Here is a 54,272-nt window from a genome sequence, read left to right on the forward strand (position 1 = left end):
GTCTCGGGAGCCGCCGCCGCGAGCAAAGCGGCGGCGCAGAGCGTCAACACGGCGACCGACGCGCTCACAAGCGCCAAGGCGAGCGCAAGTTCGCTCTCGACGAGCGCCGGCGGGTTGCTTTCAAATTGAACGTGTCGGAATGGTTCACCCGGCGGACCAATTCTTACCTCGTCTCACGCATGCGAGTCGCCCGCAAACAGCGCGAGATATCCTTCCGGGTCGACCGGCTTCCCGCCCACACGCACCTCGAAATGCAGATGCGGTCCCGTGGATCGACCCGTCGAGCCCACCTCGGCGATAGTCTCGCGCGGCTCGACCTGCTGTCCGACGCGCACTTCGATCTTCGAAGCGTGAGCGTATCGCGTGATAAAGCCGTTGCCGTGATCGATCTCGACCGTATTGCCATAGCCCGGCATCGGTCCGGCGTGGATCACGCGGCCGCCGGCGGCCGCGAGAATCGGCGTACCTGTCGGGGCGACCAGATCCACGCCCGGGTGGAAACTCAGGTGACGATTGAACGGATCCAGACGGTTTCCGAACGATGAACTCGTGCGTCCGAACGCGAGCGGACGACGCCCCGGAAAGGCTTCCCACGCCGCCTCGTGCTGCGCCGCGTCTTGTTCGAGCGCGCCAAGCGTCGTCGCCAGGCAGTCGAGTTCGTTGCTTCGGTTTCGCGGCTCCGGTCGCGCGTCGGCGGCCTGGCAAGGGCGGGGCGGAAGCTCTGGGCCGCCCGCTGCGTCGCTGGAGGCCGCGCGCACCGAGGCCACTGCGCTGGTCGCCGTGGCGCGCGGCGGTTTTGCGCGCAAGCGTTGATCGAACCCACTGAGCGTGTCCAACTGCGCAGCGAGCCGCTCCACGCGCGCATCGAGCGCGGCGTTCGACGCCTTCAGACGCGCGAGCTCATCGGCGTTGTAAGGGGCTCGGGCGTATCGGACGGCGGCGGGCTCCTGCGCACGCCGCATCTGAACGTCATACTGGCCCAGCGCGAGACCGCCTGCCAGCGCCAGCACCGCCACCGAGCAGGCAGTACCAACGATGGCGCGCAGCGCGCCTCGCCGCATCACGATGTAAAGATCGTTTTTCGAGCGCGAGATGACTGACACCACCCTTATCTCCCTGCAATCAGTGCGAGTTTTGAGATGGTAGGAGCGCGCCGGATCTCGGCCTATCGGACGAATCAGAGAAATTTGGGACAAGAGTCGATTCCGCGGCCTGCGCTATATCCGCTCATACATTCCGCCCTATATAAACAATAAAAATGTTTTGCTTTCATAGATGGTTCTTCTCCCTCAACATGAAGTGATCCGAAAAAGCACTGGAGCGAGACATGGAAAGCACCGCGGATTTGAAGCGCTATGAATTGCTGATCAATGGCGAGTTCGTCCCGCCGAGCGGAGGCGACTACTCGACGAACCTCGATCCTTCGAACGAGAATCCGATCGCCCACGTCGCGCAAGGCACATCCGCCGATGTCGACCGCGCGGTGCAGGCGGCGCGCGCCGCGCTCAAGCCGTGGAATGCGATCCGCGCCGCCGAACGCGGCCGAATCCTGATGAAGCTTGCCGATCTCCTGCGCGAAAATCAGGAAGAACTCGCGGCGCTCGAAAGTCTCGATGCCGGCAAGCCGATCTCCGGTGTACAACGCCAGGACGTGCCCGCCGCCATCGATACGCTCGCCTACTATGCCGGCTGGTGCGACAAGATCAACGGCCAGGTCGTGCCCGCACGCCCCGACGCGCTGACCTACACCGTGCGCGAGCCGGTCGGCGTCGTCGCGGCGATCGTGCCGTGGAATTTTCCGCTGATGATCGGCATGTGGAAGATCGCGCCCGCGCTCGCGTGCGGCTGCACGCTGATCGTCAAGCCGGCCGAAATCACGCCGCTTTCGGCGCTGATGGTCGGGCGGCTCGCGCTGGAAGCCGGCGTGCCGCCGGGCGTGCTCAACATCGTGACCGGCAAGGGCTCGGTCGTCGGCGATTCCCTCGTCGCGCATCCGGGCGTCGACAAGGTGACGTTCACCGGCTCGCCGTCCGTCGGGCGCGGCATTCTGCAGGGCGCGGCGGGCAACTTCAAGCGCGTCACGCTCGAACTAGGCGGCAAGTCCGCCAACGTGATCTTCGCGGATGCGAACATCGACGGCGCCGTGCGCGCGGCCGCATCGGGCATCTTCTTCAACGCGGGGCAAGTCTGCTCGGCGGGCTCGCGCATTCTCGCGCAGCGCGCCGTCTACGACGAAGTCGTCGAGCGCCTCGCTCAGCGCGCGCAGACGATCAAGCTCGGCGATCCGTCCAAACGCGAAACCAACATGGGCCCGCTCATTTCCGCCAAGCAGATGAAGAGCGTGCTCGACTACGTGGACATCGGCACGGGCGAGGGCGCCTCGCTCGTGACAGGCGGCAAGCGCGCGGGCGAACGCGGCTATTTCGTGGAGCCGACGGTGTTCGCCAACGTCGAGCACGAGATGCGCATCTCGCAGGAAGAGATCTTCGGGCCGGTCGCGAGCGTGATTCCCTTCGACGACGAAGCCGACGCGCTGCGCATCGCCAACGGCACCGCGTACAGTCTCGCAGCGGGCGTCTGGAGCGCGGATATCGGCCGCGTGCATCGCATGGCCGCGGAATTGAAAGCGGGCACGGTCTGGGTCAATACCTACGGTTTCACGGACGTGCGCCTGCCGTGGGGCGGCGGCGGCGACTCGGGCTTCGGCCGCGAACATGGCGACGTCGCCATCGAGAATTTCACCGAGCCGAAGGCGGTCTGGGTGGCGCTGACGCCTTGACGGAATGAACGCCGCGGCCAACCGCGGCGAAAGGGAAACGGGCGGTCCGACTCATCGAACCGCCCGTTTGGATCGGAAAGACCCGTCAGACGCGCGCCGTTTCCTCGTTGCGCGCCCGCCAGAGCCGCGCCCGCTGCGTGCTGTCTTCATATTGGACCGTGTTTTGCCGGCAGGCTTCGATTGTCGAATTCTTGCGCTCGACGATCGCCTGGCAAAGAAACTCGGCGCTGTAGGCCGTCAGCAAATGCGGGGAATGGGTTGCGATGTACTGTGCGATCTTCCCGTAATCGCTATCCGCCGATGCCAGCGCGCGATACGTCTGCACGTCCCAGCGGAACATCAGGTCGAGTTCTTCGAAAGCCGTGTTGAACGCGCAGACTTGCGCCTGAAGTTCGCGGTCATCGTCGTGCGTTGCATGGATCATGATCGTCTCCTGTATGGCCGTGGGGCTTGAATGCAGGATAGAAAAGTCGATCCATATACGATAGTTAAAGTTTTTTCGCTTATCTATTCAGAAAGAATTATGCGTTCGGTTTGCCCGTCTTCGCGACGATTTGCGTGATCGCTTCGATCTGCGCTGCGCCTTCTTCGATCAGAAACTGCTTGAACGCAAGCGCCACCGGCGGTAGCCGCTTGTTGTTCCGATGCACGACGAACCAGTTGAGCATCACGGGAAAGCCCTCGATATCGAGCACCGCCAGCTTTCCGACCTGCAATTCCATGCTGATCGTGTGCGCGGACAAGAAGCTCAGGCCCATGCCGGCGATCACCGCCTGCTTGATCGTCTCCGTGCTGGTGATTTCCATCGCGACGTTAAGGTTCGGCAGCCGTCCGCCGAATCCTTCTTCCATCGAATTCCAGGTGTCGGAGCCACGCTCGCGCACGATGAACGGTTCGTCGGCGAGCGCTTCGAGCGGCAAGTTCCTCCGTCCGACGAGCGGATGATCCGGCGGCGCGACGATCACGTACGGATGGGGCGCGAATGAGACGTTCACCGTGTCCATATCGCGCGGGGGGCGGACCATCACGGCGAGATCGGTGAGATTGTCGGACAGTTGATGCAGCAGTTCCTCGCGATTGTGTACCGCGAGATTGAGCCGGACATCGGTATTGCGCTGCGTGAACGCGGCGAGCAAGCGGGGGAAAAAGTAATCGCCGGCGCTGATCACCGCGACGTTGAGCGTACCGCCCGCGATGCCTTTGAGTCGGGCCATCGCATCGTCGGCTTCGCGGAATTGCTCCAGAATCGCGCGGCTGTAGTGAAGCATTTCATTTCCGGCCGGCGTCAGATAGATTTTCTTGCCGAGCTGCTCGAACAGCGGCAGCCCGGCGTGCTCCTCCAGTTGCTTCACCTGCGTCGAAACAGCCGGCTGCGTAAGGTAGAGCTCTTCAGCGGCGCGCGAGAAACTCAGTCGACGGGCGACGGTCTCGAAGATCTTGAGTTGACGCAGGGTGGCGTTGCGCAGCACAGCAATCCCTCATCCATTAACGATCACTAATTTATACAATAATTTTTTCTAACTTTCCTTAATCGTTTTTCTCCCCCACGATGCTTTCACGTCCGCGAAAGTTGTAAGGCGGACGGTTGCGCCAAGAACGAACGGCCACGCCAGACCCCAGGCATCGGCCAGTTTGCCGCAAAGCAACACGAGCACACTCGCAGCATGGAAGCCTGCAAAGGCTGCATACCCCATCCGGACTTTATTGGGAATCGCTTTGAAATGATTCTTCGATCGCCTGAAGCGGATGTTTGCCGGATGTGCGAATCGATCGCCCACCTCAAAACGCGCGACATGCGCAATACCCGTGACCGGCGGCCTCACGCCCATGCCGCCTGGACCGAGCATTTCCCCTGACCGACCGCTCGCCGCCGACGCACCGCGCCGGCTTCTCGCAGCACATCAAGCGCCGTACGAGCGCTAAGACAGATAACGGAGACAGACATGGCAAGCGCAGACACGGTTGTGTCCGGGCAATCGCACGGGCGTCACCACAACAGATGGATCCAGCTCGCAGTCGGCATCGTATGCATGGGGCTGGTCGCCAACCTCCAGTACGCATGGACTCTTTTCGTCGTTCCGATGGATGCGAAGCACCATTGGGGGCAAGCGGCGATTCAAACCGCCTTCACCATCTTCATCGTCACTGAAACGTGGCTCGTGCCCGTCGAGGGCTGGCTCGTCGATAAATTCGGACCGCGTCCGGTCGTGATGGGCGGCGCGCTTTGCGCCGCCATCGGCTGGATGATCGACGCCCACGCCACCACGCTCACGCATCTGTACATCGCCGCCGTGGTCGCAGGTATCGGCGCCGGTTGCGTGTATGGCACCTGCGTCGGCACGGCGCTCAAGTGGTTCCCGGACAAGCGCGGTCTCGCGGCGGGCCTGACCGCTGCTGGCTTCGGCGCGGGCGCGGCTGTCACGGTGATTCCGATCTCGAACATGATCCAGAGCTCAGGCTACGAGCACGCGTTCATGTTCTTCGGCATCCTGCAGGGCGCGTGCATCTTCGTGCTCGCGCTGATGCTCGTGCGGCCGAATCCGCCGAAAGGCATCGTGCCGGCCAAGCGCATCGTGTCGACGAAAATCGACTACACGACAGGACAGATGGTGCGCTCGCCGCTCTTCTGGGTGCTGTATCTGATGTTCGTGTTCGTCGCGGCGGGCGGCGTGATCGCGACCGCGCAGTTCGGGCCGATCGCGAAGGAATACGGCTTCGCCAAGATGCCGGTGAATCTGCTCGGCGTAACGCTGCCGCTGCTCGCGATGACGCTGTCCATCGACAATCTGTGCAACGGCTTCACGCGTCCGCTGTGCGGCTTCATCTCGGACAAGATCGGCCGCGAAAACACGATGTTCATCATCTTTCTCGGTGAAGGCGTCGCGCTGCTCGGGCTGATGGAGTTCGGCCACAATCCGTATCTCTTCATGCTGTTCGCGGCGATGACGTTCCTCTGCTGGGGCGAAATCTTCTCGATCTTCCCGGCGACCTGCGCGGACACCTTCGGCAGCAAGTACGCCGCCGCCAACGCGGGCACGCTCTACACCGCGAAAGGCACGGCGTCGATGCTGGTGCCGCTCGCTTCGGTGCTCGCGTCGATCGGGTCGTGGAACGCGGTGTTCATCACGGCGGCGGTGACGTCGATCGCGGCGGGACTGTGCGCGAAATTCGTTCTCGCGCCGATGCGAAAGCGCTGGATCGAAAACACGCTCACGGAAGAGTCGTCGGCCGAATCGTCGATCAACGCGTCGTTACGGACCGGCTCGATTCAATGAAACAGGGCACGCCGACGTTGAGCGTATCGCTGCATCAACTGAGGCTTTTCGTCACCCTCGCGCGGCATCGCAGCTTCACGCGCGCGGGCGACGATCTCGGCATCACCCAATCGGCGGTGAGCCGCAGCATTCGCGAACTCGAAGATGAAATCGCGCTGCGGCTCTTCGATCGCACGACGCGTCAGGTCGCGCTCACCGAAACCGGACGCAAGCTGCTCGCCCGCATTGCGCCGCTCGTCGAGGAACTGGAAGCGACTCTGCGGCCGCGCGCGCAAGAGGGCGGCGAGCCGGGCGTCGTCAATCTCGCGAGCAGTTGCGCTCTCACGGCGAGCGTTTTGCCCGCGATGCTCGCATCGTGTCGCGAACGTCTGCCGGAAGTCACGATCATCGTGATGGATCGGCCGCAAAATGCCGTGCTGCAACTCGTGCGTTCGGGCGAGGCGGAACTGGGCGTCGCGATCGCGCCCGACAATCTCGACGAACTCGCCGCCGAGCCTCTTTTCGCCGACGGACTTGCTGCCGTCGTCAGCGCGTCGCATCGACTGAGCGCGGCGGCGGGCATCGACTGGCAGCAGTTGCGCGGCACGCCGCTTCTCCTGCTCGACGATGACACCGGCAGCCTGGGCGCCATCGAGGCTGCGCTCGCGCTGCACGGCGTCGCGGGCGCGGTGCGCCAGAAATTCACGCAAGCTGCCGCGGTTGCGCGCATGGCGGAAGCCGGCCTCGGCGTCGGTATCCTGCCGATGCACGCGCGCGCTGCCATCGACTGCGCGCAGACGCGCATCATCCCGCTCGTGCCGGACACGTCGCGCACGATCATGCTCGTACGGCGCAAGAGCCGCGCGCTGCGCTCGAGCGCGGCGAACGTCTGGTCACACATCGTCGCATCCTCGTCGCATACTTTCATCTCGGGTCAGGCCGTCGAGGTCTGACCGACTTCTTGCCGCTGAAGGAAGCCCGCCGCGCATCTCGCGCATGCGGGTTTTCGCTCGTCTGCGAGCGCACGATTCGCCTTGTCCTGTCTGCACTCGGAATGTAGTATCTTGTATATCAGAGAGATATAAAGCTACAACCCTCAGGAGACGAACCATGAAGATCTGCGTGTACGGCGCCGGAGCGATCGGCGGCTATATGGGCGCGCAACTGGCGCGAGCGGGTGCGGAGGTCAGTTTCGTCGCGCGCGGGCCGCATCTCGCGGCGATGCAGGCGAACGGCGTCAAGCTCCGGATCGATGGCGAGGAGCACACCGTCAAGGTGCGCTGCACGAACAATGCCGCCGAACTCGGCCCGCAGGATTACGTGATCGTCGCGCTGAAGGCGCATTCGATTCCGGGCGTCGTCGATCTGATGCCGCCGCTGCTCGGCCCGGAAACCGCGATCGTCACGGCCGTCAACGGTCTGCCTTACTGGTATTTCTACAAACACGGCGGCGAGCTCGAAGGCACGAAACTGCAGAGCGTCGATCCTGGCGGCCGCCAGTGGGACGTGTTCGGTCCGGAACGCGCGATCGGCTGCGTGCTGCTGCCGGCGGCGGAAATCGCGGAGCCGGGCGTCATCGAACATCACTACGGCAAGAAATTTCCCATCGGCGAGCCGAGCGGCGAAATCACGCCGCGTCTGCAGGCGCTGCACGACATGATGGCGAAGGCGGATATGGAAGCGCCGATGCGCGACAACATCCGCGATGAAATCTGGCTGAAGCTCTGGGGCAATCTGTGCTTCAACCCGATCAGCGCGTTGACCGGCGCGACGCTCGACGTGCTCACGAGCGATCCCGGCACGCGCGCGCTCTCGAAGGCGATGATGCTGGAGGCGAAGGCGATCGGCGACAGGATCGGCGTGAATTTCCGCGTCGACGTTGAGCGGCGCATCAACGGCGCGGGCGCGGTCGGCGCGCACAAGACGTCGATGCTGATGGACTGCGAGGCCGGACGCCCGATGGAAATCGATCCGCTGATGACGGTCGTGCAGGAAATCGGCCGCCTCGTGCACGTCGAAACGCCGATGCTCGATGCCGTTCTCGCATTGATCAAGCTGCGCGAAGGCGTGAATCAGGGCACGGCGAAGCCGCTGCCGCTCCCGCAATCTCAAAAAGCCGCCTAAACTGCAGACGAAGGGACCAGCGTTGTTTCTGATATACAAGATGCAAAATACTTGCGTGCTGTTGCGATGCAGCATATACTGAGGGCTCTTGAGTGATTCAACTGGAGCCTGAAATGAGCATCGCCCTGCTGGTTGTTGTCGGATTCGCGCTGGTTGCCGTTGGTGTAGGTGTTACGTTTATGATTGCGTCGGCCGTGCCGCAAAGCATGCTGCAGCGCGCACAGGATCACGGTCGCTTCGCCGGTCTCGCGGCGGATGACCAGAACGGCGGTTCGGGCAAGCGTGTCGACGCTCGCCGTCCGCACTTGGGAAATCAAGCCATCAATGCCATCTGATACTCAATCCGTAGATAGTCCGGAAGTTCGCCCCGATGTACGTCCGCCCGGGCTGACGCTTTCGCTGGAGCCGATCAATGCCACGGTTTCGCTGCGCGATCAGGCGTACGCGAAGCTGCGGCAGGCGATCGCCGAGGCGGACATCTATCGTTCGCGGGAAGAAATCCGTCTCGACGAGAAAGAACTGACCGAAGCGCTCGGCGTGTCCCGCACGCCGATTCGCGAGGCCATGACGCTGCTCGAGCAGGAAGGTTTTCTGCGCACGGTGCCGCGCCGCGGCGTCTATATCTTGCGCAAGACCAAGCGCGAGATCGTCGAGATGATTCACATGTGGGCGGCGCTGGAAAGCATGGCGGCGCGCCTCGCGACGCAGCGCGCGACGGACGAGGAAATCGCCCATCTGCGCCACATGTTCGACAATTTCCGCGACTCGACGCCCGCCGAGCATATCGACGAGTATTCGGAAGCGAATATCGCGTTCCATTCGGCGATCGTGCGGCTGTCGAAGTCGGAAATCATCTTCGACACGATCAAGAACATCTTCGTGCACGTCCGCGCGATCCGTAAGATGACGATCTCGCAGAGCGATCGGGCGTCGCGCTCGATCGTCGATCACATGCGGATCATCGAGGCGCTGGAGAAGCGCGACACGGAGCTGGTCGAGCGGCTCGTGAAGCAGCATTCGCTCGATCTGGCGGCGTTCGTCGAGGCGAATTGCGACTTTCTGGACTGATGACGGATTGAGTTGGAAAGCAAAAAACCGCATGGTGTTCGCCGTGCGGTTTTTTTATTTCGTCGTCGATCGAAACGGTGATGCGCGAAGCGGATAGTCGTCGCTCGGCAGCGCGCCGCGCGTCTCGACGGGCACGAAGCCGGGCGCATGACTCGGAGCCGGCGCGACGGCTTGCGATGTCCCGAACGACAGGGCAGTGACCTGGCCGATGCGCAAGGCCACCGCCATCGCAGAGTCGAGGTAGACGAACATGGCGCGGAAAAAAGGCGCAAGTCTATCGATGCTGCCCTTTCTCAGCAATAGCGCGCGCCGTTGCGCGGCCCGCGCCGGTTGCCCGCGTGACTAACGCATCGCGTGCAGCATCGTTTCGCCGAGCGCGGCCGGCGAATCGGCGACGTGAATGCCCGCCGATTTCATCGCGTCGATCTTCGCGCTGGCCGTGCCCGATCCGCCCGAGATGATCGCGCCCGCGTGACCCATGCGGCGTCCCGGCGGCGCGGTCGTTCCGGCGATGAAACCGACCACTGGCTTCGTCGTCTTCGCGTCCTTGAGAAACTGCGCGGCTTCTTCCTCCGCCGATCCGCCGATCTCGCCGATCATGATGATGCCCTCGGTCGCATCGTCCTCCAGAAAGAGCGACAGGCAATCGATGAAGTTCGTCCCGTTCACCGGATCGCCGCCGATACCGATGCACGTCGTCTGCCCGAGGCCGGCCGCGGTCGTCTGCGCGACGGCCTCATAGGTCAGCGTGCCCGAACGCGATACGACGCCGATCTTCCCCGGCCGGTGAATATGCCCCGGCATGATGCCGATCTTGCACTGCCCCGGCGTGATGACGCCCGGACAGTTCGGCCCGACGAGCCGGCTCGACGAACCGCTCAACGCGCGCTTCACGCGCAGCATGTCGAGCACCGGAATGCCTTCCGTGATGCAGACGATGAACGGCACCTGCGCGTCGATGGCTTCGAGAATCGCATCGGCGGCGAAGGGCGGCGGCACATAGATGACGGAGGCGTCGGCGCCCGTTTTCGCGACGGCATCGGCGACGGTGTCGAACACGGGCAAGTCCAGATGCGTCGTGCCGCCTTTGCCCGGCGTCACGCCGCCGACCATGCGCGTGCCGTACGCGATCGCCTGTTCGGAATGAAACGTGCCTTGCGCGCCGGTGAAGCCCTGGCAGATGACCTTCGTATCTTTATTGATGAGAACGCTCATTGGGCCACTCCTTGAGCGACGGCGCTGACGATCTTGTCGGCGGCATCGGCGAGATTTTCGGCGGGGATGATGGTGAGACCGGACGTGCGCAGAATCTCGCGGCCCGCATCGACATTCGTGCCCGCGAGGCGCACGACGAGCGGCACGCTCAGATCGATCTCGCGCGCGGCCGCGACGACGCCTTGCGCGATCACGTCGCAGCGCATGATGCCGCCGAAGATGTTGACGAGAATGCCCTGCACCTTCGGGTCGCGCAGGATCAGCTTGAACGCGGTCGCGACGCGCTCCTGGGTCGCGCCGCCGCCGACGTCGAGAAAGTTCGCCGGCTCGCCGCCGTAGAGCTTGATGATGTCCATCGTGGCCATCGCGAGGCCCGCGCCGTTCACCATGCAGCCGATATTGCCGTCGAGCTTGACGTAGTTCAGACCGTGCTTCGCCGCTTCGATTTCGGCGGGATCTTCCTCGTCCTCGTCGCGCAGTTTCTCGATGTCGGGATGGCGATACAGCGCGTTGTCGTCGAAATTGAGCTTCGCGTCGAGCGCCATCACGTCGCCGGAGCCGGTCACGACGAGCGGATTCACTTCCACGATCGACGCATCCAGATCGACGAACGCCTGATACAGCGCCGTGATGAACTTCGACGCAGCCTTGATCTGATTGCCGGTGAGCCCGAGTCCGAACGCGATCTGGCGCGTGTGAAGGGGCTGAAGCCCGGTCGCCGGATCGATCGCGACCTTGAGAATTTTTTCCGGCGTGCGATGCGCGACTTCCTCGATCTCCATGCCGCCTTCCGTCGACGCCATGATCGTGATGCGCGAGTTGGCGCGGTCGACCAGCATGCCGAGATACAGCTCGCGCGCGATATCGCAGCCTTCTTCGACGTAGAGCCGCTTCACTTCCTTGCCCGCCGGCCCCGTCTGCTTGGTCACGAGCACGGACGCGAGCATCTTCTGCGCGTTCTCGCGCACTTCGTCGACCGACTTCACCACGCGCACGCCGCCTTTTCCGTCCGGATCGTTGGCGAAGCGCCCGGCGCCGCGGCCGCCCGCGTGAATCTGCGACTTCACGACCCAGACGGGTCCGGGCAGCGCGCGCGCCGCATCGGCGGCCTCCGTCGCGGAAAAGGCGACGCGGCCCTCCGGAACCGCGACGCCGTACTTTCGCAGCAGCGCCTTCGCCTGATATTCGTGGATGTTCATCTCGTCTCCTGATGTCCTCTGATGGGAATGAGCGAGCCGAGCAACAGCATCGTCGGCGCGCTGAAATACTGTATATCAGATTTCACCACGCGCAAAACTTTCGTTTGCGGGCTTCTGCAGCGTTAAATGAGTGCTTAACGGGCCGAGGCGGACGACGGTGATTGATGCACTGCAGAATTAAAAATCGGTCGAGCGTTGCTCACAGCGGCGTTCAAGGGATCGTGCGCTGCATCACAGGGTTTTCATCGACCGGCGGACGGTTGACTAATACTGTGTGTGGAATATTGTATATCACAGGAGGCGGGTCGCTTTGCGGTCCGACGGTCTACGCGCTCCGGGCACGACGGCGCGGGACGATGTACAAATAATCGTGAATCTATAAACGTCGAAAGAGAGTGGGAGACAAAGCCATGACGGTGAACACATCTGGCAAGGCGCTGGACGGCGTGCGAATCCTGGACTTCACGCACGTTCAGTCGGGACCGACCTGCACGCAGTTGCTCGCGTGGTTCGGCGCCGACGTCATCAAGGTCGAGCGCGCGGGTTCGGGCGACATCACGCGGGAGCAGTTGCGCGATATTCCCGACGCCGACAGCCTCTACTTCACGATGCTCAACCACAACAAGCGCTCGATCACCATCGACACGAAGAATCCGGAAGGCAAGAAGGTGCTCGAGACGCTCGTGAAGAAGTGCGACGTGCTCGTCGAGAACTTCGCCCCGGGCGCGCTCGATCGCATGGGCTTTACGTGGGAGCGCATCCAGGAACTGAATCCGCGGATGATCGTCGCGTCGGTGAAGGGCTTCGGCCCGGGACCGTACGAAGATTGCAAGGTGTATGAGAACGTCGCGCAGTGCGCGGGCGGCGCGGCGTCGACGACCGGTTTCGAAGACGGTCCGCCGACCGTCACCGGCGCGCAGATCGGCGATTCGGGCACGGGCCTGCATCTGGCGCTCGGCATCGTCACGGCGCTGTATCAGCGCAACACGAGCGGACGTGGTCAGAAAGTGCTCGCCGCGATGCAGGATGGCGTGCTCAATCTCTGCCGCGTGAAATTGCGCGACCAGCAGCGCCTCGAACGCACTGGCGTGATGAAGGAGTACCCGCAATATCCAAACGGCACGTTCGGCGAAGCCGTGCCGCGCGCGGGCAACGCATCGGGCGGCGGCCAGCCGGGCTGGATTCTCAAGTGCAAGGGCTGGGAGACCGATCCGAACGCGTACATCTACTTCATCACGCAGGCGCCGGTCTGGGGCGAAATCTGCAAGGTGATCGGCAAGGAGGAATGGATCGATCATCCGGATTACAAGACGCCGAACGCGCGCCTGCCGCATCTGAAGCAGATTTTCGAGGAAATCGAGCGCTGGACGATGTCGAAGACCAAGTTCCAGGCGATGGAAATCCTCAACAAGCACGACATACCGTGCGGCCCGATCCTGTCGATGAAGGAAATCGCCGAAGAGCCGTCGCTGCGAAAGACGGGAACGGTCGTCGAAGTCGATCATCCGGTGCGCGGGAAGTATCTGACGGTCGGCAATCCGATCAAATTGTCCGACAGTCCGACCGAAGTCGTGCGCTCGCCGCTGCTCGGCGAACACACCGACGAAGTCATGGCCGAACTCGGCTACACGCCGGATCAGATCGCCACGCTGAAGAGCCTCGGCGCGATCTGAGCACATTGCCTTGCACTGACGTCCGCCTTCGAAAGAGGGCGGCGCAGGCCCCTGCACGCCCCTATAACGGAGACGCACCAAATGAACAGCACGGTTGCCCAGGACCGCGGCGAAGCAGCCAATTCATCCACGCACGCGGCGGCGGTCGTTCCGCTCCACGCGCCCGACGCGAAACGCCGCGTCGCGGAAGTGTTCGCCCGAGTGAAAGCGGAAGGCCGCACGTCGCTGACCGCGCCGGAAGGCAAACTCGTCTGCGATGCATACGGCATCGCGGTGCCGCAGGAAGGCGTCGCGAAATCGGCGGACGATGCCGCGAAGCTCGCGTCGTTCATCGGCTTTCCGGTGGTGCTGAAGATCGTTTCGCCGGAAATCCTGCACAAGACCGAAGCGGGCGGCGTGCTCGTCAACCTGAAGAATGAAGCCGATGTGCGTGCCGGTTTCGACACGATCATCTCGAACGCGAAGAAGTACGACCCGAAGGCGACGCTTGTCGGCGTGCAGGTTCAGCAGATGGTCGGCGCGGGGCAGGAAGTCATCATCGGCGCGGTGACGGACCCGTCGTTCGGCAAGCTGATCGCGTTCGGTCTCGGCGGCGTGCTCGTCGAAGTGCTGAAGGACGTGACGTTCCGGCTCGCGCCCGTCACGCGCGAAGAAGCCGCATCGATGCTCGACGGCATTCAGGCCGCAGAAGTGCTGCGCGGCGTGCGCGGCGCCGAACCGGTACATCGCGAGGCGCTGATTACCCTGATCGAGCGCGTGTCGCGTCTCGTCGACGATTTCCCGCAAATCTCCGAGATGGACCTGAATCCGGTGTTCGCGAGCCCGAACGGCGCGGTCGCGGCGGACGTGCGCATCGTGATGGATTTCGCGCCCGCCGAACCGCGCTATCGGCCGACGCAAGAGCAGATCGTCGCGCAGATGAACCGCATCATGAAGCCGGATGCGGTCGCGGTGATCGGCGCGTCGAACGAGGACGGCAAGATCGGCAATTCGGTGATGAAGAACCTCATCAACGGCGGCTATCAGGGCACGATCTATCCGATTCACCCGAAAGCCGACGAGATCATGGGCCGCAAGGCGTACAAGAGCGTGAAGGACGTGCCCGGCGTGATCGATGTCGCCGTGTTCGCGATTCCCGCGAAGTTCGTGGCTCAGGCGCTCGTCGAAGTCGGCGAGAAGAAGATTCCGGGCGCGGTGCTGATTCCGTCGGGCTTCGCGGAAACGGGCAATCACGAAGGTCAGGAAGAGATCGTCAAAATCGCGCGGCAATACGACATCCGCATGATGGGCCCGAACATCTACGGCTTTTACTACACGCCGAAGAATCTTTGCGCGACGTTCTGCACGCCGTACGACGTGAAAGGCAAGGCGGCGCTGTCGTCGCAGTCGGGCGGCATCGGCATGGCCATCATCGGGTTCTCGCGTTCGGCGAAGATGGGCGTTTCCGCGATCGTCGGTCTCGGCAACAAGAGCGATATCGACGAAGACGATCTGCTCACGTTCTTCGAGCAGGACGACAACACCGAAATCATCGCGCAGCATTGCGAGGATCTGAAGGACGGCCGTGCGTTCGCCGAAGCCGCAAAGCGCGTGTCGAAGAAGAAGCCGGTCGTCGTGCTGAAAGCGGGGCGCACGAGCCTCGGCGCGCGCGCGGCCAGCTCGCATACGGGCGCGCTCGCGGGCAACGACAAGATCTACGAAGACGTCTTCGAGCAATGCGGCGTGATCCGCGCGCGGTCGCTGCGCGATCTGCTCGAGTTCGCGCGCGGCATTCCGAAGCTGCCGACGCCCAAAGGCGAGAACACGGTCATCATCACGGGCGCGGGCGGCTCGGGCGTGCTCTTGTCGGACGCATGCGTCGACAACGGCCTCTCGCTGATGGCGATGCCCGACGATCTCGATGCCGCGTTCCGCAAGTTCATCCCGCCGTTCGGCGCGGCCGGAAATCCCGTCGACATCACCGGGGGCGAGCCGCCGTCGACGTACAAGAACACGATCCGCCTCGGGCTCGAGGACGATCGCATCCATTCGCTCATCCTCGGCTACTGGCACACGATCATCACGCCGCCGATGGTCTTCGCGAAACTCGTCATCGAAGTGAAGGAGGAGATGAAGGCGCTCGGCATCGAGAAGCCGATCGTGGCGTCGCTCGCGGGCGACGTGCAAGTGGAAGAAGCCGCGGAATACCTGTACGAGCATGGCGTGCCGGCCTACGCTTATTCGACGGAACTGCCCGTTGCCGTGCTCGGCGCGAAGTACAAGTGGGCGCGCGGCGCAGGTTTGATCTGAGGTTTGGAGGAGGGGACAGGGGCGCGGACCACGTATGTCCGCGCCCTTTATAAGGGAGACACACTTGACACACTGGATTCGTTTTCGCGATGCCGGCGGCAGCATCGGTTTCGGTACGCTCGATCAGCATTCTGGCCGCGTCGTGCAGCACGACGGCGCGATGTTCGACAATCCGCGCCCGACCGACATGTCGTTCGCCGTCGATGACCTGACGCTGCTCGCGCCCTGTCAGCCGAGCAAGGTCATCGCGCTGTGGAACAACTACTACGCGCTGTCGCAGAAGCTCGACAAGGCGCCGCCGCAGCATCCGCTCTTTCTCATCAAGCCGCCGATGTCGGTGATCGGGCCGGGCGAGTCGATCCGCCGGCCGAAGAGCTATCACGGCAAGATCGCGTACGAGGGCGAACTCGGCATCGTGATCGGCAAGACGGTGAGCGGGGCGTCCGTGGAGGAAGCCGAAAGCGCGATCTTCGGCTATACGTGCGTGAACGACGTCACCGCGATCGAGCTGCTGCAGGAAGATCCCAACTTCGCGCAATGGTGCCGCTCGAAGGGCTTCGACACGTTCACCTGCCTCGGGCCGGCGATCGTCACGACGGGCAACGGCTTCGACTGGCGCACGGCGAGCGTCGTCACGACACTCGAAGGCGTCGAGCGCCAGAACTATCCGCTCGACGACATGATTTTCTCGCCCGCCGAGCAAGTGAGCATGCTGTCGCAAGACATGACGCTCGTTCCCGGCGACGTGATCGCGTGCGGCACCTCTATCGGCGTCGGCTCGATCAAGGACGGCGCGCGCGTGGATGTGTCGATCGCCGGAATCGGCACGCTGTCGAACGTGCTCGAAGCATGATCGCGGATGGACTCGCGGGCGCGCTCTGCGTGCTCGCGGCGCTGTCGGCGGGTTCGTCGATGCGTGCGTCGCGCGGAAGGCGGGAAACGGGCGCGCTCCTTGCCGCCGCGTGCTTCGCGAGCGGCGCATCGGGCGGAACCGCGCTCGTGCTCGCGCTGGTCGCGGGATTCATCGGGTATCGATCCGCGCGTGCGACGCCGGGTGTATCGGCGCAATCGCTCTTTGCGACGATGGCGTTCGTCGCGTGGGCGCTGCCGGGCCCGGACAGCGCGTATGCGGTGCTGGCGGGCGGCGCGCTGGCGGCATTGGCTTGCGTCGTCGTTCGCCGGCACACGAACGGAGCAAGCGCGAACCTTCAATCGATGCATCTCGCCTGCGCAGGCGCATGCGCGGCGTTCGCCTATGTGCTCGGCGTTCAGTCGGACGTGATTTCCGTCATCGCGATGCTCGCGCTCATCGGCGCGCACTTGTCGCTCGCGATGGGCGGCAACGCGGCCGCGCCGGTCGCATACGCGATGAGCGCGGCGGCGGCTGGCGGACTTGCGCTCGCGGCAGCGATCGGCGGTTCGCATGGCGCGCTCGTCGTGGCGGCAGTCGCGATCGCCGTCGGCTGCACGCGGTCGGCGACGCTCGTCGGCATCGTGCGCGAGACGCCATGAAACGACAAAGCCGGCGCAACCTTCGCGCCGGCTTTGCATCGCGATGCCCGAGACACATCAGCGATCGCGATTCCACAACGCGCCGAGCACGAAGCCGACGGCCGCCGCGATCAGCACGCCCTGAATCGGCTGGCTCGCGACCGCGAGACGCACGTTGTCGACGGTCTGACCATAACTTTGCTGCAAGTTGCCGTAAGCCTGCCGCACCTTGCCTTCGGCTTGCGTGCCTTCATCGCCCGTCAGTGCGCCGACTGCGTCCTGCACTTTGCCGACGACCTTCTGTGCCGCGCCTTCCACTTGATCCTGCACCATGGTGCCTCCCTTCGGTTGAGCGGTTTCTCGTAAATCCGGATTCGCCGGAACGCTCATCAGCAGCACGCAGCGTGCCCGGGCCAATTCAGGCCGAACCGATCAGTCCCTTCACGGCGTCGATCAAATCGTCGATAGAAAGCGGCTTGCGGCGAAACTGCGCATGCGGGTGCTCGAGCGCCGGCGCATGCGCCGCCGCGCTCATGAGGATCACCGGCACGCGTGCGAGGGCGGCGCTCGCGGCCAGTTGACGGATCAGTTCGACGCCGTCCATGTGCGGCATCATCCAGTCGGTGATGACGAGCGCGGGCGGATTCGAGCGCGCCGCGTCGAGCGCGGTCCGTCCGTTGGACGCGGTCGAAACTTCGTAGCCCTCCATTTCGAGCACGAGGCGCCAGGTGGTCAGAATGTCGAATTCATCGTCGACGACGAGGATCTTCTTCATGCGCGCGCGCCGGGGTCCGACACAGACAGCGCGGGCGCGGCGATCGACGGGTGTCCGGACAAGATACCCGTCGAGCCAATGAAGCCTTCGCTGATATGCAGGCCGCGCGAGTCGATCGTGAGACGGCGGATCGCCGAATCGTGCGGGCCTTCGCGCTGCTTGACGATCGACACCATGCGATACAGCGAGGAATTCGCCTCGACATAACGCATGAGCACGATGTTCTCGGTCATCGCGGACGCGCGCAACGTCGTGGGCTGCACCGAATCGCCGTAGAGCGGCATTTCCTCGGTGAGCAGGGTCGTCACGCCCGCGTCGCGCAGACGGTGCGTGAGCGCGTTGAGGAAGAGGCCGAAACGCTCCGTGCGGTTCGCGGACTGAAAAAAGCCGTCGATGCCGTCGACCACGAGCCGCGACGCATTCGTGTTCCGCACCGCGGTCATCAGTTCGACGGCGAGCTCGTCGATCGCGAGTTCGACAGCCGGATGCCAGCGGATCGCGAGACGTCCGTCCTGCACGGCCGGCGCGAGATCGATGCCGACCGACAACGCTTTGGCGAGAAGCCGCTCGGGCGATTCGTAGAGGCCGAAGTAGACGCAGCGCTCGCCGCGTTCGACGCCCGCCTGCAGGAACTTGAGCGACAGCAGCGTCTTGCCGATGCCCGATGGCCCGACGAGCGTCGTCGTCGAGCCGCGCACGATGCCGCCGCCGAGCATCTGGTCGAAATCGGGAAAGCCGAAGCTCAACTTGTTCTTGAAGTCCGGCGCGCCGTCATCGTTCGCGGGCGACGCCTCGATGCGCGGAAAGGTCACGAGACCGTTCTCCGTGATCTTGAAGAAGTGCTTGCCGAGCAGATGATCGCGGGCGCGCAGCTTGTGGACTTCGATTTCGCGGGCACGCCGCATGCCGGTGTTGTAGCGGTTCAGTTCGATGAGCCCGTCGACGAGCGTGTGCTCCGGATGCGGCTCGTTGCCCGAAAGCGGCGCGAGGATCAGCGTCGTGCAGCGCGCGGCGCTCACGAACGCCGAAAGCTCGTGGATGAACTGCGAGAGTTCGAGTTCCGTCGAGCTGAATTCGCGCGCGCTGCGAAAGCCGTCGATGACCATGAAACGCGGCCGGCTCGTCTTGATCGTCGCTGCGATCAGCGCGAGAAAGCCGGACAGGCCGTCGCGCATCAGTTCGTGATAACCGGAGACGAAGAGCATCCGGTCGGAGATGGCGTCGGCGTTGTAGAACGACAGTCCGCGAAGATGAGACAAAAGCTTGGTGTGCGATTCGGCGATCAGCGTGATGTACAGGACCATGTCGCCCTGCGCGACGCGATGAAAGCCGATCTGCGATGAAAGAATCGTCTTGCCCGCGCCCGCCATGCCTTCGATCAGATACAGGCCGCCCTCGACGAACCCGCCGCCCAGGATGTCATCCAGGCCCGCGACGCCCGTCGTCACGTTGCCGTCGTTGGCCGCGTGTTGCCGGGGTTGAGCGGTGGAGTGCTTGTCGTCTTGGTTCATGGGATTTTCTTTTTTACTCGGCGTACCGGCTTTTTTGAGAAGGCGAATTATGGCTGACTATTGGCAAGCCGTGCTGGAAGCCATACCGCTCATGCCCGCCGTCGCGCCTTTGCGTGCGCGGTTTTGGGCGGCCACGCGCCTTTGCGTCGTCGCTGCGGCCTTTTGAAGCGAGCCCGCCGGGGCCGCGCGCGGGCGAATGCATCATGCACGCATTTTCTGCGCCCGAGCGTTTTGCGGATGGGAGCGATTGCCCGCCAACAGGAATTCTTTGAGAACTGTCTCATGGGCACTCGGAGCAGCGGGTGATGAAATGACGAACGTCGTACAGGGGCGCCGTGTTTTCTCCCGCCGCTTCACTCCGGCGCTCGCGCGCCTTCATTGCCTTCATCTCGCCATGCACCGTTCGCACTCGATTCCGGGCGCTCTTGCGCTCGCCGCCAGCTTTTTTGTTCTTTTTGCCGCGACAGCTTCGGCCGCCGCGCCGCACGCCACCGAAAGCCTGCCCGACGCGCGCATTCTCTCGGCCGCGCCTTTCGTTTTCCACGGCGACCGCCATATTTTTTCGCGCATGTCCGTGGAGCCGTCCGATTCGCGCATCTTCATGCCGGTCGAAACGATCCGCAACCTGAGCGAGCCGCGTTTGTCGCAAGTAAGTTTCAAGCGCACATCGACCATTTGAAGACGCACGGATTAACGGCGTTCGAATGAAGTATTGAGTCGTCTGGAATCGATTGCCTTGCCGCGCCATAATTCTTTCCGGGCGACGCGCGTTGCCATTACGGAAAATCGCAATGAAGCGCTGGGTAATTGCGGAAATCGTGCTGATTGCCGCCGGTTTGTCCGGTCCGTTGGCGCGGGCCGCTGATTCATCGCCGATGAGGCCCGAAGCGGCTATTGCGAGCAATGGCGATGTCGCGGAACTCGAGAATCTGCTTGCCGCCGGGAAAATCACGGCGTTACGCAGGACGTTGAATGGCAGTTATGGCGCGAGTCTCTCGTATTATCCCGACGAGATGATCTATTACGCCGCGCTGTTTCAGCAAAGCAATATCTGGCGCGTGTTCAAAACGCAAAATGACGCGCGGGCCGAAACGGTCTATGCGGATTTCGCCAAGACGTCGAACACGCTCGCCGATGCGGAAATAAAGCGCATCAAGCTCGAAGCGGAGAACGCATATGCGGACCGGCAGATCGCCGCCCAGCAGGCGCGCGCGAACCGGCTGCAAGCCGATCTCGATATTGCACGCGCGCAGCAAAATCAGGTGACGAGTTATCAAGTGGAGCAGCAGAATGCGATCCGCGAACTTCGCACGGAGCAGGCAGCGGCGCAGGCGCAACTTCGCGCGCTGCAGATCCGCGTGCAGGAGCTTCAGAAGCAATCCGACGGCGACCTTCCGGTCCCGTCCAAATAGGGGTTTCGATACGGGCGCCGCCGGCCTTGTATTTGGGAGTTGTCCGCTTAAATCGCACGAATTGTCACGCTACAATCGCGCAGCTTTCGGATTGCTTATCGAACGTTTGGCGCACCCGAAATCGATCCATCATTTTTCACGTCACCTTTGGGTTGTTCCCCGGCCCGGAATCGAGGTGCGCGCTCAGCGGCTCGCACTTTGAAATTGACTTGCATGACCACCAAGATGCTCACGAAAACCCTTGCTGTTAGTCTTATCGCCGCTGCCGTACTTGCGGGCTGTTCGTCCACGTCGGGACCGGCCTTCAATATCAGCGAAATTCAAACGTCGGATGGCCAGAAGGCTTTTCGCGCCGAATGCTACGGTCTGTTCGAAAACGGCAGCGCCTGCATGACCGCGGCTCAAAAGATGTGCGGCGATCAAAAGGTGAACGTGCTTCAGACGCTCGCCGGAACGAAGACGCCGAGCGATCCGCGCAACGTAATCTTCAACTGCGTGACGCCGCCTCAGCCGGTCGTTGCAACGCCGGAACCGGCGCCAGCGAAGGCCCCGGCTGTCGTGCCGCGCAAGATTTCGCTCGACGAAAAGACGAACTTCGCCTTCGACAGCGCCGCGTTGACGCCGAAGGCCAGGAGCATTCTGGATAAGCTCGTCGCCGACTCGAAGGGTGCGAATTTCGCGTCCGTCACGGTCGAGGGCTACACCGATTCGATGGGCCCGGATGCCTACAACCTCGGTCTGTCCCAGCGTCGCGCGCAGGCCGTGCTCGACTACCTGAAGGGACATGGCCTGAGCGCCGAGAACTTCGCGATGAAGGGTTTCGGCAAGGCCAATCCGATTGCGTCGAACGCAACGAGCGTCGGGCGTGCGGAAAATCGTCGTGTGGAAGTGATGCTCACGCCGTAATTCATCATCGGACGATGTCGAAAAAAAACCCCCGCGAACCGATGGTTCGCGGGGGTTTTTGTTTTGTCGCCGACTGTGCGCTGCTTCAGAAGAGCGCGAGTTGTTCGCGCCCCGGACCGCCCTCCAGCGTGAGCAAATGGCGTTTGCGTTCGACGCCGCCCGCATAGCCGGTCAATTCCCCGTCGACGCCGATCACGCGATGACACGGCACGATGATCGCGACCGGATTGCGTCCGTTCGCGCCGCCGACGGCCCGCGATGCGCCCGCGGGCAAGCCGAGCCGGCGCGCGAGATCGCTGTACGTCCACGCGTCGCCGAAAGGGATCTGGCAAAGCGCGTCCCAGACTTGTCGCTGAAAGGGTGTTCCGCGAAACTGCACCGCAATCGAAAACTTCCGACGCGTACCCGCGAAGTATTCGCCGACCTGCTCGCGCGCATCGGCAATCACGCGGGATCTCGGCGCTGTCTCCGACAGCGTCGGCGCGTGCAGACCATCGGGAAAATACTTCTGTCCGATGAAGAAGAGACCCGTCAGACATTCGTCTTCGGCGCGATACAAAATGTGCCCGAGCGGGCTCGGGCCGACATGGCATTCGATCACTTCGATTCTCCGCGCGGCTGTCTTCGGCGACGGCCGCTTCAGATGAACGGATTATCGGCGGTGCCTGACGGCGCATCCGGCTCGTCGGGCAGCTTCGCGGGCAGCGACGCATCGCTTTGCAACGCTTCGACGATCGCACCGATCGCCTTCTGAAGCGCCAGCGCGTTCGCGAGTCCGGCCTTGTCGCGGGCGATCGTCAAATTGCCGCTGATCGTGAGGCGCTTCACGCCGTTCTCGATGTTGATCGCGTCGCCCGCGATGTTCATCACATCCGTATCGTTTGCAAATGGCTTAAACACCGCGCAATCCTCCAATTCGCTTGTCCTTCAGTCCGTCCGGGATGCCGGGAAACGCGAGTCCGCTCATCGCTTCCAGTTCGTGCACGGTTTTCATCGTGTACGTGTTCGTCGGCGTATTTTCGATCACGACCGCGAACGCGATCTGACGCTGCGGCAAATAGACTACTTTATACAGTTGCGTGGGCACGAACACGCGCGATTCGCCGATCGTCTGCAACTGACGTCCCGAGAAGAGCGGCCCGGTGACGACATACGCTTCGCCCGATTCCTCCGTGAGCCTGCGCACCGCTTGCTCGATGCGCGACCAGATGCGCCGGTTGTTCGACGGATCCTGCGGGACGATGTTCGCGAGCGAGAACGATTCGGCCATGCCTTTCTTGCTTGCGCGATCGCCCGCGGGACTCATGTGGCCGCGGTCGTAACCGCTCCTCTTGTAGTCGGACAGTTGCGCGGCCTCGTCGGGCGGCAGACGTTTGTCGACGAAGAAGCGATTCGTGCGCGTGTTGTTCTTCGCCTGGTCGACACTGCTCGCGGTCAGATGTTCCGCCGACCACAGCGGCCCTTTCGTGATGCCGGAGTGCAGCAGCGCGAAGTCGGAATAGCAGACTTCCTGCGTCGACGCGCGCATCTTCGAATTGACGACGACCGGCGCGCGGCCGTTCGGGCTGAACTGCGGACAGTCGCTCGCGGATGCGCTGATGCACGCGAATGCGAGGAGCGCGGCGGCGAATGCCTTGATGCGGAATTGCATGCTTGGAATGATCCTGACGACGATCGGGGTCGCAAAGTATAAGCGCTGAATACAGCATGCGGGCGCGTGCGAAATTCAGCCGCGCTAGAATGCGTCGGCCGACGTCATCTTCAGATCAAAAAATGAAACCAGCGCGCAGCAAGCCGTCCGTCGTTCGATCCTTGATGTTGTGTCTCGCGATGTCCTTCGCTTTACAAGCACATGCCGACGAAGCCACGCAAGCGGCCGGCAACGACGGCCCCGCATACGGCCCCGAGTTGCAGGGCTTCGACTATCCGTATCCGGTCGCGCGCTTCGCGCTTACGTCGCAGCGCCAGGTCGTGCGCATGGCGTATATGGATGTGCATCCGGCGCATCCGAATGGACGCACCGCGGTACTTCTGCACGGCAAGAATTTTTGTTCGGCGACGTGGAAGCAGACGATCCAGACCTTGAGCGATGCGGGCTATCGCGTGATCGCGCCGGATCAGATCGGCTTTTGCAAATCGACGAAGCCCGCGCGCTATCAATACAGTTTCCAGCAACTTGCCCGCAACACGCATGCGCTGCTGACCGCGCTCGGCGTGTCGAAGGCGACGCTCATCGCGCATTCGACGGGCGGCATGCTCGCGGTGCGCTACGCGCTCATGTATCCGCGCGAGACGGAGCAGCTCGTGCTCGTGAATCCGATCGGGCTCGAAGACTGGAAGGCGAAGGGCGTGCCGTCGATTTCCATCGACGACTGGTATGCGCGCGAGCTCAAGACGAGCGCCGACGGCATCCGCCGCTATGAGACGAGCACGTACTACTCGGGCCAGTGGCGCGACGACTACGAACCGTGGGTGCAGATGCTGGCGGGCATGTATCGCGGACCGGGCAAGGACATCGTCGCGTGGAACTCGGCGTTGCTGTACGACATGATTTACACGCAGCCCGTCGTCTACGAATTCGATCAGTTGAAGACGCCGACGCTATTGCTTATCGGCGACAAGGATACGACCGCGATCGGCAAGGACTTCGCGCCGCCCGAGATTCGACCGATGCTCGGGCGATATCCGGATCTCGCGAAGCTGGCGAAGGAGCGTATCGAAGGCGCGAAACTCGTCGAGTTTCCGGAGCTTGGGCACGCGCCGCAGATGCAGGATCCGGCGGCGTTTCATAAGGCGCTGCTGGAGGGGCTGGCGGGGCAATAGCTTCGATTCGCTCGCAAAGTTTCGTTGGCTGTTCTGCATTGCGATTTCGCTCAACGTGACCATGATCGTGCCACGCCGACGCAGGGCGGCCATTATCTGGCGCACGTTATGGCAGGTCTTCTCTTGTCGATGCTGACTGTGCCGACCTCCAAGAAAATCGTTGGACGAAGCGAGGGCAGACTTGCCATCCGCGCAGAAACCCGACGCACCATACCTCACCTTCCCAAAGTCGCACACGAAGCCCGCTCGATCGCCGGCACCTGAATCGCCAACGTAATACCTCTCGCCACCATGAAAACAGTGAGCGCCAGCCACAGCCCGTGATTCCCGAGCGATCCCGCGAGCGCCCACGCAGCAAGCAGAAAGACAGCAAGCGAGACCGCCATCGCCTTCATCAACTCGCGCGTGCGCGTCGCGCCGATGAACACGCCGTCGAGCTGAAAGCCCGCGACCGACGCGAGCGGCAGAACCGACGCCCACGGCAGATAGCGCACCGCCGCCGCCTTCACGACCGCCTGATCCGTGAGCTTGCCGATGATCCATTCGCCGCTAAACCAGAAGACGATGGAAAAGCCCGCCGCGCCGATTGCCGACCAGAACATCGTCACCTTCACGGCCTGACGGAACGCGTACCGGTCGCGCGCGCCCGCCGCCGCGCCGACGAGCGCTTCGGCCGCGTGCGCGAAGCCGTCGAGACCGAAGGACATGAAGGTCTGGAAGTTCAGCAGGACGGCGTTCGCGGCGAGGATCGCATCCCCCTGACGCGCGCCGAGATGCGCGAACCAGCCATACGAACCGAGCAGGCAGATCGTGCGGATGAAGATGTCGCGGTTGATCGCGACGACCCGCCTCAACGCGTGCGCGTCGAAGAGCGAGCGCGGGACGAGCGGCGGGAGGCCGCGCGGACGCAGATGCCAAAGAATCGCGAGTCCGAGCGCAAAGCCGCAGAAATCCGCGAACGCCGTTGCCGCGCCGATGCCCGCGATGCCCCAATCGAAGCGATACACGAAAAGCAGCACCGCGATGATGTTCACCAGATTGATGAAGATCTGCGTGACGAGCGCGAGCCTCACGCGCTGGCAGCCGAGCAGATAACCCAACACGACGTAATTGCCGAGCGCGAACGGCGCGGCCCAGATGCGCGCGTGACAGTACGCGCTCGCGGTGTCCTGCACGGCGGCGCTGCCGCCCAGCGCGACGAGCGCGTAACGAATGATCGGCACTTGCAGCACCAGCACCGCCGCGCCGATCGCGAGTCCGAGCAGCAACGCGCGCAGCACGCTCTTGCGCAAGGCGTCGTCGTCACGCGCGCCGAACGCCTGCGCCACGAGTCCCGTCGTACCCATGCGCAGAAAGCCGAAGCCCCAGAACACGAAGCTGAAGACGAGCCCGCCGAGCGCGACGCCGCCGAGATACTGCGGCCCGTCGAGATGCCCGGCGACAGCCGTGTCGACGGCGCCGAGAATCGGCTGCGTGAGATTCGCGAGAACGATGGGAAAGGCCAGCATCAGCACGCGCTTGTGCCAGTGCACGGGCAGCGCGGCGGCATCGGTTGAATCGGTCTGCAAGGTCGGCGGCCTGAAGTTTCGAGCAAGGGCGTCATTGTCCGCAGCGGACGCGGACCACGCAACGTCTCGCGAACGCCGATAATGCGCCTCATGAAAACGTTCGCGCTCTATGTCGTCACCGCCATCGCCGAGATCGCCGGCTGCTATTTCCCTCATCGATGGCTCAAGGAGGGCGGCTCGCCGTGGCTCGTCGTGCCCGGCGCGCTGTCGCTCGCGCTGTTCGCGTGGCTGCTCACGCTGCACGCCGCGGCGGCGGGGCGCGTCTACGCGGCGTATGGCGGCGTGTATATCGGCGTGGCGATCGCGTGGCTATGGGCCGTCGAGCGCATCCGGCCGACGGCGTGGGATGTCGCGGGCGCGGCGATCGCGCTCATCGGCATGGGCGTGATCGCGTTCCAGCCGCGCGTCTAGAACCGCTCAGGCTTCCAGCGCCAGCAGCGCGAACGTCGCGAGCCAGTGCTCGCCCATGTAATCGCCCGCGACATGCGCAATGCCCGACGCCAGATGTTCGTGCGCCGCCGTCTCGAGCACGGCGATACGCGCATCGCCCGCCGGCAGCGCGCGTGCGATCGTGCGCTGACACCACGCGCGCGAGAGGTTCAGGCCGTCGAGATGCGCGAGCTTGCCGTCGCTGCGATCGGTGACGGTGGCCGGCGCGAAGAGCGTCGCGGGTTCTCGCTCGGCGATGCGCGGCAGAAACCGGTCGAACCAGCCGACGAAGCGCTCGCCCGGCAGCACATGACGCATCAGCACGGCTTCCATCAGCGACGGCGACAGGAACTCGTCGCCCGCCGGTTCCCACGCCTGACAGCCTTCGTCCTTCTCGAACCAGCGCAGGGCGGTTTCCTTCAGCAGATGCTCAAAATCGGCGTTCTGCGCGACGCGCGCGTAACCGATCGAAAGCGTCAAGGCGAACGCCATGTTGAAGTGCGTGCCGACGCGAAGCGGATACGTCGATTTCGGCAGGAATTCGTCGAAGCGTGCGACGAATGCGTCCGCGAGCGGCTGGAGCGTGCGGGCCCAGCGCGCGCCGTCGTCGGAACGCATCGAGCGCAGCTGGCCTGCGAGCGCGAGCAGCCACGCCCAGCCATAAGGCCGCTCGAAGCCGCGCGCGGCGGGACGCTGCAGATAAGCGACTTCAGCGGCGACGTTAGCCTCGGTGACATGCTCGTCGATCACGGCGCGAATGCGCGGCGCGTCCGGCAGATCCGGAAAGCGGTCGATCAGCCGAGCGATCAGCCAGTAACCGTGCACGCACGAATGCCAGTCGAAGCTGCCGTAGAAAATCGGATGCAGCGCGCGCGGGCTTTGCACGTCGGCAACGCTTGCCATGACGTGATCGAGCTTGTTGGGATATTCGCGCGTCAGGTGGCCGAGCGCGACTTGCGCGAATGTCGACGCGAGCGCGGCGTCGAGAATGATCGGTTGATGCTGACTCATGCAGTCCTCGTCGATGTGAATCGTGATCCCGAGACTTTATCGATAAATAATCGTCAAAATCTTTAATCAGGGTAACCACCTAGTACGAACGATCGAGGCAAAGACGATTTATGTCGAAAGCGTTGAACGATGCCGTCGCAAGGGCGGCAAATGCTTTTGCGGCAAGCCTGAGCGGGTGGGGCGGTCATCGGTGAACGCGATGCGGGCGCGTCCTTGCGCGAATTTTCCTACTCCGTCCGGCCGTGTTTCGCGCGCCACGATCGCGCGCCGGTTGCGAAACCGCGTATAAACTTGCGCCCGAACGCCGCCAAGAGCGCCCGGATCGGGGATGAAACCCCGACATACGCCATCCACACAGTGACCAAGAGATCAGAAACAACATGACCGACCTTCCCGCTTACACCGCAGAGGACACCCGGCGCCGCGTTTTCGCCATCGTCGGCGCCTCGTCGGGCAACCTCGTCGAATGGTTCGACTTCTATATCTATTCGTTCCTCGCGCTGTACTTTTCGGCGGCGTTCTTTCCCGGCGGCAATCCGACGGTTCAGTTGCTGAACACGGCGGGCGTGTTCGCGGCGGGCTTCCTGATGCGCCCGATCGGCGGGTGGCTCTTCGGCCGCATCGCCGACAAGCACGGCCGCCGCAACGCGATGATGATCTCCGTCCTGATGATGTGCGGCGGCTCGCTCGTCATCACCTTCCTGCCGACGTACGCGTCGATCGGCGCGTGGGCGCCGTTCCTGCTGCTGATCGCGCGCCTGTTCCAGGGCTTGTCGGTGGGCGGCGAATACGGCACCAGCGCGACGTACATGAGTGAAGTCGCGCTGCGCGGCCGGCGCGGCTTCTTCGCGTCGTTCCAGTACGTGACGCTGATCGGCGGCCAGCTCGCCGCGCTGCTCGTGCTCGTGATCCTGCAACTGTTCCTGTCGACGGAAGAGCTGAAGGCGTGGGGCTGGCGCATTCCGTTTTTCATCGGCGCGTGCGCGGCGCTGATCTCGCTGTACCTGCGCCGTTCGCTCGACGAAACGTCGACCGCCGAGACGCGCGATCGCAAGGAAGCGGGCACGCTCGCCGGCCTGATGCAGCACAAGGCCGCGTTCATGACAGTCGTCGGCTTCACGGCGGGCGGCTCCCTCATCTTCTACACGTTCACGACCTACATGCAGAAGTATCTGGTCAACACGGCGGGCATGCACGCGAAGACCGCCAGCAACGTGATGACCGCCGCGCTCTTCGTCTACATGCTGCTGCAGCCGCTGTTCGGCGCGCTGTCGGACCGCATTGGCCGCCGCGCCTCGATGCTTTGCTTCGGCGCGCTCGCGACCATTTGCACGGTGCCGCTGCTGCACGCGCTCTCCACGGTGACGAGCCCGGTCATGGCGTTCGTGCTGGTCGTGATCGCGCTCGCGATCGTGAGCTTCTACACGTCGATCAGCGGTCTCATCAAGGCGGAAATGTTCCCGCCGGAAGTGCGCGCGCTGGGCGTCGGCCTGTCGTACGCGGTCGCCAACGCGGTGTTCGGCGGCTCGGCGGAGTATGTGGCGCTGTGGCTGAAATCGGCGGGCAGCGAATCGACGTTCTTCTGGTATGTCACGGCGATGTGCGCCATTTCGCTCATCGTCTCCTGGCGCATGCTCGATCCGAGCAAGGAAGGGTATCTGCGCAACGAACCGTAAGCCGGCCGGCGGCGTGCGCGTCGTGTCGCACGCCCGCATCGGCGCGGACGCCGTTGTCCGCCCGGCTTGCCGATGAAGGTAGTATGGTGTTTTATGCGGTATGTAGACGACGCACCGGCCACGGTGCACGATGTTGATCGGAAAGCGCGGGAACCGGATACGCATGCGCGCAGCGCCGCCGCGCGCAAATCCGATGTGCACGTTCGGGCGCGTCGGACTGCCTGGAGCCTGTTCATGGAAGATTTCGACGAAACGCTGTTCATAGTCTGGCGAGCCAACCTCAATGTCCTGGTCGGCTCGCCGGGCGGCGCTGGCCGCCTCGCGCGCATGATGAACTTCTCGCCGACGTTCATGAAGCTGATCGTCGGCGGTCAGCGCGATTTCAACGAGGAATTCGTACGCGGCATCGAGCTCGTGACCGGCCTGCCGCCGCACTGGATGGACGAGCGCCGCACGCTGGACGAGATTCCGCCCGACGTCCTGCGCGCGATCGACGAGGAAACGCCGATGGCCGTGTTCCGCGGCACGGCCCATCCCGCGCCGAAGCGTTCCGTGTTGCGCGGCCCGGAACCGCTGCTTTCCCAGACCGAAGCGACGCGCCGTGTCGCCGATCAGGCCCAGCAACAGGCCGAAGCCAACCGCCGCGATCTGGTTTTTCGGAAGAATCGCGAGCTGCTGTCGCAGGACTTACGCCGCCTGGAGCGCCAGCTCGGCTTGCTTCAGGTCGAATCGATGCAGCCGAAGGTCGATGAACTCATCGCGTCCGATCGCATGAGCGAGTCGGCGAAGGCCGATCTGACCGGGCGTCTCGAACAGATCGACAAGCACGTCAAGCTGTTACATCAGCACGTCGAGAAGCTCGTGGTGCTGCTCTCGAGTCCGGATGAGCCCGACTCGGGCGAATAACCGAACGACTACTTGTTTTTCCGGTCTTCAGGCGATTCCGGCTCCGGATGCACCGCGATCGGATCGCTTGCGGGGAAGGTCTCTTCCAGCGCCTCGTCGAGCAAATCCTCTTCGGTTTCCTTCTTCGGTTGTTCCTGCTTCGAACGTTCATCCCGGCTGGCTTTGGTCATGGTGCGCTCCGTGGTGCGAAATCATGGACGATTCAATATAGCAGCCTCGATGTTCGCGCGCTTCAGCTCTCCCGCCGGTAATCCGCGGGGCGCACGCCCGTCCACTTCCTGAATGCGCGCCGGAACGCGCTCGGTTCCGCGAAGCCGAGCGCATCGGCGATTTGCGGAATCGTCTCCTGCGTATGCGCAAGACGCGCGATGGCCAGATCGCGCCGCAATGCGTCCTTGATCGTCTGATAGGTCAGCCCTTCCTGCTTAAGACGCCGCCGCAGCGTGGCTTCGGCCATATGCAGCGCGGCCGCGATGCTTTCGGCTTCCGGCCAGTCCGTCGGCGCGGTTTGCCGAAGACGCGTCCGGATGCGCGCCGCGAGCGAATCCGGATTGCGATACTTCACGATGAAATTCGCCGGCGCATCGCGCAGGAAGCGCTTGAGCGTGGCGGACGTCTGCACGATCGGCAGCGCCGCGCATTCGGCCGACAGGTCGACGAACGAGCGCGTCGCGTCGAAACGCAGGTCGTTGCAGAACATGAGGCGATATTCGTCGCTGTCGGCGGGCTCGGGGCAGCGCATGTGCGCCGCGAGCACCGGAATGCGCCGCCCGACCAGCCAGCACAAGAGCCCATACACGAGGATGAAGCCCGTCGCGTAGGCGAACATCGACTTCGGTCCGGCTTTGTCGGCGAGCCAGATTCGCACGCGCTTGTCGTCGATGTCCGGCTCGAAGCTCAGATCGTCGAGCACGAGCCGCATGAAAGTCGCGATGCGCCCGAGCGCCTGCGCGCCGTCGCGCGAGGAAAGCGCCGCGTGGCATAGCAGCACGAAGCTGCCGCGCCGCATCGGATGGGCGTCCTGGCCGAAGAACTCGTCGTCGAGCGCGTCGGCGGTGGCGTTCCACAGCTTGCCGTACTGGACCGGCGACACCCGCGCGCGCGGCGAATCGAGCGTCGCCGGCGCGATGCCCGCCGCGGCCAGCAAATGCCCGCGCGCGACGCCGCGCGATTCGGCGCATCGCAATGCGGCTTCGACGAGGCTCACGGAAATCGAGTCGCGCTCGATCTTTTTTTTGGTACTTGGGGTTGTCACTAGGTGGCCAAAGCGCTCAGTTAGCGTGATCGTTTTGGGCATCGGCTAACGTTAGGCGATTGCCTAGACTCGTGCTCAGACGGCCCAGCCGCCCATCATCGACCGGGCGAGCGGCGGCCAGAAAGTTTAAACGATCGATGCGGCGAGCCTCGCCGCGCAAGCCCCCATCACCGAATTCAGAACATGATCGACGCATTTCTCACCGAAGAGCAGCGCATGATCCGCGACGCGGCTCGCCAGTTCGCAACCGAAGTGCTCGCGCCGAACGCGGGCCAGTGGGACAAGGACGGCGCGATCCCCGACGCAGTCGTGCGGCAACTGGGCGAACTCGGCCTGCTCGGGATGATCGTGCCCGCCGAACTCGGCGGCACCTTCAGCGACTACACCGCCTACGCACTCGCGATGGAAGAGATCGCCGCCGGCTGCGCGTCCTGCGCGACGATGATGAGCGTGCACAACTCGGTCGGCTGCGGGCCGATCCTCGCGTACGGCACCGACGCGCAGAAGGCCGAATGGCTGCCGAAGCTCGCGAGCGGCGAGGTTATCGGCGCGTTCTGCCTGACGGAGCCGCAGGCGGGCTCCGAAGCGAACAACCTGCGCGTGCGCGCCGTCGAGAAAGACGGCAAGTGGGTCATTTCCGGCAACAAGCAGTTCGTGACCAACGGCAAACGCGCGGGCGTGGCGATCGTTTTCGCCGTGACCGATCCCGATCAGGGCAAGCGCGGCCTCTCCGCGTTCATCGTGCCGACGGACACGCCCGGCTTCAACGTCGGCGCGCCGGAGCACAAGCTCGGCATCCGCGCGTCGGATACGTGTCCGATCAACTTCGACGATTGCGCGATTCCCGCCGCGAATCTGCTCGGCAAGCGCGGCGAGGGCTTGAAGATCGCGCTGTCGAATCTGGAAGGCGGGCGCATCGGCATTGCGGCGCAGGCGCTCGGCATCGCGCGCGCGGCATTCGATGCGGCGCGCGCCTATGCGAAGGAGCGCGTGCAGTTCGGCAAGCCGATTCAGGAACATCAGTCGGTGGCCAACATGCTCGCCGACATGCAAACGCAGATCAACGCCGCGCGCCTCTTGATTCATCACGCGGCGCGCATGCGTACCGAAGGCGTGCCGTGTCTGTCGGAGGCGTCGCAGGCGAAGCTGTATGCGTCGGAAATGGCGGAGCGCGTGTGTTCGGACGCGATCCAGATTCACGGCGGATACGGCTATCTGCAGGATTATCCGGTGGAGCGTCATTATCGCGATGCACGCATCACGCAGATTTACGAAGGCACCAGCGAAGTGCAGCGGATGGTGATCGCGCGCAACGTATAAATCTTTGGAGACGCAATGAACGAAGCCCAGGCATTCATCGAAGCACGAGACTTCCTGTTTGCTCATCGCACGGACTACGACACCGCGTATCGCGACTTCAGATGGCCGTCGCTCGATCGCTTCAACTGGGCGCTTGATTATTTCGATCCGATGGCGCGCGGCAACGACGCGCCCGCGTTGCAGATCGTCGGCGAAAGCGGCGACGAGACACGGCTTTCGTTTGCGCAGATGAGCGAGCGTTCCGCGCGCGTCGCGAATCATTTGCGGGGGCTGAACGTGAAACGCGGCGAGCGCATTCTGCTGATGCTGCCGAATCGCGTCGAGCTATGGGACACGATGCTCGCCGCGATGAAGCTCGGCGCGATCGTCCTGCCCGCGACGACGCAGCTTGCGAGCGCGGATTTGCGCGACCGCATCGCGCTAGGCGGCGTGCAGCACGTCATCGTCGATGCAGCCGAAACGAGGAAATTCGATGGCATCGACGTACCGGGCTTGCGCATCGCGGTGGGCGGCGCGCAGGACGGCTGGCTCGCGTATGAAGCCGCGTACGACGCATCGGCGGAATTCGCCAAGGACGGCGAAACGTCCGCGAACGATCCGTATCTGCTGTACTTCACGTCCGGCACGACGTCGAAGCCGAAGCTCGTCGCGCATACGCACCAGAGTTATCCGGTCGGGCATCTCTCGACGATGTACTGGATCGGCCTGCAACCCGGCGACGTCCACTGGAACATCAGCTCGCCCGGCTGGGCGAAACACGCGTGGAGCTGCTTCTTCGCGCCGTGGAACGCGCAGGCGTGCGTGTTCATCTACAACTTCAGCCGTTTCGATGCCGCCCGCGCGCTCGATGTGCTCGTGAAGCACGAAGTCACGACGCTGTGCGCGCCGCCGACCGTGTGGCGCATGCTCGTGCAGGAGCCACTCGCGTCGTACGAGGTGAAGCTGCGCGAGATCGTCGGGGCGGGCGAGCCGCTGAATCCGGAGATCATCGAGCGCGTGCAGCATGCGTGGGGATTGCCGATCCGCGACGGCTACGGCCAGACCGAAACCACCGCGCAGATTGCCAACACGCCGGGCCAGCGGCTCGTGCCGGGCTCGATGGGCCGTCCGCTGCCGGGTTATCGCGTGGCCTTGCTCGATCCGGATGGCAATCCTGCCGAAGAAGGCGAAATCGCGCTCGCGCTCGATCCGCCGCCGCTCGGCCTGATGACCGGTTACGCCGATAACCCCAAGGCCACCGAAAACGCGATGCGAGGCGGCTTCTATCGCACATCCGATGTCGCCGCGCGTGGCGCGGACGGCTACTTCGTCTACGTCGGCCGCGCGGATGACGTGTTCAAGTCGTCGGATTACCGCTTGAGCCCGTTCGAGCTGGAAAGCGTGCTGATCGAGCACGAAGCGATCGCCGAGGCGGCTGTCGTGCCGAGTCCCGATCCGCTGCGTCTTTCGGTGCCGAAGGCGTTCGTCACGCTGCGTCACGGCTATTCGATCGGACCCGAACTCGCGAAAAGCGTGTTCGCGTTCTCGCGCGAACGGCTCGCGCCGTACAAGCGCATCCGCCGGCTCGAATTCGCGGAATTGCCGAAGACCATCTCCGGCAAGATTCGCCGCGTCGATTTGCGCCGGCAGGAAATCGCGCGCACGCAGGACGGCGCGCGCGGCGAGTTCGAGTTCTGGGAGGAAGATTTCCCGGAGCTGCGCCAGACCAGCAAGGCCGACTAAAGGAATTCATGAGCACGCTTGAACTTTCACGCGACGCGCCCGAAGTCGCCTTCGAGGTCGTGAACCGCGTGGCGATCGTCACGCTCGACCGTCCGCATGCCTTGAACGCGCTCTCGCACGGCATGATCGCGCATCTCGCCGAACGTTTCGCGCAATGCGCCGCGGACGATTCCATCGCCGCGGTCGTCTTGCGCGGCGCGGGAGAGAAGGCGTTTTGCGCGGGCGGCGACGTGCGCAAGCTCTATCACGCGGCGCGCAACGATCCGCATCACGAGACGCCGTGGCTCAAGTTTTTCATCGATGAATATCGGCTCGATTTCACGGTGCATCGCTTTGCGAAGCCGGTTATCGCGCTGATGGACGGCATCGTGATGGGCGGCGGCATGGGCCTCGCGCAAGGCGCGGCGTTGCGCATCGCGACCGAGCGCACGCGCATGGCGATGCCGGAGACGCGCATCGGCCTGTTGCCCGATGTCGGCGCGACGCATTTCCTGCGCGTGCTGCCGCGCGATCTCGCGCTTTACGTCGGGTTGACGGGCGCGCGTCTGTCGGGCGCGGATGCGCGGCGTGTCGGTCTCGCGGACGAATGCGTGCCGTCGACGTGGCTGCGCAGTTTCGTCGAGCGTCTCGAAGCTATCCGCTGGGACGATGCGCAGGACACGATGACGCAACTGGCGCGCGTGTTCGTGCCGAGCGCGAATATCGAACGGCACGCGCCGCTCGACGACATGCGCGCGCAAATCAAACGCCATTTCGCCGTGTGCGCGACGGGCGGCGTGGAACGCATCGTCGCATCGCTCGCAACGGATGAATCCGACTGGGCGCGCGCGACGCTCGCGCTGCTCGAAAGCCATTCGCCGACGATGCTCGAAGTCACGTATCACGCGCTTTTGCGTGGCCGTCAGATGTCGCTCGCGGACTGCTTTCGCATGGAACTCGACGTCGTGTACCGCGCGATCGATGACGGCGATTTCGTCGAAGGCGTGCGGGCGCTCATCATCGACAAGGACGAGCGGCCGCGTTTCGCGCCGACGACGCTCGCGCAAGTGCGCGCCGAGCGCGTGCAGCACTTCCTGTCATCGCCGTGGCGCAGGGAAATGCATCCGCTCGCCGATCTGTAGGCGGGACCTCTCGACGGAATTCGCAAGCAAATGTTTCTGCAGCGAACCGTCCAGATGACCGATGGTCGAATCGGGCTTATCGAACATCGGACAATTCTGAGGAGGAACCGAACATGGCGAACCGTACGTATCGAACGGCGCTTCTTTCGGCTGGGATCGCATTTGCGGTAATCGCGCCGGGGGCATCGTACGCACAACTCAATCTTCAACAGTTCGGCTTCGGCAGCGGCAAGTCCGACGTGACGTCGGGCGCGAACGGCGCGACGCAGCCTTCGGCGCTGAATTCGCTTCTGCAAAGCTATGTCGGCGCAAACCAGCAAGTGCTGACCGGGCAGTCGACCCTCGCCTCGGCGATGGGCATGTCGAGCGTCGCGAGCCAGGCGCAATCGGCGGCGGGGTTGCTGTCTGGCGCATCGGGCGGGAACGCCGTTCCGAGCACGAGCGTATTGTCGCAACTCGGCGGCACGCAGCAGAGCGTGTCCCAATCGCTGATGCAGGCATTTACGAACGGCTCCGCGACGCCGCCGACAGCCGCCAGCAAGAAGACCTTCAGCGACGGCCTCGCGTCGCTCGGGCAGGGCGTGAAGCAGTACGCCGGCCTGCAATCGAATCTCGGCTCGGTGACGAATTCGATGAACATGTCGTCGCTGCTGGAGGCGGGTTCGAATCCGTCGACCGTGCAGGCGGCGAGCTATGTCGCGCAATCGGCGCCGGGGCAGTTGCAGTCGCTCATGCAGACGCTCTCGCAAGCGGTGCAGTACGCGAAGACCAATGGCATTTCGGTGCCGTCGATCGCGACAGCGGCGCTGAGCGGCGCGCAGTAACGCGATGTGAAGCGGCGATCACGCGCGCAAAGGAAAAGCGGCGGGGCTCATGCGAGCCACGCCGCTTTTTTCGATCGCGGGAGTTGGTTCAGTAGCTTGCCGCCTGACGCATCGCGAGACGCCTGAGCAGGGGCAGCGCCTGCGGCAGGCCCGATTTGGGCATCGAGGGCGGAAGATACGAAACGTCGGCGACGTCGGCGAGTTGCTGCATGCGCGGGTCGGGATCGAGCACTTCCAGCGCGGGCGGCTCGACCGGTTCGGCTGCGACGCGCTCCGGTTTATCGACGGAAATGCCGAGCGAATGACGCACGTCGACGCCACGGATATGCACCTTGTAACCCGCGTCGGTCACGACGCGTTCGCGCGATTTCCAGAATTCGAGTCCCGACGGCGTCATGGGATGCATCGACACGTATTCGACCACGATCTCATAGCCGCGAACTTTCGGATAATTCAACAGCAATTTGCCTGAACGAATATAACGGATGTAGCGGTCGATCTTCTTTGTGAGCAAATCCTGATGCTTCTCTTCATCGCGCCAGTCCAGATCGTCGAAGAGCCCGACATATACGCGCTTGAAGAGAATATTCACTCCGATGTAATCGATGTCGTCCACGTCACGCAAAGACATGGTCAATCCCCTGCGCCCTCAATCGGGCAAATAACGAAGGATTGCATTGTAACGGATATGCATCGCCCAAAAACCGTGAAACACCGTGTTAACCGTTACAAAATCTCATTTTCGTAAGAGTCCGAATTCTCGATTTAAGCGCATTCCGATTGTCGATAAAAAATGCGACAAATCGAGAATATCTTTATCAATTAACCCTGTCTTCCCGATGTATCCGCGAGACCCCGCGTCGACGGGGTGTTCGCGATTTCCTCGTTACTCATCGCTTCGACTTGCGGCAGCGGCGGTTGCTCGTTGATCCACGCGTTCAGAATCGTCGACGTCACGGCGAGAATCACCGGACCGATGAACAATCCGACTATTCCGAATGCGAACATGCCGCCGAGCACGCCGGAGAGAATCAGCAGCATCGAGAGATTCACGCCGCGCTTGATGAGAATGGGGCGCAGGAAGTTATCGAGCATCGCGATCATGATCGACCACACGAGCAGCATCGAAGCGACGACGGTCGATCCGTTCCAGAAGAGCCATGCAACGCCGCCGAGCAGCGGCAGGAGCGGGCCGATCTGCGCGAGGCACAGCATCAGCATGACCGCGGTGATGATGCCCGCGGCGGGCACGCCCGCAACCGCAAGCCCGATGCCGCCGAGCGCCGATTGCGTGACCGCCGTCACGACGATGCCGAGCGCGACCGCGCGGATCGCGAGGCCGGCGAGCTTGACGGCTTCGGCGCCGCGCTGCGCGGCGATGCGCGTCGCGAAGCGCGTGACGAAGCGGCCGGCCGCCTCGCCGTTCGTGTACAGAATGCCGGAGATGATGACGGTGATCACCATGTGCATGACGAACACGCCGACCACGGCCGCATGCGAAAGCATCCAGCGCGCGACGATCGTCACGTAGGGTTCGAGCTTCGCGAGCAGGCCGCCGGGGCCGGCGTCGGAGAGCATCTGCCATTCCTTCGATACGCGCGCGCCGACGAGCGGCACGTCATGGATCCAGCCCGGCGGCGGCGGCAGCGCGTAGCTCGGCAGACTCTTGACGGCGGCCATGATCTCGCCGCCGTGCTCCGCGAGCGTCGAGATCGCCGAATAGAGCGGCAGCACGATGACGACCAGCAGCATCAGCAGCATGACGGTGGTCGCGATCCAGCGGCGATTGCCGCAGCGGCGCTGCACGGCGAGCATGAGCGGCCAGGTCGCGACGACGATCGTCGTCGCCCAGATGAGTCCCGGCAGGAACGGGCGCAGCACGTAGAGACTGCCGACCGTGAGCGCGGTCAGGATCGTGATGACGAGCAGAATGCGCGCGATGTCCACCGGCTGGCGGGGATTCGGATTCGGCTGTCCGTTGGATAGGATGGGCATGATGCGTCCGGATAAAGGTGATGATCGAAGCGGCGCCCGCGCAGAGGCCACGCGCGTGACGAGGATGAACGAGCGATAAGCGAAAGCCGGCGATCCGGCAAGCCGCTCCCGGCATCGACGGGCGCAATCATAACGGCACGCCAATCCATACTACTAAAAATCGGCGCGCGTCTTCCCCTGAAATACCCTTCGTGCAGCGCGTGCCGAAACGAACGCGCGCCTTTAACGAAATCTGGAAATGCATTTTTAAATTGCCTATTCTTTTTTGCGGGCGCAGAAGAGGGCACGCAATGTTCCGCCGCGCATAACGAGGCCCACACAAGAACGATTTGGGAGACTGACATGGCCGGTTTTTCCCGTACCTCGCTCGTTGCGCTCATTGTTGCCGTCGGTGCTTTCGGGATCGTGACATCGCCCGGAATCGAAGCCGCCGACGAAATTCAGAACGCCAACACGACGCAAGCCTCGCCAGTCCCGAGCTCGCTGCGATCCATCTCGCAGCAGCAGCTCGACGGCGCCGCGGGCGACAGCGCGTCGTGGCTGCATTCGAACGGATCGTATGCCGAAACGCGCTACGCGCCCGCGACGCAGATCAACACGTCGAACGTCGCCAGGCTCAAACCGGCGTTCATCTTCCAGACCGCCGTGATGGAGTCGATGGAAACCGCGCCGATCGTCTCGAACGGTGTGATGTTCCTGACCACGTCCTACAACCACGTCTACGCGATCGACGCGGTCACGGGCAAGGAGTTCTGGCATTACAAGCACAAGATGGGTCCGGTCACGACGTTCTGCTGCGGTCCGAACAATCGCGGCGTGGCGATCTCGGGCGACCGGCTCTTCATGGGCACGCTCGATTCGAAGCTCGTCGCGCTCGATGCGAAGACCGGCAACGTGCTCTGGTCGACGCAGATCGCCGATCCCGAAGAAGGCTATTCGGAGACGATGGCGCCCGTCGTCGTCGAAGACAAGGTGCTGATCGGCACGAACGGCGGCGAGTACGGCATACGCGGCTTCGTGAAGGCGTTCGACGCGAACTCCGGCCAGTTGCTGTGGACGTTCTACACGATTCCCGATACCGGCAGCGAAGGCGTCTGGGCCGACAACGACGCCGTCGGCCGCAACATGAAGCGCGACATCGCGGCGGAAAAGAAGACGCTCGCGGAGAAGGGCGGCGACTTCAACAAGACGCTCGGCGGCGGCGTGTGGATGGCGCCCGCGATCGATCGCAAGACGCGCACGGTGTACTTCGTGGTCGGCAATCCGTCGCCGGACCTCTACGGCGCGATTCGTCCCGGCGACAATCTCTATACCGATTCGCTCGTCGCCGTCGATCTCGACAGCGGCAAGTACAAGTGGCACTTCCAGTACATCGCGCACGACGTATGGGATCTCGACGCGGCGAGCCCGCCGATTCTCATCGACGTGAAGGACAAGAACGGGCAGATGATTCCGGGCATCATCCACGGCGGCAAGACGGGCTTCGTCTATGTGCACGATCGCCGCGACGGCAAGCTGATTCGCGTCTCCGAAGCGATGATTCCGCAGGAAGGCGTGTGGACACTGCCGACGCCCACCGGCGCGCGGATGCTGCCGGGCGCGAACGGCGGCGTCGAATGGTCGCCGATGGCCTTCAGCCCGAAGACGCGCATGGCGTATGCGGCGAACCTGCATCAGCCGATGACGTATCAGGTCGAGGAAGTCGCGTACCCCGGCGGCAAGCTGTGGCTCGGCGGCGCGTTCAAGGTGATTCCTTCCGAGCAGCAATGGGGCAGGCTCGTTGCGGTGAACGTCGATACCGGCAAGATCGCGTGGGGCTTCAAGACGGATCAGCCGTTGATCGGCGGCGTACTCGCGACGGCGGGCGGGCTCGTCTTCAACGGCGAAGGCAACGGCCTGTTCCGCGCCTTCGACGCCGCCACCGGCCGCAAGCTCTGGGAGTTCCAGTGCGGCGCGGGGGTCAACGCGCCGGCGGTGTCGTACATGGTGAACGGCAAGCAGTACATCGCGGTCGCGGCGGGCGGCAACACGCAGCTCGACTTCAAGCGCGGCAACAGCCTGCTCGTGTTCGCGCTGCCTCGATGATGACGCCTTCGAAGCGATCGAAACGCGTGCGTGTCTGGCTCGTCTACGCGCTGTGGCTCGTCGCGTGTCTGCTGTTGTCGCTGCCGTCGCTCTCGCGCGCCGCGGACGCGCAGACGGCTGCCGCGACGAAGGCCGCCATCTGCACATCGTGCCACGGCATCAACGGCAATTCGACGACGGGCGATTATCCGTCGCTCGCGGGGCAAACGTCGCGCTACATTTATCTGCAATTGCGCGACTTCAAGGCGGGCCGCCGCAGCGATCCGCGGATGTCGCCGATGGCCGCGAATCTCACGCCCGACGACATGCACGTGCTCGCCGATTACTTCGCCGCGCAAAAGCCCATCGCCGCCGATTTCAAGGCGGACCCGGTGAAAGTGGAAGCGGGCAGGAAGAAGTCCGAAGAGATTCTGTGCACGATGTGCCATCTCGGCGGCTTCTCCGGGCAGAACGAGATCCCGCGCGTGGCGGGACAGCAGTATCCGTACATCGTGAAGCAGTTGCAGGACTTCCGCGACCGGAAGCGCACCAACGACGCGGGCAACATGACGAGCGTGTCGAAGAATCTGACCGACGCCGACATCGAGAATCTGGCGAACTACATCGCGAATCTGCAATGACGCATGACAAAACGCCTACGCTTGCTGACCATTTTCCTGTCGATGACATGCGCGATCGCTTACGCGCAACAGGACGCCTACACGCTCAACGAACGCCTGCTTTCCGCGACGCGCGAAGGCGATCAGGCGTCCGTCGCGCGCTTGCTCGATGAAGGCGCGGCGATCGATTCGCGCAATCGCATCGGCGACACGCCGCTCATCAGCGCGTGCAAGAAGGGCCTCGCGCCGATGGCGCGCATGCTGATCGAGCGCGGCGCGAACGTCAGCCAGGCCAACGTGCAGGGCATCACGCCGCTGATGGCCGCGGCCTTCGACGGCAACGACGAAATCGCCGCGCTGTTGATCGCGCGTCACGCGGATGTCGCCGCGACGGATCGCGTCGGCAAGACGGCGATCGAATACGCGGCGGGGCAGGGGCGCACGGCGATCGTGCAGCGTCTGCTCGATGCCGGTGTCGATGTGAACGCGGCGTATCGCAATCATCTGACCGCGCTGATGTGGGCGGCAGGCTACGATCGCGACGAAACCGCGTCGATGTTGCTCGCGCGCGGCGCGAAACGCGATCTGCGCGACGATCGCGGCCTGACAGCGAAGGACATCGCCGAGCAGACGCATTCGATGCGCGTCGTCGAGTTGCTGTCGAAGGGTTAATCGGCCGGGGAGCGTTGCGCGCCGACGCGCTGCAAATCGCTGGCCTCGGCCGTTTCGCGAACACGCGGCCGCGTCACGCGAACGCGTCGATGCCATCGACGAGACGTTGCGCGAGACGCGGTTGCCGCAACTGCTCGATCCACCATTGCAGCGCGCGGCCTTCGTGATCGCCGCGCCAGCCCACATACAACACGTTCGGCTCGCGCGGATCGGCGGTTTCCTTTTCGACGAGTTCGCCGCGCGCAAACAACGCCTGCACGCGATAGCGCGGCACCCAGCCCGTGCCCAGGCCTTGCCGCTGGGCGAGAATTTTTGCGCGCATCGTCGGCACGGCGAGCGCGGCCTGACCGCCGAGCACGCCGTAAGCGCGTCCCGCCGAACGCGACGAATCCGCGACGACAACCGCACGATGCGCCGCGATCTGCTCGCGCTTGAGCGGCCCGCTGACGCTCGCGAGCGGATGACGCGGCGACACGGCGAACACCCACTGCATCACGCCGAGCTCGAACCAGCGCAGACCGGGAATCGCGGGCGGCTCGTTGGTCGCGCCGACGATCAGATCCGCGCGGCCGTCGCGCAACGCTTCCCAGGTGCCGGAGAGCACTTCGTGCGTGATGCGCAGCGCCACGCCGGAACCGAGCGCATCGAACGCCTGCACGACCGGCAGCAGCGTCTCGAATTCGAGGATTTCATCGCAGACGAGCCACAGCCGGTCTTCCCAGCCGCTCGCGACCTGCTTCACGCGCTGCGTGAGCCGCGACACGTCGAGCATCAGGCGCGAGGCTTCATCGGCGAGAAGATGTCCGGCGGGCGTCAGTTGCAGCCGATAACGCCGCCGGTCGAAGAGCAGCGCGTCGAAACGCGTTTCCAGTTGCCGCGCCGCGTGCGACACGGTGGACGGCGCCTTGCCGAGCCGCGCCGCCGCGCGCGACAGGCTGCCGGTTTCACGAATCGCATCGAGCAGCGAGAGTTCTTCCTCTGACAACATGTTCGACTCCATCGAACGAGTTCATCGTCCGGATCGTACGGCAAAAGCGCGGCGGCGGTCCAACCTGAGCGTCATCGGATAACCGAACCTTCGATGGAGCTGAACGATGAAAACCCTCCTACACACGATCCGCCGCGCCGTTGGCGTGCTTGTCGCCGCCGCTGCGCTGCAACCGTCCGCGTATGCCACGAACGCGCCGCGCCCGCCGCAACCCGTCGCCGCCGCGAGCGCGATGCAGTCCCGCACGATCGATGCGAACGGCGTCGAACTGCACTATTTGCAAGTTGGACACGGCGACGCGACGCCCGTCGTCCTCCTGCATGGCTACACGGAAACGAGCCGCATGTGGCAACCGCTGATGACGCGTCTTGGCGGTGAGCGCGTCGTAATCGCGCCGGATCTGCCGGGCGCGGGCGGCTCCGCGATGCCCGCTTCCGGCTACGACAAGAAGACGCTCGCGCAAGACATTCACGCGATGGTGCAAGCGCTGGGCTATCGCAAGGTGAAGCTGGTCGGGCATGACATCGGGCTGATGGTCGCGTATGCGTACGCCGCGCAATATCCCGACGAAGTCGAAAGCATCGTGCTGATGGACGCGTTTCTGCCGGGCGTCGGCGACTGGCAGAAAGTCTGGCTGTTGCGCGATAAATGGCACTTCAATTTCTACGGCGACACGCCCGAAAAGCTGGTTCGCGGACGCGAACGCGTTTTCTTCGAGCACTTCTGGAACGACTTCGCCGCCGATCCCGCGCATTCGGTGAGCGAGGCCGATCGCCGCTATTATTCGGCGCAATACGCGCGCAACGGCCGCATGCGCGCGGGTTTCGAATACTTTCATGCGTTCCCGCAAGACGCGGACGATTTTGCCGCGTTCGCGAAGACGCCGCTTCCGATGCGGATGCTCGTCCTCACCGGCGAGCGCGCGTCGGGCACGTTTCTGATCGATCAGGCGAAGCTCGTCGCGACGAACGTGCAAGGCGTGGTCGTGCCGGGCGCGGGCCACTGGCTGATGGAAGAAGCGCCGGACGCGACGATGGCGCAACTCGTGCGCTTCATCGAACAAGACTGATTGATATGAATGCCGTGGCGCGCCGATTGCGCCACCCCACGCAAGGAGAATCGAAATGGGACTGCTCGTCGACGGAAAATGGCAGGACAAGTGGTACGACACGTCATCCACGGGCGGACGCTTCGTGCGCAAGGACGCGGCGTTTCGCAACTGGGTCACGGCGGACGGCGATACCGGCTTCAAGGCCGAGGCAGGGCGTTATCACCTGTATGTGAGTCTCGCGTGCCCTTGGGCGCATCGCACGCTCATCATGCGCGCGCTCAAGGGGCTGGAAGCGATGATCGACGTATCGGTCGTCAACTGGCTGATGCTCCAAAACGGCTGGACCTTCGACGACGCGCCGGGCGTCGTGCCCGATTCGATCAACGGCGCGCGCTATCTGCATCAGGTGTACACCGCCGCCGATCCGCATTACACCGGTCGCGTCACGGTGCCGATTCTGTGGGACAAACAGCGCGGGACGATCGTCAATAACGAGTCGTCGGAAATCATTCGGATGCTGAATTCGGCGTTCGACGGCATCGGCGCGAAGCCGGGCGATTACTATCCGCGCGAGTTGCGCGAAGAGATCGACACGCTCAACGCGCGCATTTACGACACGGTCAACAATGGCGTCTACAAGGCGGGTTTCGCGACGACGCAAGCCGCCTACGAGGAGGCGGTGATGCCGCTCTTCGAGACGCTCGATTTTCTCGAAGAACGCCTCGGCACGCACCGCCATATCGCGGGCGACCGGTTCACCGAAGCCGACATTCGCCTCTTCACGACGCTCGTGCGCTTCGACGCCGTGTACTTCGGCCACTTCAAGTGCAATCTGCGGCGCATCGCGGATTATCCGAATCTGTCGAAGTTCGTGCGCGACGTTTACGCGATGCCGGGCATCGCCGCGACCGTGAACCTCGAGCACATCAAGCGGCATTACTACGAGAGCCATCGGACGATCAATCCGACGGGCATCGTGCCCGCCGGACCGGTGCTCGATTTCGTCGCTTCTCAATCGTACTGATACACGCCGCGCTTCGTCTTGCGACCGAGGCGTCCCGCCGACACGAGCTCGCGCAACAGCGGGCAGGCGCGGTACTTCGAATCGCCGAAATCCTTGAGGAACACGTCCATTACCGAGAGGCACACGTCGAGGCCGATCAGGTCCGCGAGCGCGAGCGGTCCGATCGGATGATTCGCGCCGAGCTTCATGCCGGCGTCGATTTCCTCCGCGCTCGCGACGCCTTCGTACAGCACGAAGAACGCTTCGTTGATCATCGGCACGAGAATGCGGTTGACGACGAAGCCCGGCGAATTGCGCACGCCGATCGGCGATTTGTCGAGCTTCTCGGTGAGTTCGCGCACGGCGGACGCGGTTTCATCGCTCGTCTGCACGCCGCGAATCACTTCGACGAGTTGCAGGAGCGGCACCGGATTGAAAAAGTGCATGCCGATGAAGCGCTCGGGCGTGGCGAGCGTCGCGGCGAGCGCGGTGATCGAAATCGACGACGTGTTCGACGCGATGATCGCATCGGCGCGCGCGGCGTCTTCGATCTGCTTCAGAATGCGGTTCTTGAGCTCGGCGCTCTCGGTCGCGGCTTCGATGACGATGTCCGCTGCGGCGAGACGCCCGTAATCGGTCGACGTTTCGATGCGCGTCAACGCCGCGTCGCGCGCCGATGCCTCCAGCTTGTCCTTCGACACGAGCCGCTCGAGGCTGCCCGTCAGCGTCTTGATGCCTTTTGCGAGCGCGGCGTCGGTGACGTCGATCATCACGACCTTGAAGCCCGCGACGGCGGCGACCTGCGCGATGCCGTTGCCCATGGTTCCTGCGCCGACGATGCCGACGGTCTGAATCTTCATGCTTTTGCTCCTCCTTGATCTGCGCCGGCGCGTGCGGCCGGCAAACCGGAAATGGTCGAAAGCGCGCGAGGCGCGTCCTGGCATCGATTCTAACCAGCGGAAAAGGCGGTCAGATCTTTTGGCGCGATGCCGTTTGCGTCGCAAAACGCAAGGTATCGGTCGAGTCCGCTTTTCCAGTTTTCGGCGGCGAGGACGTGGCCCTTGTCGTTCACGAACAGCAGTTCGCCCTGAATGATATTGAGCGTGACGATGTCCGCGCCCCCCGAATCCGGTGGCAGCGCCTCGGGCGTGTGGCTCGAACCCGCCGTCTCGTACACGATGCTGCCCGGCTCCGCGATCCACTCGTGCTCGCGATATTTCCAGCGCCCCTGCACCGTATAGACGATCACGGTTCCCGTATGACGATGACGGGGCATCTCGCCTTTCGCCGGCGCCTTCATCATCGCGATGACTTCGCCGCGAACCGGGTCGAGCTTGAAATACTTGACGAGCACGCGCTCGCTGTACGGCGTGAACGGCACCCACGGCAGGTCGGCGTCGTTGAGGCACGAGGTCTGGATCTGTTCGAACAGCATGATGTGGCTCCTTTCGGGAACGGCCATTTTATGCACTGCCGCGCGCGTCGAACATTGGCCGAATGGCCGACCCCTTCATTCAAGCCGGAAGGCGCGGTATCTGCTATCGTCCACGCCATGTCGACCATCATCACCGTTTCCAATCTGTCCAAGACCTACGGGTCGGGCTTTCGCGCGCTCAGGGACATCAACCTCGAAATCCGTCGCGGCGAGATTTTTGCGCTGCTCGGCCCGAACGGGGCGGGCAAAACGACACTCATCAGCACCGTCTGCGGCATCGTCAATCCGAGCGAGGGCAAAGTGACCGTCGCCGGTCACGATATCGTCACCGACTATCGCGCCGCGCGCGCGTTGATCGGTCTCGTGCCGCAAGAGCTCACCACCGACGCCTTCGAAACCGTCTGGGCGACCGTGTCGTTCAGCCGCGGGCTTTTCGGGCGGCCGAAGAATCCGGCTTACGTCGAGAAGGTGCTGAAATCGCTGTCGCTCTGGGCGAAAAAGGACAACAAGATCATGACGCTTTCCGGCGGCATGAAGCGGCGCGTGCTGATAGCGAAGGCGCTCGCGCACGAACCGGAGATTCTGTTTCTCGACGAGCCGACCGCGGGCGTCGACGTCGAATTGCGCCGCGACATGTGGAACCTTGTGCGAGAGCTGCAGGGCAACGGCGTGACCATCATTCTGACGACGCACTACATCGAGGAAGCGGAGGAGATGGCGGATCGCATCGGCGTCATCAATCGCGGCGAAATCGTGCTCGTCGAGGAAAAACGCGAGCTGATGCGCAAGCTCGGGCAGAAGAAGCTCACGCTGCAACTCGAACATCCGCTCGCCGAAATTCCGACGCAGCTTCAGCCTTACGGCCTCGCGCGTTCGGCGGACGGCGGCGAACTCACGTACACATATGACGCGCAGGACGAGCCGGGCCGCATTATTGCGCTGCTTCGTCACGTCGACGAAGCCGGCGTGCGTTTCAAGGATCTGCAAACGACGCAAAGCTCGCTTGAAGACATTTTCGTGAGCCTCGTCAGGGAAGCCAAATGAATCTATACGCCGTTCGCGCGATCTACCGTTTCGAGATGGCGCGCGCCGGGCGCACGCTGATGCAAAGCATCGTGTCGCCGGTCATTTCCACATCGCTTTATTTCGTCGTCTTCGGCGCGGCCATCGGCTCGCGCATTCCGGAAGTCGACGGCATCAGCTACGGCGCGTTCATCGTGCCCGGCCTCGTGATGCTGTCGCTGCTGACGCAAAGCATCGCCAATGCGTCGTTCGGCATCTATTTCCCGAAGTTCACGGGCACCATCTACGAATTGCTGTCCGCGCCGGTGTCGTACTTCGAGCTCGTCGTGAGCTATGTCGGCGCGGCGGCGACGAAGTCCGTCATTCTCGGGCTCATCATTCTTCTGACCGCGCGGTTATTCGTGCCGCTCAGAATCGATCATCCGGTGTGGATGATCGTCTTTCTGCTACTCACGTCGGTAACGTTCAGCCTGCTCGGGTTCATCATCGGCATCTGGGCCGACGGCTTCGAGAAGCTGCAGATCATTCCGCTGCTGATCGTCACGCCGCTCACGTTCCTCGGCGGCAGCTTCTATTCGATCAATATCCTGCCGCCGTTCTGGAAGGCGGTCGCGTTGTTCAATCCGGTCGTCTATCTGATCAGCGGCTTTCGGTGGAGCTTTTACGGACTCGCCGATGTCCACGTCGGCGTGAGTTTCGGCATGACGCTGGTGTTTCTTGCGGTGTTTATCGCGATCGTCGCGTGGATCTTCAAGACGGGATACCGGTTCAAGACGTAGCGCGGCGCCGGCTGTCAACCAAGGCATGAGGGCGTTCATCGTATGAAGATCATGAGGCGCACGAAGCGCAATTTTCTCGGTGCGATGGCGGCCGCCTTCACGGGCGGGTTTCCCTCGGCGCCCGCCAGATCGTACGAAATCGATCACACCAGCGCGGACTGGCGGCGCCGTCTGTCGTCGGAACAATTCCGCGTGCTGAGGCGCGGCGGCACGGAGCCGCCGTTCTCGAGCCCGCTGCTCAAGGAACGCCGCGACGGCACATACGCGTGCGCGGGATGCGGATCCGCGCTGTTTTCGTCGGCGACGAAATTCGATAGCGGCACCGGCTGGCCGAGCTTCTGGAAGCCGGTCGATGGCGCAGTCGCGACGCACGCGGACGCGACCGGCCACATGCGCAACGAGGTCCATTGCCGGCGCTGTGGCGGGCATCTCGGCCACGTTTTCGACGACGGTCCGAACCCTACCGGCCTGCGCTATTGCATGAACGGCGCGGCGCTTGAATTCCTGCACGACGAAGCCTGACATCGCGCAGTCATCCATCCATTTCTAGCCGACTCGCCATGAACGCACCTGAACTCAAGCTCGATGCCGCGAAGACCGCGCTCGTGCTGATCGATTTGCAGGCGGGCATCGCCGCCTTGCCCGTGCAACCTCACTCCGCCGCGAGCGTGCTCGCCAATGCGCGCGCGCTCGCCGACCGCTTTCGCGCGCTCGGCGCGCCGGTCGTGTTCGTCAAGGTCGCGTTTCCGAACGCCCCCGGCGGCTTGCGGCCGATCACCGACGCAGGTCAGGCGCAGGAAGCGCCGGAGCCGGCGGGCTGGAGCGACCTGTGCGCGGAACTGGACGTGCAAGCAACCGATATCGTCGTCACGAAGCGGCAGTGGGGCGCGTTCTACAATACCGACCTCGACTCGCATCTGCGCCGGCGCGGCATCGGCACGATCGTGCTGGGCGGCATCGCGACGGCGATCGGCGTCGATTCGACGGCGCGCGGCGCGCACGAGCGCGGTTATCAGCAAGTGTTTGTCGAGGACGCGATGAGCGATCTCAACGCCGACACGCACGAATCGACCTGCCGCTACATCTTTCCGCGCATCGGGCGTATTCGTTCGACGCAGCAGGTGCTCGCCGCGCTGGCATAGCGGCGCGTGTCGCCTATCCTGTAGCGTACGTCCGATATCGACGGACGCGAGAGGTGCGGCGATGGCGGCCATTCCCAAAGTAGCGATCGCGTGTCAGGGCGGCGGCAGCCATGCGGCATTCGCCGCGGGCGTGCTCGACCGGCTGCTGAGCGGCGAGTTCGTCAACCGCTTCGAACTGGTGGCGCTGTCCGGCACGTCGGGCGGCGCGATGTGCAGCGCGCTCGCGTGGTGCGGACTGCTGCTCGGCGGCCCGCCCGACGCCAGGCGGCGTCTCGCCGCGTTCTGGAAGGATCTGGAGGCGCGCGACGGGCCGGATATCGTCGTCAACGCGGTCGGTACGTGGTACGCACGCTTGCCCGTCAATGCGGAGATCAGTCCGTATCTGTATCCGCCGATAGCCGAAGAACGCCTGCGCGAACTGCTCGCCAAGCATCTGCCTTTCGCGTCGCTTCCCGCCGATCCGCAACTGCGCGCGAAGCCGACGCTTCTCGTCGGCGCAACGGACGTGCGTTCGGGCGACCGCGTGATCTTTCCCGGCGACAGGCTCGATCAGGACCAACTGGTCGCCTCGGCTGCGGTGCCGCCGCTGTATCGCGCGGTCGCGGCCGATGGGCGCATGTGTTGGGACGGCCTCTTCAGCAGCAATCCGCCGGTGCGCGAATTCACCGACTTCGCGCTCGATTCGCGGCCCGACGAAATCTGGGTCGTGCAGATCAATCCGCAGTATCGGCGCGAGTTGCCTGAATCGATGAACGAGATCATCGACCGTCGCAACGAGTTGTCCGGCAATCTCGCGCTCGGGCAGGAGCTTTACTTCACGACGCGCGTGAACGAACTGCTTGCAGCCGATGCGTCGCTCGAAAAGCGCTACAAGCCGATCAAGGTTCGCGTCGTGGAGATGCATCTCGACGCGAAGGATTATCCCGGGCCGCTCGACTATGCATCCAAGCTCGATCGCAATCCGGCGCTGATTCATGCGTTGATGCGCAAAGGACGCGAGCGCGCGGAATGGTTCTTCGACGCCCGCTCCGACTGGCCGCGCGAGGGCACCGCCCCGCACAGAAGCGTCTATGCGACGACGCCCGCGGCGATGTCGGCGAAAGCGTGAGTGGAGATTCGGACTCCGTGACAATCGAACTGCGTTTCATTGTTTAGGAGATTTCTTATGTCCTCGGTTTTTCTGTTCGCCTATTTTTCACTTACTCGCTGGCGGGGCCCCGCCCGTCAATCGAGTTGCCCGTTCATCACCGTGATCGGGAGTAGCGCTTGTCCCCGAGCGCTGGACGCGCGCCGCACCCTACGGCGCGCGTCCCTTTTTTTATGCGGCCGTAGCCGCAACCAGTCGAACCAGCGTGATCTCTGAAGGCGCGCCCAGCCGCTTGGGCGGTCCCCAATAGCCGGTTCCACGGCTCGTATAGACCCACAGTCCGTTGAACTTAACGAGTCCGGCGACGAACGGCTGTTGCAGCCGCACGAAGAAATTCCACGGCAGGAATTGACCGCCATGCGTGTGCCCCGAGAGCTGTAGCGTGAAGCCCGCTTCGGCGGCGGCCGTGGCGCTGCGCGGCTGGTGCGCGAGCAGCACGCGCACGATGGCGTCGTCGGGTGCGCCGCTGATCGCCTTCGCGGGATCGCTGCGATGCGCCGGATCGAAACTGCCCGCGCTGAAATCCGTGACGCCCGCGACCACGGCCTGAGCGCCGTCATGATTCAGCACGACATGCTGATTGAGCAGCACGGTCAGGCCGAGGCGCCGAAATTCGGCGATCCACTTGTCCGCGCCTGAGTAATATTCGTGATTCCCGGTGACGAGAAACGCGCCATGCCGCGCGCTGAGGCCCGCGAGCGGGCGTGTGTGATCGGCGAGATTCGGCACGCTGCCGTCGACGACATCGCCTGTCACGGCGATGAGATCAGGTTCGAGCCCGTTCACGGCGGCGACGATGCGTTCCACATAGTGCCGCTTGATCGTCGGGCCGACGTGGATGTCGCTGATCTGCGCAATCGTGAAACCCTGGAGCGCGGCCGGGAGATTGTCGATGGGCACATCCACGCTCACGACCGGCGCGCGCCGCCGCGCGTTGTAGAAACCGATCGCGGAGAAGAGCACGGCGAGGAGCGGCACGGCGAGCGCGCTATAGCCGACGAGCATCGGCGAACCGACGGGCGCGCCGCGCAGCCAGTCGGCGAGATGCACGAAGAGGAGCATCACGTCGCGCGCGAAGGTCAGCAAGAGCAGCGACGAGAAAAAACCGAGCGCCGTCAGCCCGAACCAGGCGAGGCGATCCGCAAGCGACTGCGGTTCGATCTGCCGGGCCGCCATGCCGAGCGGAATCGTGATGACCGATGCCGCAAGCAACAGCGCCGCCAGCACCTTGAGCGGCAGGCCGACGGGCGCATCCGGGATGAGCCGGACGCCCACATAGATATGAAACAGAACGCCGATGCCGATGAAGCGGAGAAAGAATGCCGAGCGTCGCATAGCGCTCCTGGAGAGATCGGGGAAGCGGCAAGGAGACGGGCGGCGCGCGCCCGTGGCGGATATGGGGCCGATTCTACCGGTTAGACGCCGGGCGCGCCTTTGTCGACGCGCGTCGCGGAGAAGATGGCGAATCGTAATATATCGTTCGAATGGCTCGGCGCACGCGGCGCGGACGTTATAAATACGCCGCCTCGACTGTCGTTGCGACAGTCGCACGGCGGAATTTCCGCATCGCGTTTTTATTCGAGGAGTCCATTCAATGAATCTGAAACTGTGTGCCGCTGCAATCCTTTCCCTGTCCGCAATCGTCGCTTCGACGGGCACGGCGCTCGCGCAAGACAGAACGCTGGCGGCGACCGCGGAACAAGTCGTGAGCCAGGAGCAGCCGGTTCATATCCGGGCGCAGATCGTCGGCATCGATCGCGCGAATCGCGCGCTGATGGTGCGCGGCGCGAACGGTGATTCGACCGTCCAGGTGGGCAAGGAAGTCAAAGGCTTCGAGCAATTGAAAGTCGGCGACCAGATCGACGTCACCTACAAGGCCGCGTTGCTCGTCAGCGCCGAGAAAGTGACGGGCGCGGCCAAGGGCGACCGTACGCGCATCGATACGACGACCTATCAGCCGACCGTGGGTGCCGACGGCGTGACGGGTTTCGATGCGACGCGCCGCATCGAGACGATCGCGACGGTCGAAAGCGTCGACGTGAAGAAGCGCAAGATCACGCTGCGCGGCGCATGGCGCACCGAGACGCTCGACCTCACGCCGGGCATGGCTGCCGAGAAGCTGAAGAAGGGCGACACGATCCATGCGGTGTACGTGTCGGCGACGGCGGTGCAAGTGACGTCGGCACAATGATCGGCAGGACGTTCTGAACGGCAAAAAGCCTCGGCACGAAAGCGCCGAGGTTTTTTCTTTTCGCGTCAACGAAACGCGATCACACCGCCATGCAGAGATACTTGATGACGACGTAATCGTCGATGCCGTAATGCGAGCCTTCGCGCCCGAGGCCCGACTGCTTCACGCCGCCGAACGGCGCGACTTCGTTCGAGATGAGGCCGGTGTTGATGCCCACCATGCCGTATTCCAGCGCTTCGGCGACGCGCCAGATGCGGCCGATGTCGCGGCTATAGAAGTACGCGGCGAGGCCGAACTCGGTGTCGTTGGCGAACTGCACGACTTCGTCGTCGGACGAGAATTTGAAGATCGGCGCGAGCGGGCCGAAAGTTTCTTCCTTCGCCACTTTCATGTCCGGCGTGACGCCGGTCAGTACGGTCGGCTCGAAGAACCCGTGACCGAGCGTGTGCCGCTTGCCGCCCGAAGCGAGCGCGGCGCCTTTCGCGAGCGCGTCCGCGATATGCGATTCGACCTTTTGCACGGCCGCTTCGTTGATGAGCGGCCCGAGCGCGACGCCGCTTTCCGTGCCGCTTCCGACCTTGAGCTTGCTCGCGGCTGCCGCGAGCTTTTGCGCGAAGGCATCGTAGACGCGCTCGTGGACGTAGAAGCGGTTCGTGCACACGCAGGTTTGTCCGCTATTCCGATATTTCGATGCAATCGCGCCTTCCACGGCGGCGTCGAGATCGGCGTCGTCGAATACGATGAACGGTGCGTTGCCGCCGAGTTCCAGCGTCACCTTTTTGACGGTCGGCGCGCTTTGCGCCATCAGCAGACGGCCGACCGCCGTCGAGCCGGTGAACGACAGCTTGCGCACGATCGGATTGCCCGTCATTTCGCCGCCGATCGCTTTCGGATCGCCGGTCAGGATGCTGAGCACGCCTTTCGGCAGGCCCGCGCGTTCTGCGAGCACCGCGAGCGCGAATGCGGAGAAGGGCGTTGCTTCGGCGGGCTTCACGACGATCGGGCAGCCGGCTGCGAGCGCCGGTCCGACCTTGCGCGTGATCATCGCGGCGGGGAAGTTCCACGGCGTGATTGCGGCGCAGACGCCGATCGGTTCCTTGGTCACGACGATGCGCTTGTCGGCGGCGGGCGTGGCGAGCGTATCGCCGGCGACGCGCTTGCCTTCCTCCGCGAACCATTCGATGAACGACGCCGCGTAGGTGATTTCGCCCTTGGCTTCGGCGAGCGGCTTGCCTTGCTCGGTCGTGAGGATGAGGGCGAGATCGTCGGCGTTTGCCATCATCAGGTCGAACCAGCGGCGCAGGATGGCCGCGCGTTCCTTCGCGGTTTTTTTGCGCCAGGCGGGCCAGGCGGTGTTGGCGGCATCGATCGCGCGGCGCGTTTCGGTTGCGCCCATGTTGGGGACTTTGCCGAGGGATTCTCCCGTTGCCGGGTTCACCACTTCAAACGTTTCGCCGTTGTCGGCTTGTTGCCATTCGCCGTCGATGTACGCTGCGTGACGCAAGAGCGTCGGGTCTTTCAGGTGTTCTTTCAGGCTCATTTGCTAGTCCTTTCGGGTCGGCTCGGGGTTGTCGCTGGATCGCGTTCTCGTGTCGGCTCCGGTGTTTCGCCGGATCCCGTTTTCTTAGTGGTCTATTAGCGTTGCCCCTGTGCGGGGCGGCACTCACTTTCTTTGCTGCTGCAAAGAAAGTAAGCAAAGAAAGCAGCTTCTGATACGCCCGCGGTCACACGCAGTTTGGGTAGTCCTCTCGTCGTTCGTGGGCTGCCTAAAGAGTGCCCTCATAGGCCCCATCGAGCTTGGCTCGCGCACG

56 protein-coding genes are annotated in these 54,272 nt (G+C 63.6%); 32 read left to right on the forward strand and 24 right to left on the reverse strand.

Annotated elements, in window-relative coordinates; translation table 11 throughout:
* Window positions 1-173: 173 nt before the first annotated feature.
* Window positions 174-1,106: a M23 family metallopeptidase gene (locus NCS67_RS14500; RefSeq protein WP_502801856.1), complete on the reverse strand. Its 933-nt coding sequence runs from the start codon at window positions 1,104-1,106 to the stop codon at window positions 174-176.
* A gap of 221 nt (window positions 1,107-1,327) precedes the next feature.
* Between NCS67_RS14500 and NCS67_RS14505 the strand changes: the two genes are divergently transcribed.
* On the forward strand, window positions 1,328-2,779 hold the full coding sequence (locus NCS67_RS14505; protein WP_175983081.1) for an aldehyde dehydrogenase family protein: 1,452 nt from the start codon (window positions 1,328-1,330) through the stop codon (window positions 2,777-2,779).
* Window positions 2,780-2,864: 85 nt separating this feature from the next.
* Here the strand turns inward: NCS67_RS14505 and NCS67_RS14510 are convergent, their stop codons facing one another.
* The 3 genes from NCS67_RS14510 to NCS67_RS14520 all read right to left on the reverse strand — a co-directional run bounded on the left by NCS67_RS14510 (window position 2,865) and on the right by NCS67_RS14520 (window position 4,626).
* Window positions 2,865-3,203: a hypothetical protein gene (locus tag NCS67_RS14510; protein ID WP_008353905.1), complete on the reverse strand. Its 339-nt coding sequence runs from the start codon at window positions 3,201-3,203 to the stop codon at window positions 2,865-2,867.
* 97 nt (window positions 3,204-3,300) lie between these two features.
* Entirely contained in the window at window positions 3,301-4,245 is a 945-nt protein-coding gene (locus NCS67_RS14515) for a LysR family transcriptional regulator (RefSeq protein WP_033536098.1), read from the reverse strand.
* Window positions 4,246-4,296: 51 nt separating this feature from the next.
* Window positions 4,297-4,626, reverse strand: a complete 330-nt coding sequence (locus tag NCS67_RS14520; protein WP_250435522.1) for a hypothetical protein — start codon at window positions 4,624-4,626, stop codon at window positions 4,297-4,299.
* Window positions 4,627-4,722: 96 nt separating this feature from the next.
* Here NCS67_RS14520 and oxlT point away from each other — a divergent pair, with 96 nt between their 5' ends.
* The 5 genes from oxlT (at window position 4,723) to NCS67_RS14545 (ending at window position 9,225) form a co-directional block, all read left to right on the forward strand.
* Window positions 4,723-6,054 (forward strand): oxalate/formate MFS antiporter, encoded by a 1,332-nt coding sequence (gene oxlT / locus NCS67_RS14525; RefSeq protein ID WP_008353903.1) that lies wholly within the window; start codon window positions 4,723-4,725, stop codon window positions 6,052-6,054.
* Entirely contained in the window at window positions 6,051-6,986 is a 936-nt protein-coding gene (locus NCS67_RS14530; RefSeq protein ID WP_008353902.1) for a LysR family transcriptional regulator, read from the forward strand. Before oxlT ends, NCS67_RS14530 begins: the two co-directional genes overlap by 4 nt.
* A 157-nt stretch (window positions 6,987-7,143) precedes the next feature.
* On the forward strand, window positions 7,144-8,157 hold the full coding sequence (locus NCS67_RS14535) for a 2-dehydropantoate 2-reductase (RefSeq protein ID WP_250435524.1): 1,014 nt from the start codon (window positions 7,144-7,146) through the stop codon (window positions 8,155-8,157).
* Between the two features lie 113 nt (window positions 8,158-8,270).
* Window positions 8,271-8,492 (forward strand): hypothetical protein, encoded by a 222-nt coding sequence (locus NCS67_RS14540; RefSeq protein ID WP_051079075.1) that lies wholly within the window; start codon window positions 8,271-8,273, stop codon window positions 8,490-8,492.
* Window positions 8,482-9,225 (forward strand): GntR family transcriptional regulator, encoded by a 744-nt coding sequence (locus NCS67_RS14545; RefSeq protein WP_008353900.1) that lies wholly within the window; start codon window positions 8,482-8,484, stop codon window positions 9,223-9,225. Before NCS67_RS14540 ends, NCS67_RS14545 begins: the two co-directional genes overlap by 11 nt.
* 54 nt (window positions 9,226-9,279) lie before the next feature.
* On the opposite strand, the gene NCS67_RS14550 is transcribed toward NCS67_RS14545, so the two are convergent.
* The 3 genes from NCS67_RS14550 to sucC all read right to left on the reverse strand — a co-directional run bounded on the left by NCS67_RS14550 (window position 9,280) and on the right by sucC (window position 11,639).
* On the reverse strand, window positions 9,280-9,477 hold the full coding sequence (locus tag NCS67_RS14550; RefSeq protein WP_250435526.1) for a hypothetical protein: 198 nt from the start codon (window positions 9,475-9,477) through the stop codon (window positions 9,280-9,282).
* A 90-nt stretch (window positions 9,478-9,567) separates the two neighbouring features.
* A complete protein-coding gene (gene sucD / locus NCS67_RS14555) occupies window positions 9,568-10,440 on the reverse strand; it encodes a succinate--CoA ligase subunit alpha (RefSeq protein WP_008353897.1) in 873 nt (290 codons plus the stop codon).
* Window positions 10,437-11,639, reverse strand: coding sequence for an ADP-forming succinate--CoA ligase subunit beta (gene sucC / locus NCS67_RS14560; protein ID WP_250435528.1), 1,203 nt, complete (start codon window positions 11,637-11,639; stop codon window positions 10,437-10,439). The genes sucD and sucC overlap by 4 nt, the downstream gene beginning before the upstream one ends.
* A 410-nt stretch (window positions 11,640-12,049) precedes the next feature.
* On the opposite strand from sucC, the gene frc reads away from it, so the two are divergent.
* The 4 genes from frc to NCS67_RS14580 all read left to right on the forward strand — a co-directional run bounded on the left by frc (window position 12,050) and on the right by NCS67_RS14580 (window position 17,113).
* Window positions 12,050-13,312: a formyl-CoA transferase gene (gene frc, locus NCS67_RS14565; RefSeq protein WP_008353895.1), complete on the forward strand. Its 1,263-nt coding sequence runs from the start codon at window positions 12,050-12,052 to the stop codon at window positions 13,310-13,312.
* An 81-nt stretch (window positions 13,313-13,393) separates the two neighbouring features.
* Entirely contained in the window at window positions 13,394-15,601 is a 2,208-nt protein-coding gene (locus tag NCS67_RS14570) for an acetate--CoA ligase family protein (protein WP_250435530.1), read from the forward strand.
* 64 nt (window positions 15,602-15,665) lie between these two features.
* A complete protein-coding gene (locus NCS67_RS14575; protein WP_250435532.1) occupies window positions 15,666-16,454 on the forward strand; it encodes a fumarylacetoacetate hydrolase family protein in 789 nt (262 codons plus the stop codon).
* Complete coding sequence (locus NCS67_RS14580; RefSeq protein ID WP_250435534.1) at window positions 16,451-17,113, forward strand: hypothetical protein; 663 nt, start codon at window positions 16,451-16,453, stop codon at window positions 17,111-17,113. Before NCS67_RS14575 ends, NCS67_RS14580 begins: the two co-directional genes overlap by 4 nt.
* Window positions 17,114-17,170: 57 nt before the next feature.
* Here the strand turns inward: NCS67_RS14580 and NCS67_RS14585 are convergent, their stop codons facing one another.
* From NCS67_RS14585 to NCS67_RS14595, 3 genes are all read right to left on the reverse strand, one after another.
* Window positions 17,171-17,425 carry a CsbD family protein gene (locus tag NCS67_RS14585; RefSeq protein ID WP_008353889.1) on the reverse strand — a complete coding sequence of 85 codons (255 nt, stop codon included), beginning with the start codon at window positions 17,423-17,425 and terminating at the stop codon, window positions 17,171-17,173.
* 85 nt (window positions 17,426-17,510) lie between these two features.
* On the reverse strand, window positions 17,511-17,867 hold the full coding sequence (locus NCS67_RS14590; RefSeq protein WP_250435536.1) for a response regulator: 357 nt from the start codon (window positions 17,865-17,867) through the stop codon (window positions 17,511-17,513).
* Complete coding sequence (locus NCS67_RS14595; protein ID WP_008353887.1) at window positions 17,864-19,378, reverse strand: ATPase domain-containing protein; 1,515 nt, start codon at window positions 19,376-19,378, stop codon at window positions 17,864-17,866. The genes NCS67_RS14590 and NCS67_RS14595 overlap by 4 nt, the downstream gene beginning before the upstream one ends.
* Window positions 19,379-19,625: 247 nt before the next feature.
* Between NCS67_RS14595 and NCS67_RS14600 the strand changes: the two genes are divergently transcribed.
* The 3 genes from NCS67_RS14600 (at window position 19,626) to NCS67_RS14610 (ending at window position 21,696) form a co-directional block, all read left to right on the forward strand.
* Window positions 19,626-20,057: a hypothetical protein gene (locus NCS67_RS14600; protein WP_250435538.1), complete on the forward strand. Its 432-nt coding sequence runs from the start codon at window positions 19,626-19,628 to the stop codon at window positions 20,055-20,057.
* Between the two features lie 112 nt (window positions 20,058-20,169).
* Window positions 20,170-20,790, forward strand: a complete 621-nt coding sequence (locus NCS67_RS14605) for a DUF2968 domain-containing protein (protein ID WP_250435540.1) — start codon at window positions 20,170-20,172, stop codon at window positions 20,788-20,790.
* Window positions 20,791-21,180: 390 nt separating this feature from the next.
* The gene (locus NCS67_RS14610) at window positions 21,181-21,696 is read left to right on the forward strand and encodes an OmpA family protein (RefSeq protein ID WP_160297400.1); all 516 of its coding nucleotides are present in this window, start codon (window positions 21,181-21,183) and stop codon (window positions 21,694-21,696) included.
* Between the two features lie 85 nt (window positions 21,697-21,781).
* Here NCS67_RS14610 and NCS67_RS14615 read toward each other — a convergent pair whose 3' ends face one another.
* The 3 genes from NCS67_RS14615 to NCS67_RS14625 are packed head-to-tail and all read right to left on the reverse strand — an operon-like array spanning window position 21,782 to window position 23,347.
* Window positions 21,782-22,297: a methylated-DNA--[protein]-cysteine S-methyltransferase gene (locus tag NCS67_RS14615; RefSeq protein WP_008353883.1), complete on the reverse strand. Its 516-nt coding sequence runs from the start codon at window positions 22,295-22,297 to the stop codon at window positions 21,782-21,784.
* Window positions 22,298-22,335: 38 nt separating this feature from the next.
* Entirely contained in the window at window positions 22,336-22,563 is a 228-nt protein-coding gene (locus tag NCS67_RS14620) for a hypothetical protein (RefSeq protein ID WP_008353874.1), read from the reverse strand.
* A gap of 25 nt (window positions 22,564-22,588) precedes the next feature.
* The gene (locus NCS67_RS14625; RefSeq protein ID WP_250435541.1) at window positions 22,589-23,347 is read right to left on the reverse strand and encodes a DNA/RNA non-specific endonuclease; all 759 of its coding nucleotides are present in this window, start codon (window positions 23,345-23,347) and stop codon (window positions 22,589-22,591) included.
* A gap of 179 nt (window positions 23,348-23,526) precedes the next feature.
* Between NCS67_RS14625 and NCS67_RS14630 the strand changes: the two genes are divergently transcribed.
* Window positions 23,527-24,519 carry an alpha/beta fold hydrolase gene (locus tag NCS67_RS14630; RefSeq protein ID WP_235366205.1) on the forward strand — a complete coding sequence of 331 codons (993 nt, stop codon included), beginning with the start codon at window positions 23,527-23,529 and terminating at the stop codon, window positions 24,517-24,519.
* 215 nt (window positions 24,520-24,734) lie between these two features.
* Here the strand turns inward: NCS67_RS14630 and NCS67_RS14635 are convergent, their stop codons facing one another.
* Window positions 24,735-26,027 (reverse strand): MATE family efflux transporter, encoded by a 1,293-nt coding sequence (locus NCS67_RS14635; RefSeq protein ID WP_250435552.1) that lies wholly within the window; start codon window positions 26,025-26,027, stop codon window positions 24,735-24,737.
* 150 nt (window positions 26,028-26,177) lie between these two features.
* On the opposite strand from NCS67_RS14635, the gene NCS67_RS14640 reads away from it, so the two are divergent.
* The gene (locus NCS67_RS14640) at window positions 26,178-26,498 is read left to right on the forward strand and encodes a YnfA family protein (RefSeq protein ID WP_008353867.1); all 321 of its coding nucleotides are present in this window, start codon (window positions 26,178-26,180) and stop codon (window positions 26,496-26,498) included.
* 6 nt (window positions 26,499-26,504) lie between these two features.
* Here the strand turns inward: NCS67_RS14640 and NCS67_RS14645 are convergent, their stop codons facing one another.
* Window positions 26,505-27,527, reverse strand: coding sequence for a DUF2891 domain-containing protein (locus NCS67_RS14645; RefSeq protein ID WP_175983072.1), 1,023 nt, complete (start codon window positions 27,525-27,527; stop codon window positions 26,505-26,507).
* 380 nt (window positions 27,528-27,907) lie between these two features.
* Here NCS67_RS14645 and NCS67_RS14650 point away from each other — a divergent pair, with 380 nt between their 5' ends.
* Window positions 27,908-29,203, forward strand: a complete 1,296-nt coding sequence (locus NCS67_RS14650; protein ID WP_008353864.1) for an MFS family transporter — start codon at window positions 27,908-27,910, stop codon at window positions 29,201-29,203.
* 234 nt (window positions 29,204-29,437) lie between these two features.
* Complete coding sequence (locus tag NCS67_RS14655) at window positions 29,438-30,109, forward strand: hypothetical protein (protein ID WP_033536103.1); 672 nt, start codon at window positions 29,438-29,440, stop codon at window positions 30,107-30,109.
* A gap of 8 nt (window positions 30,110-30,117) precedes the next feature.
* Here the strand turns inward: NCS67_RS14655 and NCS67_RS14660 are convergent, their stop codons facing one another.
* Complete coding sequence (locus NCS67_RS14660; RefSeq protein ID WP_008353861.1) at window positions 30,118-30,279, reverse strand: hypothetical protein; 162 nt, start codon at window positions 30,277-30,279, stop codon at window positions 30,118-30,120.
* 62 nt (window positions 30,280-30,341) lie between these two features.
* Window positions 30,342-31,337 (reverse strand): AraC family transcriptional regulator, encoded by a 996-nt coding sequence (locus tag NCS67_RS14665; protein ID WP_404989953.1) that lies wholly within the window; start codon window positions 31,335-31,337, stop codon window positions 30,342-30,344.
* Window positions 31,338-31,550: 213 nt separating this feature from the next.
* On the opposite strand from NCS67_RS14665, the gene NCS67_RS14670 reads away from it, so the two are divergent.
* From NCS67_RS14670 to NCS67_RS14685, 4 genes are all read left to right on the forward strand, one after another.
* Window positions 31,551-32,684, forward strand: a complete 1,134-nt coding sequence (locus NCS67_RS14670; RefSeq protein WP_250435553.1) for an acyl-CoA dehydrogenase family protein — start codon at window positions 31,551-31,553, stop codon at window positions 32,682-32,684.
* Between the two features lie 15 nt (window positions 32,685-32,699).
* Complete coding sequence (locus tag NCS67_RS14675; RefSeq protein WP_008353857.1) at window positions 32,700-34,406, forward strand: AMP-binding protein; 1,707 nt, start codon at window positions 32,700-32,702, stop codon at window positions 34,404-34,406.
* Between the two features lie 8 nt (window positions 34,407-34,414).
* Entirely contained in the window at window positions 34,415-35,527 is a 1,113-nt protein-coding gene (locus NCS67_RS14680) for an enoyl-CoA hydratase/isomerase family protein (RefSeq protein ID WP_250435542.1), read from the forward strand.
* A 113-nt stretch (window positions 35,528-35,640) separates the two neighbouring features.
* Window positions 35,641-36,351 (forward strand): hypothetical protein, encoded by a 711-nt coding sequence (locus tag NCS67_RS14685; RefSeq protein WP_008353855.1) that lies wholly within the window; start codon window positions 35,641-35,643, stop codon window positions 36,349-36,351.
* Between the two features lie 88 nt (window positions 36,352-36,439).
* Here NCS67_RS14685 and NCS67_RS14690 read toward each other — a convergent pair whose 3' ends face one another.
* Both NCS67_RS14690 and ydiK read right to left on the reverse strand, forming a co-directional pair.
* Window positions 36,440-36,982 carry a DUF6572 domain-containing protein gene (locus tag NCS67_RS14690; protein ID WP_008353854.1) on the reverse strand — a complete coding sequence of 181 codons (543 nt, stop codon included), beginning with the start codon at window positions 36,980-36,982 and terminating at the stop codon, window positions 36,440-36,442.
* Window positions 36,983-37,173: 191 nt separating this feature from the next.
* A complete protein-coding gene (gene ydiK, locus NCS67_RS14695; protein WP_250435543.1) occupies window positions 37,174-38,346 on the reverse strand; it encodes an AI-2E family transporter YdiK in 1,173 nt (390 codons plus the stop codon).
* 342 nt (window positions 38,347-38,688) lie between these two features.
* On the opposite strand from ydiK, the gene NCS67_RS14700 reads away from it, so the two are divergent.
* From NCS67_RS14700 to NCS67_RS14710, 3 genes are read left to right on the forward strand one after another with little or no spacing between them, the layout of a single operon-like run.
* Window positions 38,689-40,431 (forward strand): pyrroloquinoline quinone-dependent dehydrogenase, encoded by a 1,743-nt coding sequence (locus tag NCS67_RS14700; protein ID WP_250435544.1) that lies wholly within the window; start codon window positions 38,689-38,691, stop codon window positions 40,429-40,431.
* Window positions 40,428-41,051 (forward strand): c-type cytochrome, encoded by a 624-nt coding sequence (locus tag NCS67_RS14705; RefSeq protein WP_250435545.1) that lies wholly within the window; start codon window positions 40,428-40,430, stop codon window positions 41,049-41,051. The genes NCS67_RS14700 and NCS67_RS14705 overlap by 4 nt, the downstream gene beginning before the upstream one ends.
* Before the next feature lie 3 nt (window positions 41,052-41,054).
* Window positions 41,055-41,702, forward strand: coding sequence for an ankyrin repeat domain-containing protein (locus tag NCS67_RS14710; RefSeq protein WP_175983064.1), 648 nt, complete (start codon window positions 41,055-41,057; stop codon window positions 41,700-41,702).
* A gap of 73 nt (window positions 41,703-41,775) precedes the next feature.
* Here NCS67_RS14710 and NCS67_RS14715 read toward each other — a convergent pair whose 3' ends face one another.
* Window positions 41,776-42,690 carry a LysR family transcriptional regulator gene (locus NCS67_RS14715; RefSeq protein WP_008353847.1) on the reverse strand — a complete coding sequence of 305 codons (915 nt, stop codon included), beginning with the start codon at window positions 42,688-42,690 and terminating at the stop codon, window positions 41,776-41,778.
* Window positions 42,691-42,796: 106 nt separating this feature from the next.
* On the opposite strand from NCS67_RS14715, the gene NCS67_RS14720 reads away from it, so the two are divergent.
* Together NCS67_RS14720 and NCS67_RS14725 are read left to right on the forward strand one after the other, a co-directional pair.
* Window positions 42,797-43,759: an alpha/beta fold hydrolase gene (locus NCS67_RS14720; RefSeq protein WP_250435546.1), complete on the forward strand. Its 963-nt coding sequence runs from the start codon at window positions 42,797-42,799 to the stop codon at window positions 43,757-43,759.
* Between the two features lie 55 nt (window positions 43,760-43,814).
* Window positions 43,815-44,765, forward strand: coding sequence for a glutathione S-transferase family protein (locus NCS67_RS14725; protein ID WP_250435547.1), 951 nt, complete (start codon window positions 43,815-43,817; stop codon window positions 44,763-44,765).
* Here the strand turns inward: NCS67_RS14725 and NCS67_RS14730 are convergent.
* Together NCS67_RS14730 and NCS67_RS14735 are read right to left on the reverse strand one after the other, a co-directional pair.
* On the reverse strand, window positions 44,753-45,688 hold the full coding sequence (locus NCS67_RS14730; protein ID WP_284504093.1) for a 3-hydroxybutyryl-CoA dehydrogenase: 936 nt from the start codon (window positions 45,686-45,688) through the stop codon (window positions 44,753-44,755). The genes NCS67_RS14725 and NCS67_RS14730 overlap by 13 nt on opposite strands.
* 5 nt (window positions 45,689-45,693) lie before the next feature.
* Window positions 45,694-46,179, reverse strand: coding sequence for a 2,4'-dihydroxyacetophenone dioxygenase family protein (locus NCS67_RS14735; protein ID WP_008353843.1), 486 nt, complete (start codon window positions 46,177-46,179; stop codon window positions 45,694-45,696).
* Window positions 46,180-46,296: 117 nt separating this feature from the next.
* On the opposite strand from NCS67_RS14735, the gene NCS67_RS14740 reads away from it, so the two are divergent.
* The 5 genes from NCS67_RS14740 (at window position 46,297) to NCS67_RS14760 (ending at window position 50,231) form a co-directional block, all read left to right on the forward strand.
* The gene (locus NCS67_RS14740; RefSeq protein WP_250435550.1) at window positions 46,297-47,223 is read left to right on the forward strand and encodes an ABC transporter ATP-binding protein; all 927 of its coding nucleotides are present in this window, start codon (window positions 46,297-46,299) and stop codon (window positions 47,221-47,223) included.
* Window positions 47,220-47,981, forward strand: coding sequence for an ABC transporter permease (locus NCS67_RS14745; protein ID WP_008353839.1), 762 nt, complete (start codon window positions 47,220-47,222; stop codon window positions 47,979-47,981). The genes NCS67_RS14740 and NCS67_RS14745 overlap by 4 nt, the downstream gene beginning before the upstream one ends.
* Window positions 47,982-48,023: 42 nt before the next feature.
* Window positions 48,024-48,503, forward strand: coding sequence for a peptide-methionine (R)-S-oxide reductase MsrB (gene msrB / locus NCS67_RS14750; RefSeq protein ID WP_502801857.1), 480 nt, complete (start codon window positions 48,024-48,026; stop codon window positions 48,501-48,503).
* A gap of 38 nt (window positions 48,504-48,541) precedes the next feature.
* Window positions 48,542-49,123, forward strand: coding sequence for a hydrolase (locus NCS67_RS14755; protein ID WP_008353837.1), 582 nt, complete (start codon window positions 48,542-48,544; stop codon window positions 49,121-49,123).
* A gap of 61 nt (window positions 49,124-49,184) precedes the next feature.
* Window positions 49,185-50,231 carry a patatin-like phospholipase family protein gene (locus NCS67_RS14760; RefSeq protein ID WP_008353836.1) on the forward strand — a complete coding sequence of 349 codons (1,047 nt, stop codon included), beginning with the start codon at window positions 49,185-49,187 and terminating at the stop codon, window positions 50,229-50,231.
* A 210-nt stretch (window positions 50,232-50,441) separates the two neighbouring features.
* Here NCS67_RS14760 and NCS67_RS14765 read toward each other — a convergent pair whose 3' ends face one another.
* Window positions 50,442-51,605 carry a metallophosphoesterase gene (locus NCS67_RS14765; RefSeq protein ID WP_008353835.1) on the reverse strand — a complete coding sequence of 388 codons (1,164 nt, stop codon included), beginning with the start codon at window positions 51,603-51,605 and terminating at the stop codon, window positions 50,442-50,444.
* Between the two features lie 259 nt (window positions 51,606-51,864).
* Between NCS67_RS14765 and NCS67_RS14770 the strand changes: the two genes are divergently transcribed.
* Complete coding sequence (locus NCS67_RS14770) at window positions 51,865-52,461, forward strand: hypothetical protein (protein WP_008353834.1); 597 nt, start codon at window positions 51,865-51,867, stop codon at window positions 52,459-52,461.
* 79 nt (window positions 52,462-52,540) lie between these two features.
* Here NCS67_RS14770 and NCS67_RS14775 read toward each other — a convergent pair whose 3' ends face one another.
* Complete coding sequence (locus NCS67_RS14775; protein WP_250435551.1) at window positions 52,541-54,001, reverse strand: NAD-dependent succinate-semialdehyde dehydrogenase; 1,461 nt, start codon at window positions 53,999-54,001, stop codon at window positions 52,541-52,543.
* Between the last annotated feature and the right edge of the window lie 271 nt (window positions 54,002-54,272).

Source organism: Caballeronia sp. ATUFL_F2_KS9A, from assembly GCF_023630765.1.
Lineage (GTDB): Bacteria > Pseudomonadota > Gammaproteobacteria > Burkholderiales > Burkholderiaceae > Caballeronia > Caballeronia zhejiangensis.

Coding starts and splice junctions, on each gene's coding strand:
- NCS67_RS14505 (WP_175983081.1), top strand. CDS start 1,328: ATGGAAAGCACCGCGGATTTGAAGCGCTATGAATTGCTGATCAATGGC.
- NCS67_RS14510 (WP_008353905.1), bottom strand. CDS start 3,203: ATGATCCATGCAACGCACGACGATGACCGCGAACTTCAGGCGCAAGTC.
- NCS67_RS14520 (WP_250435522.1), bottom strand. CDS start 4,626: ATGCTCGGTCCAGGCGGCATGGGCGTGAGGCCGCCGGTCACGGGTATT.
- oxlT (WP_008353903.1), top strand. CDS start 4,723: ATGGCAAGCGCAGACACGGTTGTGTCCGGGCAATCGCACGGGCGTCAC.
- NCS67_RS14530 (WP_008353902.1), top strand. CDS start 6,051: ATGAAACAGGGCACGCCGACGTTGAGCGTATCGCTGCATCAACTGAGG.
- NCS67_RS14535 (WP_250435524.1), top strand. CDS start 7,144: ATGAAGATCTGCGTGTACGGCGCCGGAGCGATCGGCGGCTATATGGGC.
- NCS67_RS14540 (WP_051079075.1), top strand. CDS start 8,271: ATGAGCATCGCCCTGCTGGTTGTTGTCGGATTCGCGCTGGTTGCCGTT.
- NCS67_RS14545 (WP_008353900.1), top strand. CDS start 8,482: ATGCCATCTGATACTCAATCCGTAGATAGTCCGGAAGTTCGCCCCGAT.
- NCS67_RS14550 (WP_250435526.1), bottom strand. CDS start 9,477: ATGTTCGTCTACCTCGACTCTGCGATGGCGGTGGCCTTGCGCATCGGC.
- sucD (WP_008353897.1), bottom strand. CDS start 10,440: ATGAGCGTTCTCATCAATAAAGATACGAAGGTCATCTGCCAGGGCTTC.
- sucC (WP_250435528.1), bottom strand. CDS start 11,639: ATGAACATCCACGAATATCAGGCGAAGGCGCTGCTGCGAAAGTACGGC.
- frc (WP_008353895.1), top strand. CDS start 12,050: ATGACGGTGAACACATCTGGCAAGGCGCTGGACGGCGTGCGAATCCTG.
- NCS67_RS14570 (WP_250435530.1), top strand. CDS start 13,394: ATGAACAGCACGGTTGCCCAGGACCGCGGCGAAGCAGCCAATTCATCC.
- NCS67_RS14580 (WP_250435534.1), top strand. CDS start 16,451: ATGATCGCGGATGGACTCGCGGGCGCGCTCTGCGTGCTCGCGGCGCTG.
- NCS67_RS14585 (WP_008353889.1), bottom strand. CDS start 17,425: ATGGTGCAGGATCAAGTGGAAGGCGCGGCACAGAAGGTCGTCGGCAAA.
- NCS67_RS14590 (WP_250435536.1), bottom strand. CDS start 17,867: ATGAAGAAGATCCTCGTCGTCGACGATGAATTCGACATTCTGACCACC.
- NCS67_RS14595 (WP_008353887.1), bottom strand. CDS start 19,378: ATGAACCAAGACGACAAGCACTCCACCGCTCAACCCCGGCAACACGCG.
- NCS67_RS14605 (WP_250435540.1), top strand. CDS start 20,170: ATGAAGCGCTGGGTAATTGCGGAAATCGTGCTGATTGCCGCCGGTTTG.
- NCS67_RS14610 (WP_160297400.1), top strand. CDS start 21,181: ATGACCGCGGCTCAAAAGATGTGCGGCGATCAAAAGGTGAACGTGCTT.
- NCS67_RS14620 (WP_008353874.1), bottom strand. CDS start 22,563: ATGAACATCGCGGGCGACGCGATCAACATCGAGAACGGCGTGAAGCGC.
- NCS67_RS14625 (WP_250435541.1), bottom strand. CDS start 23,347: ATGCAATTCCGCATCAAGGCATTCGCCGCCGCGCTCCTCGCATTCGCG.
- NCS67_RS14630 (WP_235366205.1), top strand. CDS start 23,527: ATGTCCTTCGCTTTACAAGCACATGCCGACGAAGCCACGCAAGCGGCC.
- NCS67_RS14635 (WP_250435552.1), bottom strand. CDS start 26,027: ATGCTGGCCTTTCCCATCGTTCTCGCGAATCTCACGCAGCCGATTCTC.
- NCS67_RS14640 (WP_008353867.1), top strand. CDS start 26,178: ATGAAAACGTTCGCGCTCTATGTCGTCACCGCCATCGCCGAGATCGCC.
- NCS67_RS14645 (WP_175983072.1), bottom strand. CDS start 27,527: ATGAGTCAGCATCAACCGATCATTCTCGACGCCGCGCTCGCGTCGACA.
- NCS67_RS14650 (WP_008353864.1), top strand. CDS start 27,908: ATGACCGACCTTCCCGCTTACACCGCAGAGGACACCCGGCGCCGCGTT.
- NCS67_RS14655 (WP_033536103.1), top strand. CDS start 29,438: ATGGAAGATTTCGACGAAACGCTGTTCATAGTCTGGCGAGCCAACCTC.
- NCS67_RS14660 (WP_008353861.1), bottom strand. CDS start 30,279: ATGACCAAAGCCAGCCGGGATGAACGTTCGAAGCAGGAACAACCGAAG.
- NCS67_RS14675 (WP_008353857.1), top strand. CDS start 32,700: ATGAACGAAGCCCAGGCATTCATCGAAGCACGAGACTTCCTGTTTGCT.
- NCS67_RS14680 (WP_250435542.1), top strand. CDS start 34,415: ATGAGCACGCTTGAACTTTCACGCGACGCGCCCGAAGTCGCCTTCGAG.
- NCS67_RS14685 (WP_008353855.1), top strand. CDS start 35,641: ATGGCGAACCGTACGTATCGAACGGCGCTTCTTTCGGCTGGGATCGCA.
- NCS67_RS14690 (WP_008353854.1), bottom strand. CDS start 36,982: ATGTCTTTGCGTGACGTGGACGACATCGATTACATCGGAGTGAATATT.
- ydiK (WP_250435543.1), bottom strand. CDS start 38,346: ATGCCCATCCTATCCAACGGACAGCCGAATCCGAATCCCCGCCAGCCG.
- NCS67_RS14700 (WP_250435544.1), top strand. CDS start 38,689: ATGGCCGGTTTTTCCCGTACCTCGCTCGTTGCGCTCATTGTTGCCGTC.
- NCS67_RS14705 (WP_250435545.1), top strand. CDS start 40,428: ATGATGACGCCTTCGAAGCGATCGAAACGCGTGCGTGTCTGGCTCGTC.
- NCS67_RS14710 (WP_175983064.1), top strand. CDS start 41,055: ATGACAAAACGCCTACGCTTGCTGACCATTTTCCTGTCGATGACATGC.
- NCS67_RS14715 (WP_008353847.1), bottom strand. CDS start 42,690: ATGTTGTCAGAGGAAGAACTCTCGCTGCTCGATGCGATTCGTGAAACC.
- NCS67_RS14720 (WP_250435546.1), top strand. CDS start 42,797: ATGAAAACCCTCCTACACACGATCCGCCGCGCCGTTGGCGTGCTTGTC.
- NCS67_RS14725 (WP_250435547.1), top strand. CDS start 43,815: ATGGGACTGCTCGTCGACGGAAAATGGCAGGACAAGTGGTACGACACG.
- NCS67_RS14730 (WP_284504093.1), bottom strand. CDS start 45,688: ATGCCAGGACGCGCCTCGCGCGCTTTCGACCATTTCCGGTTTGCCGGC.
- NCS67_RS14735 (WP_008353843.1), bottom strand. CDS start 46,179: ATGCTGTTCGAACAGATCCAGACCTCGTGCCTCAACGACGCCGACCTG.
- NCS67_RS14740 (WP_250435550.1), top strand. CDS start 46,297: ATGTCGACCATCATCACCGTTTCCAATCTGTCCAAGACCTACGGGTCG.
- NCS67_RS14745 (WP_008353839.1), top strand. CDS start 47,220: ATGAATCTATACGCCGTTCGCGCGATCTACCGTTTCGAGATGGCGCGC.
- msrB (WP_502801857.1), top strand. CDS start 48,024: ATGAAGATCATGAGGCGCACGAAGCGCAATTTTCTCGGTGCGATGGCG.
- NCS67_RS14755 (WP_008353837.1), top strand. CDS start 48,542: ATGAACGCACCTGAACTCAAGCTCGATGCCGCGAAGACCGCGCTCGTG.
- NCS67_RS14760 (WP_008353836.1), top strand. CDS start 49,185: ATGGCGGCCATTCCCAAAGTAGCGATCGCGTGTCAGGGCGGCGGCAGC.
- NCS67_RS14765 (WP_008353835.1), bottom strand. CDS start 51,605: ATGCGACGCTCGGCATTCTTTCTCCGCTTCATCGGCATCGGCGTTCTG.
- NCS67_RS14770 (WP_008353834.1), top strand. CDS start 51,865: ATGAATCTGAAACTGTGTGCCGCTGCAATCCTTTCCCTGTCCGCAATC.
- NCS67_RS14775 (WP_250435551.1), bottom strand. CDS start 54,001: ATGAGCCTGAAAGAACACCTGAAAGACCCGACGCTCTTGCGTCACGCA.